Below are 56,930 nucleotides of genomic sequence, written 5' to 3' on the forward strand. Positions count from 1 at the left end.
AAGCATAAATACTGAAGGTTGGAACCCAAAGATAAGAGAATTACGCTGCCGATGGAGCGGAAACCGTCGGAGAGGACATCATGGCGAGCCCGTTGAGCGTCCAGCTTTACACTCTGCGCGACCAGATGGCGACGGATCGGGACGGCGGCCTGCGCCGGCTGGCCGAGATCGGCTTCGGCGCGGTCGAGCCGTACGATCCGACCGCCGATCCGCGGGGCTTTCGCGAAGTCGCCGACGATCTCGGTCTGGCGGTGACCGGCACGCACGCGTACGCGCTGCTGCGCGAGCCGGATCGCGCCAACGCGGTGCTCGACGACGTGGCCACAATCGGCGCGTCGCTGGCGATCATTCCTGGCGGCATCGAGCATGAGAAGTTCACCAGCGTCGATGGCTTGCGCGAGGTCGCGGACCTGCTGAACGGCATCGCGGAGAAGACCGCGCCGTACGACATCAAGCTCGGATATCACAACCACTGGTGGGAAATCGAGCCGACGATCGACGGCCGGCACGCCATCGAGGTGCTGGCGGACCTGCTCGCGCCGGGCGTCGTGCTGGAGATCGACACCTACTGGGCCGCCGTCGGTGGCGCGGATGTGCCAGCACTGCTGGGAAAACTCGGCGACCGTGTGGTGTCGTTGCATGTCAAGGACGGGCCCGTACGCAAGGGCGAGCCGCACGTCGCGGTCGGCACCGGCGCCATGCCGGTGCCGCAGATCCTCGCTGCCGCGCCAAACGCGACGCGGATCGTCGAGTTCGATGAGTGCGCCACGGACATTTTCACAGCCTTGAAGGAAAGTCGCGACTATCTGATTGGTTTGGAGGAGGCGTGAGCGGTGGTCCGGTCGGCGTCGCGGTGGTCGGCGCCGGAGTGATCAGCGGACAGTACCTGAAAAACCTGACCAGCTTTCCGGATCTGCGGGTGGTCGCCATCGCCGACATCGACACCGCGCGAGCGCGCGCTGTCGCGGACGAATACGGGGTCGCCAACGCCGGCACGGTCGCTGACACGCTCGCCATCCCCGAGGTCGAGATCGTCGTCAACCTGACCATCCCGGCCGCGCACTTCGACGTGGCGATGGCCGCCGTCGAGGCCGGAAAGCATGTGTACGGCGAAAAGCCGCTCGCCTTGACGCCTGACGACGGCGAGAAGCTGCTGTCCGCGGCGGCCGAGCGCGGGCTGCTGGTCGGCAACGCACCAGACACTTTTCTCGGTGCCGGCCTGCAATCGGCGATCCGTGCGCTGGACAGTGGGATTATCGGCCAGCCGCTGGCGGCAGTGGCCGCCACGCGAGGCCCCGGGCCGGAAAGCTGGCATCCCAATCCGGCGTTCCTGTTCCAGCGCGGGGCCGGGCCACTTTTCGACATCGGCCCGTACTATCTGACCGCCCTGGTCGCCGCACTCGGCCACGTCGAGCGCGTCGCGGCGGTGGCACGTACGGCCCGGCGGCAACGCACCATCGGATCCGGCCCGCTGGCCGGCCAGGTCTTCGACGTCGAGGTGCCAACCCACACGGTCGCACTGCTCGATTTCGGTGCAGGTCCCAGTGCTTCCGCGACCTTCAGCTTCGACTCGCCGGTGCCGGAGCGCGCGATCGAGATCACCGGCACCGAGGGCGGGCTACGGTTGCCGGATCCGAACACTTTCGGTGGTCCGCTGCGGGTTTACGATGGTGATGGCTGGCGGGACCTGCCGATCTCCGGCTCGGAAGCCGGTCGCGGCCTGGGCGTACTCGACATGGCACGCGCCCTACGCACCGGCGACCCGCATCGCGCCACCGGCGCCCTTGGCCTGCACGTCCTGGAAACCATGACAGCGATCGCCGAATCGGCCGAGCATGGGGACTTTCGTACGGTCGCGTCCACAGTGGACAGACCAGCACCGCTGCCGGAAGGCTGGGATCCCCTCATTTCGATCGGGTAGGTGGCGGGTTTGGCTTCGGGGTTTCAAGTGGGTGGGTTGTAGGCGGTTGCGTTTCATGGTTGGTGCGTTTTGGAGTGGTTGGGCTTTCTTGATTGTTGCGTTTGAGGGGTGTGGTGCGGCCTCATGTTTGTTGCGTTTTGGGGGTGGTTGGCTTTTCGCCTGCGCGGCGGGCGCTCCTGCGCGGAGGGCGACCTCAAGGGGAGGGGCGCGCGGGGGTTCGCTGTTGGTTCTGTTGGGTGCGGCGGGTGCGGTTTCGTACGGGGTGTGGTCCGGTTTGTCCGTTCTCCCCCGTCTGCGTCCGGAGGATGAGCACATTCTGGCCGGGCCTGCCGAGCTTGGGTGGGTGGTTGCGTCGCGTACGCGGCAGGCCCGGCCAGAATGTGCTCAAGCAGAGCTCGCCGACGGGGGAGAACGGACAAACCGGACCAGGAGTGTGACTGGGCGCCGGCGGTGCCGTGGCGTCTCAGCGGGTGGCGTGGGGGTCCGGTATGTGGGATGCGAAGGCGTGTGGAGCGCTAAATGTCCGGTTTGTACGGGTCGTGGATGGCATGAATGTCGAGTTACTTGCGTTGGACGCAAGGAACAAGGCTTTCACGCCGCCGTGATCTCCGGAGGCTGTGACGGGTGTGACTACTGAGGCTGATAATGCTGTCGTGACTGCTGGGCTGCAACAAATGTCCGTTTTGATGTCTTGTTTAACAAGTATTACGCAGCCGAGCCGCCTCACCTGCATTATCAGCCACAGCAGTCACAGCAGCACCACCCTGGACGCTGTGATGGCGTCCATGCCGACGGGGAGAACGAGCAAGCCCGGAAGACCCGACCCCGCACGAAACCGCCGCCCGCACCGCCATGCACACCGATTGGCGTTCCCGCGCCCCCTCCCTTGAGGTCGCCCTCCGCGCAGGAGCGCCCGCCGCGCAGGCGAAAAACCCAACCACCCACCCCACGCAACAACCAAGAGACGCGACCACTTCTCCACCGCAACACCAGAAAACGACCCCTCCAACATCTGTCACACCATCGGTTTTAGCGGTAAAGTCCCGCGCGGCGTGTCGATCGAGATGATGGAGAGGTCGTTGTCAAGACGTCAGAAAGTTCTCCCCGCCGCGGTGCTGGTGCCGGTGCTGCTGGCAGCGATGGCCGGACCGGCCGTTGCGGAGAGTCGTGCTCCGGTGGCGGATTCGCGGCCTGGCTGGGTCGCTGCGGCAGCGGACCGCGGTGCGGTGGATCCGGCCACGCCGTTGCCGGACATCCGGGTGTATCTGGCCGGTCGCGACCCACGCGGCCTGACCGCGTACGCGCAGGCCGTGTCGGATCCGCACAACCAGCTCTTCCGGCATTTCCTGTCGGCGACGGAAATCGCGAGGCGATTCGGTCCGACGCCGGCGCAGACCTCGGCGGTGGCCGAGTGGTTGCGGTCGGCCGGGTTCGCCGTGACGGGCACCGACCAGCACACCGTACGCGCACGCGGCACGGTCGCGATCGCGCAGCGCACTTTTGGTGTGGAGCTGCACAATTACGCGGACTCGAGCGGCCTGCACCGCGCGCCGGCCGGTCGGGTGACGGTGCCGAAGGCACTGGCCGGCGCGGTGCTCGGCGTGACCGGCCTGGAGGATCCGGCGAAAAGTCGGGTACGGCCGCGGACCGACCCGTTTGGACCGCCACCGGCGCTCTATCGCGCCGAGCCGTGTTCGGCTTACTGGGGTGAGAAACCAGCCACCGACCGGCCGCAGGTCGACGGCAAAACAGTCGCGTGGACGCCGTGCGGATACGGGCCGCGGGAGCTGCGCGCCGCGTACGGCCTGGACAAGACCGGTCTCACCGGAAAAGGTGTGACCATCGGCATTCTCGACCCGTACGCTTCGCCGACCATCGAATCGGACGTTGCCGCGTACGAGAACAAACACAACTTCCAGGGCCTGCGGCCGGGACAGCTCAAGCAATACACGGTGCCCGGTGGCTCGCCGACCTGTTACGGCAGCGACGCCAATGTCATCTATCCCGAGGAAGCGCTGGACATCGAGGCGGCGCACGCCATGGCGCCGGACGCGGACCTCGCCTACATCGGTGCGAAAGACTGCGAAACTCCGAGCCTCATCGACGCGCTCAACCGGGCCGTCGACGGCCACCTGGCCGACCTGGTCAGCAACTCCTGGGGGATCGGCTCCGAGCCGCCGGCCGACGCGATACGTTCGGCGTTCGAGCAGGTCTTCCAACGCGCCGCGATCGAAGGCATCGGCATCTATTTTTCCTCCGGTGACTGCGGATACGAGGACCCGGCCTCGCCGTGCGGCCAGGGTGACGGCTCGTCGCGCAAACAGACCAACTATCCGCCGGAAAGTCCGTGGGTGACGGCGGTCGGTGGTACGACCATGGGCTCGGACGCCAACGGCAACCGGACTTTTGAGACCGCGTGGAACTCGGTACGTTCGTCGCTGTCGGCTGACGGTACGGCCTGGGCGCCGGCGCCGAAATCCGGTTATCCGTCCGCGTACACCGGCGGCTCCGGAGGTGGCACCAGCATCGTCTTCCGGCAACCGGCCTACCAAAACGGCGTCGTGTCGCGGAAACTCGCGACGACGTTGCCAGATGGCAGCACGTCGGCGTACCCGATGCGGGTCGTGCCGGACGTTTCGGCGGTCGGCGACTCCTCGACCGGCATGCTGGTCGGCTATACGCAGCTGGATGTCGACGGCATCGCGCGTTTCCACCAGACGCGGCTCGGTGGCACGAGCCTGTCGTGCCCGCTGGTGGCCGGCATTCAGGCGCTGGCACAACAGAAACTCGGCTCGCCGATCGGTTTTGCCAACCCTCAGTTGTACGCGCGCGCCGGTGGCAGTGCTTTCCGTGACATCGTTGACATCCCGGCGAGCGTCGCGCGCAACGACTACAGCAACCCGCAGGATCCGAGCAGCTCGCTGCTGAAGCGGCTGTATTCGACCGGCGTCAACGGCGCGCTCGCTGCGACTCCGGGATATGACAACATCACCGGTCTCGGCGTGCCGAGCAGCTCGTACGCCGGCACCTACTAGGAGATGCGTGGAGGGTGGCGGCGCCACCCTCCACGCTTAACCGGGGTGCCAACGGGTATCCGACGGTCGGTAAAGGAGGCCGTCATGCAAAGTCGCGCCAAGATCCTGGGACACGCCGTCCATCCGATGCTCATCGCCTTTCCGCTGGGACTGCTGGTCACCGCTGTCATCTTCGACATCGTCTTCCTGGTCAACGGCCAGCCCGGCTTCGCGACCGCGTCGGCGTACATGATCGCCGCCGGGGTGATCGGTGGCCTGGTCGCCGCGGTGCCGGGGCTGATCGACTGGCTCGCGATCCCGACCGGAACGCGCGCGAAGCGGATCGGTCTGGTCCACGGCATCGGCAACGTCGTGGTCGTCCTGCTCTTCGCCATAAGCTGGTTGCTGCGCCTCGGCGCCCCCGGCTGGACACCGAGCGTGTGGGCCCTGATCTGCAGCTTTGCCGGTGTGGTCGTGGGTGGCGCGAGCGCGTGGCTCGGCGGCGAACTGGTCGAGCGGCTGAGCGTCGGCGTCGACGACGGCGCCAACGTCAACGCGCCGAACTCGCTGACCTGGCGGCGCGGCGGCGCTGCCGCGATGACCCGCCAGCGCAAGCGGCCTATCGGCTGACCGGCGCTTCCCACAGCCCGACGATGCCGTCGACCAGCCCGGTGGCGGCATCGTGCCAGCTCGCGCGCGGTGTCGGGGTGCCTTCGGCAAGCGCGCGCTCGCGCTCGGCGCAGATGTGCACGATGAGCTGGCGCGCCATGTCGTTGCGCTCGGCGCGTACGTCTGGCGGCAGGTCGGGCAGGTGCGGCCGGAGGCCGTCGACGACCTGCTGCAGCGACGGTGAGCTGCGCGACTCCTCGATCACGACCCGGCGCATCACCGGATCGGTCATCACCTGCGCGGAAAATCGTGCATACCAGGTCGGGTTGCCGAGCGCGGCGAGATGCTCGGTCATCGGTCGTACGAGGCAGCCGACCCAGTCGCGCAGGCCGGCCGGGTCACTCAGCGTCGCCACCTGCTGAGCGCGCAGCCGGCCGACCTCCTCGTTGTGTTTGCGGATGATGGCGCGTATGAGGTCGGTCTTGGTGCCGAAGTGATAGCCGACAGCGGCGTTGTTGCCCTGGCCGGCGGCCTCGCTGACCTGCCGGTTCGACACGACGAAGACGCCGTGTTCGGCGAACAGCCGCTCCGCGGCGACCAGGATGAGCTCGCGGGTGCCCTGCGCCCGCTCGGCGCGCGGTGTCCTGCCTGCCACGCTCATCACCGCACCTGTTTCAATCAGTAGTCACACAGTTAACTCCATCCGATGAATTAAGTCAATCGACTGAATTAGCCTTCACTGACCGACGGTGACGGCGAAGATGTGCAGCCGACTCTCGTCAGGAAGCGTCACCGCGGCGACGGTCTTTCCTGGTGACAGCGACAAGGTGCTGGTGTAGAGCGAGACGGCGTGCGGTCCGAGGCCGTTCGGCGGTTCGTTCCAGTGCGGCGTCGTGACGGCCAGCGTGCAGCCTGGCACGGCCGCGTTCGCGTACCAGTCGGCGAAGGTCACCGTCCCGGTCGTCGTGGTGCCGTCGGCGTACGTGACGGTGACCGGTCCGGACGCGGTGCCGTTGTTCGCGGATCCGAGGAAACCGAGCGTCTGACCGGTGCCGCTCAACGCGATCGCCTGGCCGGCCGCGGTGACCATGTCCGGTGATCCGGACGGCCAGTTGTACGACAAACCGTTGTAGGACACCGACGCACCTGGACGCACACCAACACTTGCCAGCGCCTGAGCCGAAAAGCTGTAGCCGGAGCCGTCGAAGTTGGCGCCGGCCGGATTCGCGTCGTCGCTGAGACCGGTGCCGTTGAAGGCGGCCGTCAGCGACGGATACGCGATTTTCACTGTCGTCGTCGCGGTTGCCGACTGGCGGGCGCCGCCGCTCCAGCGAGCGTTCGCGGTCAACCGCGCGGCGCCTGGCTTCGCGCCGTCCACGGTGATTTTCGCGCCCGCGGTCGTCAACGCCGGCGCGGTCAGTTCTATCGACTGCGCGCCAAACGTGAACGGCACGCGCAACTGTGCCTGTGCGCGGATGTCGCGTGAAGACGACCCGACATAGACCCGATAGCTTCCGTCCACAGTGGACGGTTGGTGCGTTGTCACGTCCCAGATCACCAGGTCCTTGCTTGTCAGGTTGAAGCGTACGGTCTCAGCGCGTCCGGCTCCGAGGGTGAGTTTTCCGAATGCTTTCAAGGCTTTCGGTGGTTCGCCGGCGGATGCCGGCGAGCGCCTGCGCCGCCTCGCCTTGGCCGGCCTCCACCGAGGTCAGGCCGCCGCGGTGGATTTCCGCCATATAGCGGTTTCGCTCAGGACCAGCGCCACCACACCGACCACGAACGGACTGCCGAGCAGCGGTTGCAGGCCCGGCACCACCTGCGGCGCGTTGTAGACGAAGATCAGCAACACCAGCAACGGCAAACTGCGGAAAAACCAGACGTACGCGCCGGAAACCCACCGCAGCGGCGCGATCGACGAGCGCCGCATCAATGCGACGACCATGCCGAAAGCCGTTGCCAGCAGCCAACTGAGCACCGCGAGCACGACGACGAGCAGCGCGGCCTGCCACAGGTCGCGGTTGGCGAACAGGCCGACCGTGTAGCGCCAGTCGAAGCCGGTCGATCCGGAGCTTGCCCTGCTCGACCCGAGGACCTGCCGGACCAGCTTCTCATCGACCGGTTTCAGGTTGTATCGCGCGAGAAGTTTATCGTACGCGCCGGATTTGCGCAGCCCGTCAAGAGCCTTGCTGAGTGCCCGCAGCAATGCGGTGTTGCCTTTGGCGACCGCGATGCCGACGACGGCCGGTGCGATCAGCTCCGTACTGGTGATCGCCAGCCGGCCGCTGGAGTGGTCGACCGCGTCTTTCGCCACCGCCGCGTCGGTGACCTGGGTGTCGACCTGTCCGGCGACCAAAGCCTGGCTGCCTTCCGGATCGGAGGCGAACTCGCGTACGTCGATCGGCTGCCGGCCGGCCGACCGGCATGCCGCGCTCGACGGACCGCGCAGCTCCTCGACGATCTTTCCGCCTTTGATGGCCGAAACCCGCCGGCCGCACAGCTGATCCACAGTGGACGGATGGAACGCGCTGCCGGCCAGCGACACGAGCGAGTTGCCGGTGGTGAAATACGGCAGATAGTCGACCTGTTGCGCACGCTCGGCGGTGATGTAGAGCGCGGACATGATCACGTCGAACTTGCGCGCCTTGACGCCCGCGATGAGCTGCTCGAACCGCGTGTCGGTGAATTCCGGCCGCAGTCCGGCTTTCGCGGCGAGCAGCCGGCCGAGCTGTGGATCGAAACCGGATGGCGTGTTGCCGCTCAGAAAACCGTACGGCGGATAGGTCAGATCGTCGCCGATGGCCAGAACGCCGGGTTTGATGGTGTTCAACCGGTCCGACGGCCCCGCCGACGTGCACGCGGACATGGCGGCACAGGCGACGAGCAGCAGCGCGACCGCACGACCGGCGCGGCTTCGTGGCATCAGGGCTCCTCGGAACGGCGTCCGGCCCAACTTAGGATTGTGGAACAATTCTCGTCAAGACCGTGTCCATAATTTGCGGAAAAGCGGAGAGCCGCGGCAACATGGCGGCTAGAATTGTGCGACAGTTCTGCTAGTCTGCGGAGGTGGAGATGGGCGAGCCGGTGCCAGCCGGGGAGCGCGTCGCGGAAGACCTGCGGCGGCGGATCACCGAGGGGCATCTCCCGCCGGGCACGCAGCTGCGCGATGTCGCGCTGGCGGCCGAAATGGGCGTCGCGCGGCACACCTTGCGCGGTGCGTTGCGGCTGCTCGAATACGAGGGCCTGCTGACTTACCAGATGCACAAGGGTGTGGTGGTGAAGGCTCTGTCCACAATGGACGTGCGGGAGATCTATCGGGTGCGGCGGACGTTGGAGCTTAGTGCCATCGAGCACAGCGCGCTGGTGACCGAGGGCGAGCTGAGCAGGTTGGACGCGACCGTACGCGCCGCCGAGCTGGCGGTCAGCGGCCAGGAGTGGAACAGGGTCGGCACCGCGAGCCTGCGGTTTCACCAGGCTTTGGTGGCATTGCTCGGAAGCAGCACCTTCGACCAGATGTTTCGCGGAGTGCTGGCACAGTTACGGCTGGCCTTCGCGATCATGCCGGACGAGCAGGCCTGGCAGACTCCGTGGATCCCGCGCGACCGGGAGATCTGCGACCTGGTCCGCGGCGGCCGGCGAGACAGTGCGAAGGCTCTGCTTCGGCAGTATCTGGACGATTCCGAGCGCGGCGTGCTCGACGTCGTACGCGCTCGCGGGAACGAGCCGGTCAAAGGTCGGCAGACAGCGAAGGAGATGGGATGAACTCTCCCGCCGCCGCATATCAGGCGACCAAGGGAGGTGCGCTGGACGTCGACCGCGACCTGTATTCCGGGATCGCCGAAGGAAAACGTGAGCTGGTCGACGCGTTCGAGATTCCGATCCGGTCCGGCCGGGCCTGGCGGGTGCCGCGCGGCCACGTCTGCCGGCTGGTCACCGTGGAGGGTCCGCAGGTCGGTGACCTGAACATCTGGAATGCCGAGGATCCCAGGGAAAGACTGTGGGCCTCGCGGACCCGCCAGCTGCAGCGTGCGCACGTGAGCACGTACGACCGGCTCTGGTCCAACCTGCCGTTCCTGCGGCCGCTGGTCACGGTCACCGCGGACACCCTCGCCGGCTACGGCGTGGACGGCGAGGGCGGTCGCGTACACGATTTGCTTGGCACCCGGTGCGATCCGTATGTCAACCGGATGCTCACCGGTGAGGACTTCGACTTTCACTGCCATTCCAACCTGGTGCGCGCGGTGCTGCCGTACGGCCTGACCGAGTTCGACGTGCACGACGTGCTGAACGTGTTTCAGTGCACCGGTCTGAACGACGAGGACCGCTATTTCATGAAAGCGTGTCCGGCGCGGCCCGGGGACTATTTCGAGTTTTTCGCCGAGCTTGACCTGTTGTGCGCGCTGTCGACCTGTCCGGGTGGCGATCTCTCGGTGCCATTGTGGGGTCCGGATGCCGGCGATCCGCTGGAGGTCTGTCATCCGATCGGTGTCGAGGTCTACCGGCCCGCGGCGGAGCTGCTGGACGGCTGGAATCCGCCGGAGCGAGCGAAATACCGCCATCTGCACGGCCTGGTCGCGCCTCGTTGGGGAGACTGAATGACACACGTCGATCTGAACAGCGATCTCGGCGAGGGTTTCGGGATCTGGCCGATGGGGGACGACGCGGCATTGCTGGACATCGTCTCCAGCGCCAATGTCGCATGCGGATTCCACGCCGGCGATCCGACCGTCCTGCGCCGCGTCACCGCGCGGGCGGCCGAGCGTGGCGTGGTGATCGGCGCGCAGGTCGGTTATCGGGATCTGCCCGGCTTTGGCCGCCGGTTCATCGACGTGGACCCGGCCGAGCTGGTCAACGACGTGATCTACCAGATCGCCGCGTTGGACGGTTTCGCGCGAATCGCCGGCACGAAAGTGCGTTATGTGAAACCACATGGCGCGCTCTACAATGCGATCGTGACGCACGCCGAGCAGGCCGCGGCCGTGGTGCAGGCGGTGCGGCTTTACGATTCTTCGTTGCCAGTCATGGGATTGCCTGGCTCGGAGTGGCTGCGGCAGGCCGCCGAGGCGGGTCTGGCCACGGTGGCCGAAGCATTCGCGGACCGCGCTTACACACCGGAAGGCACTTTGCTGTCGCGGCGGTTGCCGGGAGCCGTGGTGCACGATCCGGACGAGGTGGTGCGGCGGACCGTACGGATGGCGGTCGAGGGCACCGTCGAGGCGGTCGACGGCAGCGTCGTTTCGGTGCGGCCACGGTCATTGTGCGTACACGGTGACACGCCGGGCGCGGTGGAGATCGCCCGGCGCGTACGCGACGGCCTGGTCGCCGCCGGTGTCGAGCTGCGGCCTTTTGGATGATGCGGATCAGGCCGGCCGGCGAGACCGCCGCGCTCGTCGAGGTGGACGACCTCGCGCAGGTGACCGGGTTGCACACCGCGCTGCGCGCGGACCCGCCGGCCGGTGTGGCCGAGTTCGTACCGGCCGCACGGACGATCCTGGTCACGTACGACCCGGCCGTCACCTCTTTCGACCGGCTGGCCGCCGGCATCGAGCGAACGCGGATCGCGCCGGCGGACGAGGTTTCCGGTTCGCTGGTGGAGATTCCGGTGCGATATGACGGTGCCGACCTGGCGGCCGTCGCCGACGCGGCGGGCCTGAGCCAGGAGGAGGTGGTCCGGCGGCACCAGTCGGCCGACTATCGCGTCGCTTTCTGTGGGTTCGCGCCAGGTTTCGGCTATCTCACCGGCCTCGACCCGGTGTTGCGGCTGCCACGAAAGGAAACTCCGCGCACGCGCGTGCCGGCCGGGTCGGTCGCGATCGCCGGCGAGTTCAGCGCGGTCTATCCGACCGCCTCGCCCGGTGGCTGGCATCTGCTCGGGCACAGCGAGTTGGCGATGTGGGACACCGATCGCGACCCGCCGGCCGCGCTGGCGCCGGGCGACCGCGTACGGTTTGTCGAGCGATGATCAGGATCGTGCGGCCAGGACCGCTGACGACCGTACAGGACCTCGGCCGGCCCGGATATCTGGCGCTTGGCGTCGGCACGTCCGGCGCCGCCGACCGGCAGAGCCTGCGGCTGGCCAACCGGCTGGTCGGAAACGCCGAGTCGGCCGCCGGCCTGGAGGCGACTTTCGGTGGCCTGTCGATGGTTTTCCTGGAGCCGGCCACCATCGCGCTGACCGGAGCGCCGGTGCCGGCGGTACTGGGAGGTCGCCCGGTGTCGATGAACAGCCCGATTTCGGTGCCCTCGGGCGCGAAGCTGGAGCTGGGGCGGCCGTCCGAAGGCATGCGGACCTATCTGGCCGTACGCGGTGGCCTGGATGTGCCGGAGGTGCTCGGCTCGCGTTCCACCGACGTGCTTTCCGGCTTGGGACCGCCAAAGGTCGCCGCCGGTGACGTCTTTCCGTTCGGGTCCGCGACAGTCGGACCGCCAAACGTGGATCTCGCGCCGGTGCCACGACTGCCGATCGAGCCGGTGCTGCGGGTCGTCGCCGGTCCGCGGGACGACTGGTTTGCTTCGCTGCGACCACTTCTGACCGGCCGATACGAGGTTTCGCCGGACAGCAACCGGGTGGGCGTACGGCTGCGTGGCTCGGCCTTGGAGCGGGTGAGATCCGGTGAGCTGCCGTCCGAAGGCATGGTCACCGGATCGCTGCAGGTGCCGCCGGACGGCCAGCCGGTCCTGTTCCTGGCCGACCATCCGGTCACCGGCGGCTATCCGGTCGCGGCCGTCGTGTGCTCCGCGGACATTTCGTTGGCTGCGCAGCTGCGTCCTGGCCAGTCAGTGCGTTTTCGGCTTACGACAGCGCATTGATCTCGGTGGCGAGGATGCGCAGGGGGAGAGGGCCGGCGCTGAGCACGGCCTCGTGAAAGTCGCGGAGATTGCGGTTTCCGCGCAGTTGCCGGAGAAAGTGATGGCCGGCGTGATAGCCGAGTGCCTGACCCGGATCGTCGACGGCATAGCGCACCAATTCGGTGCGGATCTCGGCATCCGGCAGCGCACCGGCCTGGCGCAGGAAGCTCGCGGCTTTCCGCGCTGACCAGCCAAACGCGTTCATGCCGGTGTCCACGACCAGACGCGCGGCCTGAAAACGCTCCGAGCACAGCCGACCATAGGCGTCCACCGGATCGTCGTAGAGACCGAGGTCCCAGCCGAGACCGGCGGCATACTCGGCCCAGCCCTCGACATATCCGTTGATGGCGAAGGTCGCGAGCACGCTCGGCTCCCGCCGGACGGCGGCCAGCGAGTCGTTTTCCAGTTGCCGGCTCAGCTGGAGGTGATGACCCGGCATGCCTTCGTGATAGATCAGGCTGGCCGCTTTCAGCAGCGAACGCTCCGGCAGCTTCGCGGCGTTGTAACAGAAATAGCCGCAGCCGTCCGCACCAGGCGGCTCGTAGTAACCGTAGGTCAGGTCCGCCTCCAGCTCCGCGTCGAGCCGGCGCAGCCGGAACGGCGCCGATGGCAGGGACGCGAAACAGGCGTCGAGATGGTCGCCGAGCCGATCGACGTACGACTGCAGGCGGCGGTGCAGGTCGGCCGGATCCGTTGCGTAGAGCCGAGGATCGGCGGCGAGTCGCGCGCGGTGCGCGTCCTCATCGGCGATGCCGGACTGCGCGGTCAGTCTGTCCACTTCGGACAGTCCGAGCTGGTGGGCCGCCTCCGGCGTCAGGTCCAGGCCGGTGTGACAGCGTACGAGGCCGGCATAGCACTCCGCACCACCGGGTTGGTGGCAGAGGCCGAGCGTGTCGGGACCGTCATGCGCGGAGATTTCGTCCAGGAGAGCGGAGAACTCGGTGGCCGTCTCCTCCGGCGACGCGGCGGCATGTGCGCTTATGCCGTCGATGGCGGTGCTTTTCGCCGGCGCCGGCAGGACGATGCCGCGGCGGCGCTGTGCGGCGAGCGTCTGCCGCATCTGGCTGACCGCGGCGAGGTAATCCGGCAGCAGGTCGGTGTTCCTGGCCATGATGTCGCGATATGTGCTCAGAACGCTGGCGTTGTACGGCGTCACCGGAAAACGGAACCAGAACCGCTCCGCCTCGGCGACCTCCTGCCGGAAGTGCTCGCCGAGAAACGCGGCCGTACGCCGGTCTTCGGTGCTCAGGATGGCGGCGTCCACTGTGGACAGCCGCCGAAGCGCGTCGGCTGCCCAGTCGACATTCGCCTCCATCTCCGCGATGCCGCCGGCTGGCAGGGTGCAGGCCCCGCCGGGCTGACGTGCTGCGATCGTGGGGTCACGGCTGTGCAGGCGCGTCGCCGTCTCGTCGGCGAGCGCGCGGATCTCGGAATTGTCCATGTGTGACAGGATAAGCCGTTTCGGCCAGTGCCGAAGAGTCACCGGCATAGCGTGGCCGTTGTGACGACATCTGTGGAACAACACGTACGTATCGAGCCGTCGATCCTTTACTTCGGCACGCCGGTCGCCCTGATCACGACCCGGAATCGGGACGGCTCGGCCAACATCGGGCCGATGTCCTCGGCGTGGGCCCTCGGCGACACGGTCGTGCTCGGATGGTCGACAGCGTCGCAGACCATGGCCAACATCGAGCGCGAGCGGGAATGCGTCATCAACCTGCCGTCCGCCGACCTGCACCGGCAGGTGGAGGCATTGGCGCCGCTGACCGGTGCGAATCCGGTGCCGGACCAGAAAACCGACAAGTTCCGATTTGAACGTGACAAGTTCGGTGCGGCCGGACTGACACCGTGCGACTCCGAAACCGTGAGGCCGCCGCGGATCGTCGAATGTGCCCTGCAGTTGGAGGCCAGGGTGACGGCCGTCCATGTGCCGGGCGGTCCGGACAACGGTTTCTTCCGGATTGTCGAGACGTACGTCCAACGCGTACACGCGCACATCGGCATCGTGAAAGCCGGCACGGATCACATCGACACGCGGCGATGGAATCCGCTCTTGTACGTCTTCCGGCATTATTTCGGCACCGGCCCTGAGCTTGGCCGCAGTTTCCGCGCCGAAGATTAATCCGACAGCCCCTTCCGCGCCGCAGAAATGAGGAGGAGACTGCGCAGCGACCGACGATTGGAGGGGGAATGGTGCAGAAAACGTCCTACCTGCCGGGGACGCCGAACTGGGTGGACCTCGGCAGTCCCGACCCGGACGCGGCAGCGGAGTTCTACGCCGAGCTGTTCGGTTGGGAAGTGAGCGAGCCGGGTCCGCCGGAAAGCGGAAGCTATCGGATGGGGTTGCTGCGGGGACTTCCGGTCGCCGGCATCGGGGCGCAGCAGGCGCCGGGGCCGCCGTACTGGACAACGTACGTCTCGGTCACCGACGCGGACCTGACCGCGAAGGAAGCACGTGCCGCCGGCGGCCAGGTGCTGATGGAGCCGATGGACGTGATGGAATTCGGCCGGATGGCCGTGTTCACCGATCCCGGCGGCGCCGCTTTCTCCGTCTGGCAGCCGAAACAGCACATCGGCGCCAGCCTGGTCAACGAGCCGGGGGCGCTCACCTGGAACGAGCTGCTGACCCGCGACGCCGACAGCGTGACATCGTTCTATGGCAGTGTCTTCGGCTGGACGGCCAGCCCGCTTTCGATGGGCGGCAGCGAATACACCGAGTGGAAAATTGGTGATGCGACCGTCGGTGGGATGATGCAGATGGACGACAACTTCCCGCCGGACCTGCCGCCGCACTGGATGGTCTATTTCGCGGTCGCCGACGCCGACGCGTCGGCGAAGAAGGTCACTGAGCTCGGAGGTGCCGTTCATCAGCCGCCGATGGACATCCCGCCGGGACGATTCGCGTTGGTCGCCGACCCGCAAGGAGCGATGTTCAGCATCATCGCGCTGACCAACGCGGCCGGCTGAGTCTGCAGGGGTGGCGTCTCCTGGCGCCACCCCTACAGAAACGCCTCGATCTCGGCGAGTACGTCGGCCGGCTGTTGCTCAACCAGGAAATGACCGGCGTCGGCGATCGCGCGCCCGCGTACGTCGTCGGCGTAGTCGCGCCACACCTCCAGTGGCTCGTACATCCGGCCGACCGCGCCGGTTTCGCCCCACAGCACCAAAGTCGGCTGGCTGAGCCGGCGGTCCGCGTCGGCTTCGTCGTGCTCTAGATCGATGGACGCCGCCGCGCGATAGTCCTCGATCATCGCGTGGCGGGTCTCGGCATTGTCGAAGCAGCGCTCGTATTCGGCCAGCGCGCGCGGATCGTACGCGTCGAGTGCGCCGCCGAAGCTGCCGAGCGCGCTGTGCAGGAAGTACTTCGCGTCGTTGCCGATCAGCCGCTCCGGCAGATCGTACGGCTGGATCAGGAAAAACCAGTGGTAGTAGGTGCTGGCCATGAGCTTGTCGGTGTGGCTGAAGACGTGCCGTGTCGGCGCGATGTCGAGCACGGCGAGTTTCGTGACCGCTTCGGCATGATCGAGGGCGAGTCGATGTGCCGTACGTGCGCCGCGGTCGTGACCGACGACGGCGAAAAACGGATGGCCGAGCTGGCGCATGACCTCGTACTGATCCCGCGCCATGGCGCGAAAACTGTAGCCGGCATGGTCGTCGCCGGCCGGTGGTGTGGACGAGTCGCCATAGCCGCGGAGGTCGGCGACCACGACGGTGTGGTCTGTGGCCAGTCGCGGCGCGACCTCGTGCCACATCGCGTGGGTTTGCGGAAATCCGTGCAACAGCAGGACAGGCGGCCCCGCACCACCGACACGCACGTTGATTTCGGCGCCACTGGTCGTGATCCGGCGCTGGTCGAAGCCGTCGAAAAAACTATTGGTCATGGCGCAGCCTTTCGAAGAACTCCTCGGCTGTGATGCCCGGATCATCCTTGTCGCCGGACCAATGTTCGAGTACGGCGGCCGCGGCTCTGCCGAAGTCGTCCGGCAGGCCGGCGGCGCGCATGGTGTCGGCGACCTCCAGCATCTCCGGCGCCCAGCGCCACGCGCGGCCGACCATGCTCGGCAGACTGTCCAATTCGGACAGTGCCGACGTGGTCGTACGCGCGCCTTCCGCCAGCAAATGCTCGGTGACGCCGTACTGTGCCGCCAATGCGTGCGCGACCGCGGCCAATGCCCAGGTCGCTTTGTTGTAGCCGCCATAAGCCATTTTCAACGCGCTCGCGGCGCCGGTCTCGGTGCCAAGGTCGATAGTCGCGACTTGGCTCTCGCGGAAAAGCGCGGCGACCGTTGAGACATGGTCTGCTTGGCCGGACAGGTAAAACCGGTTGCGCCGCTGGTTCGTCGGCGGCGGACCCACGATGGCACCGTCCACGAAGTTGTCGAATTTTCGCGCGATGGTGGCGGCACGTTGCGGACTGATCGCGTTGGCGTCGACATACAGCCCACTGAAGCCGGCACCAGCAATTTCGGACGCGACGGCTTCGGCGTACGCGGGTGGACAGATCGAGAGGACGATATCCGCCTCGACGATGTCGTCGAGTTTGCTGACTGCCGTGAGCCCAGCAGCTGCGGCACGCTTCGTGGTTGCCTGGCTGCGGTCGGTGCTCAGCCAGCTGAGCTGTTCGGTGTTGCGGACGGCGATGGCGGCCATAGCCGCACCCATCTCGCCGGGATGGAGGACGGCCACGGTCGGAGGCATGCCCCTACCGTACGACCGCGGGGTGGCGGAGACGCGTTTGACGAGGCGGCTGGGCTTTCATGATTGTTGCGTTGGGTGGGTGGTTGCGTCTTCATGGTTGTTGCGTTTGGGATGTGGTGGAGTTTCCTGTTTGTTGCGTTTTAGGGTTTTCGCCTGCGCGGCGGGCGCTCCTGCGCGGAGGGCGACCTCAAGGGGAGGGGTGCGCGGGGTTCGCTGTTGGTCCGGTTGGGTGCCGCGGGTGCGGTTGTGTTTGTGGTGTGGACCAGGAGTGTGGCTGGGGCGCCGGACACCCGAGGGCGTTCCGGTCTGTGGCGAGAAGGTCCACTATGTGGGACGCGAAGCATGTGGAGCGCTAAATGTCTGGATTGAGAGGTTCGTAGATGGCATGAATGTCGAGTTACTTGCGTTGGACGCAAGAAACAAGGCTTTCACGCCACGGCGATCACCGGAGGCTGTGACGGGTGTGACTACTGAGGCTAGTAATGCTGTTGTGGCTACCAGGCTGCACCAAATGTCCATTTTGATGTCTTGTTAAACAAAGTATTACGCAGCCGATCCGCCTCACCCGCATTGCCAGCCACAGTAGCCACATCAGCACCACCCCGGACGCTGTGATGCCGTCCAGCCCGACGGGTTGCTTCCCACACGTGACCTGGCTTGCTCGTTCTCCCCGTCGGCGGGCGCAGCCAACCACATTTTCGGAGGGGCCGCCGCCAAACAAACGCAACCACCCTCCCAGGCTCGGCGGCCCCTCCGAAAATGTGGTTCCCTTCAGGGCGTCGACGGGGAGAACGAGCAAGCCTGGAGAACCCAGCCCCGCCCGCAAACCGCCGCCCGCACCCTCAATGCACACCGATTGGCGGCCACGCGCCCCCTCCCTTGAGGTCGCCCTCCGCGCAGGAGCGCCCGCCGCGCAGGCGAAAAACCCAACCACCCCCTGACGCAACAAACATGAAGACGCAACCACCCACCCAACGCATCAAACTGGAGACGCCGCGCCTCTCCAATGCATCAAACTGGGGACGCCGCGCGTCTCCAATGCATCAAACGGGAGACGCCGTGCCTCTCCAACGCACCAAACAGGAGACCCGCCACCTCACCAACCAGAAAACCCGACCGCGTCTCATCGCACCAGAAACCACCGCCTACACATGCAACCCCAGAAAACTTCGGGGCCACCTACCCAAACACGCCACTCAGCCGACGCAATCCTTCGATGGTCCGTTCTGGTGAATGCGTCGTGAACGAGAGCCGCAGCGTGCGCACATCGGGGTCGCGCACATAGAACGGCACGCCCGGCACGTACGCGACGTCGCGCGCCAGCGCGGCAGGCAGCAGCTCCGTGGCGTTGAAGCCGTCAGGCAGCCGGACCCAGACGAACATGCCGCCGCTCGGCGAGGTCCATCGGCTGCCGGCTGGCAGCACCTCCGGCAGGGTTGCCTGCATGGCGTCGCGGCGGGATCGGTACGCGGCGCGGACGTGGTCGAGATGGCTGGCCAGGTCGGTGTGGGCGAGGTAGTGCGCGGCGGCGGCCTGGTCGATGGTGGAGGTGTGCAGGTCCGCGGCCTGCTTGGCGATCACGAGCGCGGACCGGAGCGGAGCGGGCGCGCGGAGCCAGCCGAGGCGCAGCCCGGGGGCGAGGATTTTCGAGAAGCTGCCGAGCAGAATCGTACGATCGGCGGCGGCCGGCTCGGCGGCGATCGGTGCCAGTGTGGTGCCGTCATAGCGCAGCTCGGCGTACGGGTCGTCCTCGACGATCCAGATGCCTTCCCGTGAGGCTGCCTCGGCGATCGCGCGGCGGCGTGTGGCGGTGATCGTGCGGCCGGTGGGGTTCTGGAACGTCGGCACCAGATAGAGCAGTTTCGGTTTTTCTTCGCGGATCAACGAAACCAGCGCGTCGACGTCGATGCCGTCGTCGTCGCCGGGCACCGGCACGAGCCGCGCTCCGGCCAGCTGCAGGCACTGGATGGCGGCCAGATATGCCGGTGCTTCCACCAAGACCGTGTCGCCCGGTGACACCAGTGCGGTCGCGACCAGCGTCAACGCCTGCTGAGAACCGGTCGTCACCAACACGTCCGCCGGATCGGTCGGCATCGGTGCGCGGGCCGCGATGGCCGTACGCAGCGCGAGATCGCCTTCGGTCGGCGAATACTGCAGCGCGCGCTGGCCGTCGTGTCGCAGCACGTGGTCGAAGGCGGCGGCCAGCCCGGCGGTGTCGAAGAACTCCGGCGCCGGCAGGCCACCGGAGAACGCGATCACCTCGGGACGGCTGGTCAGCGCGAGCAGGTCGCGGACCGGTGAGCTGGCAACGTTCGCAAGGCGAGCTGCGGGCGCCGGGGGACGGACGGAAAACGCGGCGGTCACGACAGGACTCCAAAACCAGAGGAAAGCCAGATGCGGTCGTGCCGCGCGGCGAGACAGGCCACGGTCGGTGGCGCCGGTCCTCAGCTTACCGATCGTTAAGGCGGCTGTCGTTATAACCTCGGCCTGTGTTCAACGCCACCTCGGCGCTCGCCGCCGCAGCACCGGTGCCGTACTGGCTGGACAGCGCCGACCGGCCGGCGCCGCGACCGGCGTTACGCGGGTCGGTCAGCGCCGACCTGGCGATCGTCGGAGGCGGCTTCACCGGCCTCTGGGCGGCCGTACGCGCGAAGGAGCGCGATCCGGACCGCAACGTCGTGCTGGTCGAAGGAGCGCGGATCGGCTGGGCCGCGACCGGCCGCAACGGCGGCTTTTGCGAGGCCAGCCTCACGCACGGCGAGGCCAATGGACGCGAACGCTGGCCGGAGGAGTACGCCACGCTGGAGCGTCTCGGCCTGGAAAACCTGGACGCGATCGAGGAAACGCTCAAAAAGCACGACATCGACTGTGATTTCCGGCGCACCGGCGCACTGACCGTGGCGACCCAGCCACATCAGATCGCCGACCTGGAAGGCGACGGTCACCTGGACCGGGAGGCCGTACGCGCCGAGCTCGACTCGCCGACTTTTCTGGCCGGTCACTGGGAAAAACACGGCACGGCGATCGTCGATCCGGCGCGGCTGGCCTGGGGACTGGCGAGGGTCGCCGAGCAAGCCGGCGTCCGCATCTTCGAACGCTCGGTCGTACGCGGCCTGGCCGCCGACGGCACGCTGAGAATCAACGACGACGCGACCGTACGCGCCAACAGGATCGCCCTCGGCACCAACGTTTTCCGTTCTCCACTCAAGAGAATCCGGCCATACACGGTGCCGGTCTACGACTACGTGCTGATGACCGAGCCGCTGAGCCGGACCCAGCTGGACGAGATCGGCTGGCGTAACCGGCAGGGAGTTTCCGACTCCGGCAACCAGTTCCACTACTACCGGCTGACCGAGGACGACCGGATCCTCTGGGGCGGCTACGACGCGGTCTATTACTTCGGACGCAAGGTCCGCCGGAAATACGACCAGCGGCCGGCGACCTTCCACCGGCTCGCCGAGCACTTCGTCGAGACTTTTCCGCAGCTGGAAGGGATCGGCTTCACCCACAAGTGGGGTGGCGCGATCGACACGTGCAGCCGGTTCTGCGCGTTCTTCGGCACCGCGTACGCCGGTCGGGTCGCCTACGCCAGCGGCTACACCGGCCTCGGCGTCGGCGCGAGCCGGTTCGGCGCGGACGTGATGCTCGACCTGCTGGCCGGCGACCGAACGGAGCGCACCGAGCTGGAGATGGTGCGGACCAGGCCGATCCCGTTTCCGCCGGAGCCGGCCGCGTACGCCGGCATCCAGCTCACCCGCGCGGCGCTCGCCCGCGCCGACCGCGACGGCGGCCGCCGCAACCTCTGGCTGCGGAGCCTGGACGCGCTCGGTATGGGCTTCGACTCCTGACCATCGGCCGGCCGGTAGACTCTCGTGGGTTAGCCAACCCCCACCTTCCAGTCCGGAGTGTACGTACGTGAAGAGCACCGTGGAGACCTTGAGCCCGACCAGGGTGAAGCTGTCGGTGGAGGTTCCGTTCGAGGAGCTGAAGCCCAGCCTGGACAAGGCCTACCGGCAGATTGCCCAGCAGGTCGCGATCCCGGGTTTCCGGAAGGGGAAGGTGCCGCCGCGGCTGATCGACCAGCGGGTCGGCCGGGCCGCGGTGCTCAACGAGGCGATCAACGACGCGATCCCGCAGCAGTACTCCGCGGCCGTGCAGGAGCACGACGTGAAGGTGCTCGGCCAGCCGGAGTTCGACCTGAAGTCGCTGGAGGACGGCGACCTGCTGAGCTTCACCGCCGAGGTGGACGTGCGGCCGGAGATCACCCTGCCGGCGTACGAGGACCTCAAGGTCGACGTCACCGACCTGACCGTCACCGACGCCGACGTGGACGAGCAGCTCGACCTGCTGCGTGACCGGTTCGCGGTGCTCAAGGGAGTCGAGCGCGCCGCGCAGGAGAAGGACTTCGTGTCCATCGACCTGTCCGCCGCGATCGAGGGCAAGGAGCTGGAGGACGCGACCACCAAGGGGTTGTCGTACGAGGTCGGCACCAACCAGATGCTGGAGGGCCTGGACGAGGCGATCGTCGGCCTGTCCGCCGGCGAGTCCAAGACCTTCACCAGCAAGCTGGTCGGCGGCGAGCACGCCGGCGAGGAGGCCGAGGTCACCGTCACGGTGCAGAGCGTCAAGACCAAGGACCTGCCGGCGCTGGACGACGACTTCGCGCAGACCGCCAGCGAGTTCGACACGCTCGAGGAGCTGCGCGACGACGCGCGGCAGCGGGCCGAGCGCAACAAGCGGCTGGAGCAGGTCGTCTCGGCGCGCGACCTGGTGCTCAAGACGCTGGTCGAGGCGGTCGAGGTGCCGCTGCCGGAGACCGTCGTGCAGACCGAGCAGGACTTCCGCAAGCAGAGCATCACCCGCCAGCTGGAGGCCGCCGGCGCCACCATCGCGCAGTATCTGGCCGCCGAGAGCAAGACCGAGGAGGACCTCGACGCCGAGCTGCACGAGGCCTCCGAGGACGCCGTACGCAACCAGCTCGTGCTGGACGCGGTGGCCGACCAGGAGGAGCTGGGGGTCAGCAACGAGGAGCTGACCACCGAGGTCGTCCAGCGCGCCGCGCAGACCGGCCGTGACCCGCAGCAGTACGCCGACGAGCTGGTCAACTCAGGCCAGCTGCCGTTCGTGATCGCCGACATCCGCCGCGGCAAGGCGCTCGCGCTGGTGCTGGACAAGGCGACGATCACCGACAGCGCCGGCGAGAAGGTGGACATCACCGCCGCGATGCGCGCCGCGCAGGCACCACACGACCATGACCATGACCATGACCACGACCATGACCACGGGGACGACCCGGACGGGGCCGAGGAGGAGGTCTGACCTGCGCGAAAGCGCGGCGACGGCCGCCGGCCTGCGCTGACAGCGAAACCGCCGCCTGGCTCCGTCCCGGCGGCGGGATCCGAGCTAGGGTCTGTTTCGAAACAGACCCCAGGGTCGCCAGCACGAGGGACAACCGTCCCAGTCAGTGAACGTCCAGGAGAGCATCGAAAGCGGGATGACCGGTGACTGACTTGCACACCCCAGACGGTCAGGTGGCCCGCGCCACCAGTCCGTCCGGCATGAACTTCGACGACTCCGTCTTCAACCGGCTGCTGCGTGAGCGCATCGTGTTCCTCGGCTCCGAGGTGAAGGACGAGAACGCCAACGCCATCTGCGCTCAGCTCCTGCTGCTGTCGGCCGAGGACCCGGAGTCCGATATCCATCTCTACATCAACTCGCCCGGCGGTTCGGTCAGCGCCGGCATGGCCATCTACGACACGATGCAGTTCGTCGAGTCCGACGTGGCCACGTACGCGATGGGGATGGCCGCGTCGATGGGCCAGTTGCTGCTGTGCGCCGGCGCGCCGGGCAAGCGGTACGCGCTGCCGCACGCTCGCGTGATGATGCACCAGCCGTCCGGTGGCATGGGTGGCACCGCCAGCGACATCGCGATCCAGGCCGAGCAGCTGCTTTACACCAAGCGGATGTTCCAGGAGCGCACCGCGTTCCACACCGGCCAGCCGTTCGAGCAGATCGAGGCCGACTCCGACCGCGACCGCTGGTTCACCGCCGAGGAGGCCCGCGACTACGGCTTCGTCGACCACGTGATCGCCGGCGCTCGGCAGGTGCCTGCCGAAGGAGCCAGCCGATGAGCCAGCAGTTCGAGGGAGCCACTGCCATGAGCGGTTTCGCGCCGGTCACCAACCGGTACATCCTGCCGTCGTTCGTCGAGCGGACGTCGTACGGCATCAAGGAGACCAACCCGTACAACCAGCTGTTCGAGGACCGGATCATCTTCCTCGGCATGCCGATCGACGACAGCGCGGCCAACGACATCATGGCCCAGCTGCTCAGCCTGGAGTCCCGCGAGCCGGACCGCGACATCCAGATCTACATCAACTCGCCCGGTGGCTCGTTCACCGCGATGACGGCGATCTACGACACCATCCAGTACGTGCGCCCCGACGTGGCGACGGTCTGCCTCGGCCAGGCCGCCTCGGCCGCCGCGGTGCTGCTCGCCGCCGGCACCCCCGGCAAGCGGATGGCGCTGGGTAACGCGCGGATGCTGATCCACCAGCCGGCCACCGAAGGCGGCTACGGCCAGGGGTCCGACATCGAGATCCAGGCCAAGGAGATCCTCCGGATGCGTACGCAGATGGAGTCGATCATCGCCAAGCACACCAACCGCACGCCCGAGCAGGTCCGCAAGGACATCGAGCGGGACCGGTTCCTCACCGCGGAGGAGGCCGTCGAGTACGGCCTGATCGACCAGATCCTGGAGCCGAGGAAGGCCAACCAGCTCACCGCGGCCAAATAATCGCCGAGTCCCGACGCGCGAGGCGAAGAAGGACTCGGCCTACGGCGTCGGACGAGGTACGGTCTGTTAAAGGTTCGACACCGCGCCGGCCACCGGCCGCCGGTCCGCACGCCAGCGGACCGCCGGACGGACCGGCCCGGCATGACATCCGGCCTTGCCTGGCCGGCCACGACTGAGATGGGGTTCGTCAGTGGCACGCATCGGCGATGGCGGCGATCTGCTCAAATGCTCGTTCTGCGGCAAGTCGCAGAAGCAGGTGAAGAAGCTGATCGCCGGCCCCGGTGTGTACATCTGCGACGAGTGCATCGACCTGTGCAACGAGATCATCGAGGAAGAGCTCTCCGAGTCCTCCGACCTCAAGTGGGACGAGCTGCCCAAGCCGATCGAGATCTGTGAGTTCCTCGACTCGTACGTGGTCGGCCAGGACAGCGCCAAGCGCGCGCTCGCGGTCGCGGTCTACAACCACTACAAGCGCGTACAGGCGGAGAGCTCGGCACACCGCACCAACGCCGAGCAGGTGGAGCTGGCCAAGTCCAACATCCTGCTGATCGGCCCGACCGGCTGCGGCAAGACGCACCTGGCGCAGACGCTGGCCAAGATGCTCAACGTGCCGTTCGCGATCGCCGACGCGACCGCGCTCACCGAGGCCGGCTATGTCGGTGAGGATGTCGAGAACATCCTGCTCAAGCTGATCCAGGCGGCCGACTACGACGTGAAGCGCGCCGAGACCGGCATCATCTACATCGACGAGGTCGACAAGATCGCCCGCAAGTCGGAGAACCCGTCGATCACTCGTGACGTGTCCGGCGAGGGCGTCCAGCAGGCGCTGCTGAAGATCCTGGAGGGCACCACCGCGAGCGTGCCGCCGCAGGGTGGCCGTAAGCATCCGCACCAGGAGTTCATCCAGATCGACACCACCAACGTGCTGTTCATCGTCGGTGGTGCGTTCGCCGGCCTGGAGAAGATCATCGAGCAGCGGGTCGGCCGCAAGGGGATCGGCTTCGGCGCCGAGATCCGCTCCAAGACCGAGCTGGACGACGTGTACGCCGAGGTCATGCCGGAGGACCTGCTCAAGTTCGGGATGATCCCGGAGTTCATCGGCCGGCTGCCGGTCATCACCAGCGTCCGCAACCTCGACCGCGACTCGCTGGTCAAGATCCTCACCGAGCCGCGCAACGCGCTGATCAAGCAGTACGCGCGGCTGTTCGAGCTGGACGGCGTGGAGCTGGAGTTCAGCGACGACGCGCTGGAGTCGGTCGCCGACCAGGCGATCCTGCGCGGCACCGGCGCGCGTGGCCTGCGCGCCATCCTCGAAGAGGTGCTGCAGTCGGTGATGTACGAGATCCCGTCCCGGTCGGACGTGGCGCGCGTGGTGATCACCGGCGACGTGGTGCTGTCGCACGTGAACCCGACCATCGTGCCGCGTGATCAGCTCAGCAAACGAGAGCGTCGCGACAAGTCCGCCTGAGGAGGGCCGGTCCGATGGCCCCACGCGGCGACAGCCGAGCCCAAACGGTCTCTGCCGGCACGGCGAACGCGACCGAAGACGTGCAGTCTGAGGCCGCGTCCGCCGCACCGGCAGAGACCGTTTGGATCTCGACTCTCATCCACGCGGGACCACCGGACCGGCCCTAGGTGTCCTGCGATCTCGCGCCCGCGCGCACGCGGGTGATGCCTCCTGCGCCGCTGGTCGGCTGTTTCGCCACGATGGTGGCGATGGGGCTGCTGATCTCCGCGCTCGGTCCGCTGTTGCCGGTGATCCGGGGCGAGTTCCAGATCGGACCGCAACTGGCCGGCTTCCTGGTCGCCGGCAACCCTCTCGGCTGCATCGCCGGCACTCTGCTCAGCATGCTGCTCAGCCACCGGATCGCGGCGCGCTGGCTGCTCGTCGGCACCGGCCTGACGCTCGCTCTGGGGTTGCTCGGCGCGGCGCTCGCGCCGGCCTGGTGGCTGCTGTTCGCGGCGTTCGTGGTGATGGGGATCGGTTACGGCGCGGGGACCAACCTGGTCAACGGTGTCGTCGCCGTCGCGTACGGTTCGCGCGCCGCCGGTGTGCTCAACCTGATGAACGGCGTCTTCGGTGTCGGCGCGGTGGTCGGTCCGTTCGTCGTCAGCCTGGTCGGCGGCTCGCGGCTGGCCTACCTCCCGTACGTGCTGGTGGCGCTGCTCGCCGCCGTGCTGATGTGGCGGCTGCCGTCGTCGTACGCGACCGCCGCCTCGCCTGAGCCCGATGCGCGCAGGGTGGCTCCGCGGCCGGCGTGGGGGAGGCTCGCGGCCACGGCCGCGATGCTCGGCGCGTACACGGCCACCGAGGTCTCCGCGAGCAGCTTCGCCACCACGCACGTGCTGGCCACCGGCGTGAGCGTCGACGCGGCCGTACGCGCGACCGCGATGTTCTACATCGGCCTGGCCGCCGGCCGGCTGCTGGTCTCACCGGTCGCCAGCCGGATAGGCTCCGGCCGGCTCATGCTCATCTGCGCGGCGCTGGCGTCGGGGTGCCTGGTGCTGGCCTGGGTCGCGCCGCTCGGCGGCCTCACGTACGTGCTGGTCGGTGCCGCGATGGGGCCGGTGTTTCCGACGGTGCTGGCGTGGGTGAGCGAGCAGGCGTTCGGTCGTAACGCGCTGCCGGTCGTACTCACCGCCGCCAACGTCGGTGGACTCATCCTGCCGCCGCTGATCGGAACGGTGATCGCCGCGGTCGGTGCTGCGGCCGCACCTTTGCCGATGGCGGTATCTGTCGGCCTGTCGGCGGTGTTGATCGCCGTCGTCACGTCCGCACGTGGCCGCGTGGCGAACACCTGACGCACCGATATTTTTTAGCGCTCAACTATGTTGAGCTGCGGCAACGCTCGAGAAGTTTCCGCCGGCTCACGCTCTTCGCCAGATAGCATTGGCCAAATTCAGCCTGCCGCGCGTATCTTCGGCTGGTCCAGTCGGCATATGATGCGGAGGTAACGAAAAATGAGTGTCGCGGAAATGGTGCGTGCGTGGAAGGACGAGGATTATCGTCTGAGCCTGCCGGCTGATGCGCTGCCTGAGCACCCCGCCGGGGTCGTCGAGTCGGAGCTTTACGCGAGCACCGGCAAGTCGCTGAACACCTGCGAACATCGGTCCAGCTGCGGCCGCATCTGCAGCGCCTGAGTCCGGTGTCCGATCACCCGGCGCCGCGTCCCGGCGCCGGGTGGTTGGAATGAGCGCGAAAGGCGGAGGATGGATTTCCTGTCGCTGCGGTCGGCGGCCGCTCAGGCCGTACCGTTGGACGGTCGTACGGCCGTCGAGCCACCGGCCGAGGCTGACTGGAGTCGCGCGGACCGCCGGCTGGCGCGGTGGCGTGGCCAGGAGCCGTTCGCGCGCGACGACTGGTTCGACCGCCGGTTGGCGCAGGCCAACCTCGACCAGGCCGCGCTGCGAGCGCAACTCGCCGGTGCGCGACCGGCTGCCGGCGAGGCCTGGATCGACCGGCTGATCAGCTCGTTCGGTCACTCACCTGCGCCGATTCCGGCGGAGCACGCGTTTGCGACACCGGTCGCGCGGCTGGTGGCCATGGCCTGCGAACAGGTGCCGCGCGCCGAGCTCTTCGTGTCGGCGTTGACCGGTGAGCTGCATGCAATGGCGGCCCGCACGATGGTGCTGGAGCTCAACGTCGCCAGGGTGACCGGACAGCTGACCGCGGACACATCGCAGGGCCGGTTCGCCGAGTTCGTCGACTCGCTCGCGGATCCGCCGGTGGCCGTACGCCTGCTGACCGAATATCCGGTCCTGGCGCGGCAGCTGACCCTCGCGACCGATGCGTGGATACGCAACAGCCGGCTGCTGCTGGAGCGGCTGTCCGCCGATCTGCCGCGGCTGCGTGCCGCCTTCGGTGACCTCGGCAAACTGTCCACTGTGGACATCGGGCTCGGCGACCGGCACCGCGGTGGCCAGACCGTCGCGCGGCTTGGCTTCGACAGCGGAAAGCGGTTGATGTACAAGCCGCGTCCGGTCGACGTCGACGTACATTTCCAGCGATTGTTGGAATGGCTCAACGGACACCTGGATCTCCGGCTTCGTACGCTCGCCGTCGTGCCGCGCGACGGCTACGGCTGGGTCGAGCACGTGACCGCGTATCCGTGCACGGACGACGCCGAGATTCACCGCTTCTACTGGCGCAGTGGTGCCTTGCTGGCCGCACTGCATCTGCTGGAGGCGACCGACATGCACGGACAGAACATGATCGCGGCTGGCGACCAGCCGGTGATCGTGGACCTGGAGACGTTGCTGCAGCCGGAGTTTCTGGACCCGCCGAAGCGGCTGTCGGAGGCCGAGCGGCTCGCGTACGCCGACAACGCGCATTCGGTGCTGCGGATCGGAATCCTGCCGTATCGAGTGTGGGTGGAGGAGGGACACGACGGCGCTGACCTGTCGGCGCTGGGATGGACGCCAGGTGTCCGCGCGCCGCGCGACTCCGCCGAGCTGGTGGACGCACAGACCGACCGGATGCGGATCGACTATCTGGCGACCAAGCTGGAGGACACGCTTGCGCGACCGGTCGCCGATGGCGAGCCGATCGATCTGCTTGACCAGATTTCCGCTCTGGACAACGGCTTCACCACAACGTACGGCGTGTTTGCGGCTCACCGCGAGGAAGTCCGCGCGTTGCTGCGGGTTTTCGCCGATGACGAGGTGCGGGTTTTGCGGCGCGACACGCTGGAATACGCGAGCCTGCTGCGCACCGGCTTCCATCCGGATCTGCTGCGCGACGCGTTGGACCGCGACCGGCATTTCGACCGGCTGTGGTCGGCGGCCGCCGCCGACACTGCGATGCTGCCGTTCGTGCCGTACGAACGACAGGACTTGTGGGACAACGACATTCCGGTGTTCACGATGCGGCCGGATGGCGTCCACGTACGCGCATCCGGTGGTGATGCCTTCGACATGGTCTGTGAAGGGCCGCCGATGACGGCGGTGCTGGGAAAACTCGACCGGCTCGGTGACGCCGACCTGGACCGGCAGCGCCGCTATCTGCGGTCGGCGGTCGCCGCTGGTCGGCCTGGCGGCGCGGAGGAGGCGAACTCGCCGCATTACTTGTACCAGCCTGGAGATCCGGCGAAACTGGTCGAACGCGCTCTCGAGCACGCACGCGGCGCGGCCGACGAACTGATGCACTGGGCCTATCGCGGCGCGGCCGACCTGGCGTGGACCGGTCCCAACCTGACACCGTCCGGTGGCTGGGTGGTCGCGCCACTCGGCCCGGATTTCTACAGTGGCACCAGCGGAATCGCGCTGTTCCTCGACAGTTTCGCGCGCGTCACAGGTGATGGCGCGGACGCGGCTTCGGCCGCGCTGGTCACCCTCGACCTGCAGATCCGCCGGCGGCTTGACCGGATGATCTCCGGATTTTCCTCGGCCGGCGGGGTTCTCTACGCCCTCGCCCGGTTGGCCGGCCGGTGGCCGGTCGCGGACGAGTTGGCCGGCCTGGTGTTGGAGCGGATCGCCGAGCTGATCGACGACGACGAGACCTACGACCTCATGGGCGGCTGCGCGGGAAACATCGGCGGTCTGGCCGCCTGGCACGCGGTGCGTCCGGATGACCGGGTGGTCGCGCTCGTACGCGCGTGTGCCGACCACCTCGCCGCGACAGCGGTTGCGCAACAGACCGGAGTCGGTTGGATCCCGGCACCGCTGCGTGAGCGCGTTTCGCGGCCGTTGGCGGGATTCGGGCACGGCGCCGCCGGCATCGCCTGGTCGCTGGACAAGGCGGCCGGCCTCCTCGGCGACCCGCGCTGTCGAGAGCTCGCGGCCGACGCGCTGGCGTACGAGCGGACGCTTTTCCTGCCGGAGTCGGGAAACTGGCTGGACGTACGGGATGAGGGCGACCGGCGGCCGCTGGTCGCCTGGTGCCACGGTGCCGCCGGCATCGGACTGTCCAAAGTGGACATGGCGATGGACGGCCCGGAGCTCGAGGCCGCGGCGGCGTCCGTACGCGGCTCGTTCGGGCGCAACTTTTCCCTGTGCCACGGCGATCTCGGCAACCTCGACCTGCTGTTGTCGATGCCCGGCGCGGACTGGCGGCCAGCGGCCGCCGGCGTACTCGACGGACTGGACCGCGAGGGCTTCCTGACCGGCATGCCGCGCGGCGTGGCGACCCCGTCGCTGATGACCGGCCTCGCCGGGATCGGCTATGGATTGCTCCGGATCGCCGCACCTGACGTGGTGCCTTCGGTGCTGCGGATGGAGATCTGACACCTTCGCCGCACGAGTGCGCTACGGTCGGTGTCGACGCGGTGGCCACTGGTGCGGGGAGGTGTCGGCATGGGATCGCCGGTGTCGTACTTCGTCGACCGGCAGGAGTTGCTGGACCAGGTCGAGCGCATCATGGACGACGCGGTGGCGGCTGGCGAATGTGCGTACGTGCATTTGTACGGTCCGAGCGGCATCGGCAAGACCGAGTTCACTCGTGAGCTGGAGAAGCGGCTGCGCCCTCGTTTCGCCGGCCCTGCCGTCCGGGTTGAGCTCGCCACGGTCACCGGACCGGACCGGCACGCCGAATATCTGCGCGCCGCGCTGCTCTGCCTCGGCGCCGATCCCGCGGACCTGACCGACAACGTCCCCATCCTGGTCAGCCGGCTGCACACGGCCATGCACGGCAGTCGCCGGCTGCTGGTGCTCGACGGCGTGGCCGGTGCGGCAATCGCCGAGATGTTGCGATTCGACGCGCCAGGCAGCCTCATTGTGCTGGTCAGTCAGGAGAGGTGGGAACATCCGCCGGCCTGGTTCCACCAGATCGCTGTGCCGGAGCTGAAACCGGTCGACTCGGCCGAGTTGTTGACCCGGCGGCTGGCGTGGCATGGCCGCAGCTGCCCCGACGGCGTACGCACCGCGCTGCTCTCGCGCGCCGCCGGTTTTCCGCTGCTGGTCGGCATCGGCGCCGAAACGCTTGCCAGCATGGGAAACCGGGACGCCGAGCGGCTTTTCGACACGGTGTTCGAGGGGGCCGTGCGAGCCAGTTTCGAGAAAATCTACGGTGATGCGTACGACCGGCTGGCCGCCGAGGAGCAGCGAGCCTATCGGCTGTTGTCGGTGCATCCCGTCCGGCTGATGCCGACCGAGGCGGCGGCGGTGTTGTTCGACCGCGACCTGGCCACCAGCTTTGGCCTGCTCAGGCGGCTCGAGGACAAGAGCCTGCTGACCCGATCCGGCAACGATTGGCTCTTTCTCAGCAGTGCCTGGCAGGACGCCGACGCGCGGCGGAAGGCCGAGGACGACGAAGCACCGGTCGTCCGTCGGATGATCGAGTGGTATCTGCGGACCACCGCGTCGTACGAGCTGGTGCTTTCCGCGCGCTGGCGAGTGGCAGCGATTTTCGCCGCGATCCAGGCGGCGGCGGTCACCCGGCAGGAAGCGATGGACCGGCTGGAGGAGAGCCGGCCGGCGTTGTCTTTGTTGGTACGAAAGGCAGTCGAGCACGACTGGCCGGAGTTGGCGGCGGCTCTGTGCGAGGCCATGTGGAGCCTGCTGAGCCTGCGTAACCACACCGACGACTGGTTGGCCACACACGAAATGGCGCTGTCGGCTGTCGGAGAGACGGCCCTGGCCGCACATCTGCATCTTCAGCTTGTCGCACTTTTCGTACGATCGCACGAGCTTGACCGCGCGGAGCGCAGCCTCGAGCGAGCGGAGCGCATCACTCGCCAGACCGGTCACGTATTCTGCGCGCAGAGCTGCCTGGAATGGCGCGCACGCCTGCAGCGCGAGCGCGGCGATTTCGCCGATGCCGCGCGGCTTTACCGTGACTGCCTGGCGTTCACCGAGCAGCACATCACCGACCCTGCCGCACGGGCGCGAGCTGTCGCGATGGTGCATTTCCACCTCGGCCGGCTGTACAAGGCCTGGCCCGGCCATGCGGTCGAGGCGCTGGCCGAGTTCGCCGCCGCGGACGGCTTCTTCAGCAACAGCACGGACCGCGACAACCACGCCAACATCCGGTTGGAGGTGGCGGAGTCCCACGCCGAGACCGGCCGGGAATTCGAGGCGTACCAGGCGGCTCAGGAAGCGCTGTCGATTTTTGTCGAGCAGAAGGCTGTCGACCTGGTGAAACGGACGCTGAGCTTGCTGATCCGGCTGGCCGCCGCGCTTGGCGATCACCAGGCCGAAGTGGAATATCGGCGCCAGCTCAGAGATCTCGAAGGATCAGCTGGCAGCTGAGATCGCCGGCCGAGACCGTCACGCCGTCTCGCGCCGTGTCGAACCACAGTGCCGAAACGGCCGCCTCGGCCGGAAACGGTGCCGGCACATCGATCGCGACCGTCTTTTCACGCGTACGCACAAAACATCGGCCGCCGCCGACAACGGCTGTGGCGAAGCTGCCAGGATGTGCCGCGCGCAGGCGATCGAGAGCATCCTCGACGGAGCCGGTGAGATCTTCGGCGTGACAGAAGACAATGTCGGCGTTGTCGACCAGTGCGCGTACCGGATGGTCGGCGTGGCACACGAGGTGAGCGGCCTGCGGCGGTTGCGCTGCCAATGGCAGTCCACTGTAGACATCGGCCGGACGACGGACCAGCTGGATGCGATTGCCGGTCATGGTGCCGGTGACGTACGTCGCGGTGACGCCAGGACGATCCGAGGTGCTCGGCACTGGCAGCAGGTGCAGTGGCGGATCGGCGGCCGGCTCGTCCAGCTCCATCAGTCGATATGCCGTCGCCCGGAGCCGGCGCAGGGCCGCACCCGGCGCCGAGGTGATCATCTCGGCGAGATCTTTCCATTGTCCAGGTCGAAAGTCGGCGATCGTACGCTCGATCTGATCAGCCAGCGAGTGGCCGGCGTGCAGGCGTGGTGCGTTGCGTCCCAGCAATTCGACTGGTGTGCCAGCGGCGACGTCCTCGGCCGGAAAGGCGGCCAGTGCCAGTGGTTTGTCGAGGGCCGTCGCGTACGTCGTGACCGCTCCGTGGTCACCGACGACACAGTCGGCGGCGATCAGCGCGGCCCGCCAACCTTCCAGCGGTGGCACCAAAATCAGGCCGGCGCGCTGGCAGTCGGCCAGCCAGCTGCGTAACTGGACATGGCCGTGCGCGTACCAGACATGTGGATGCATCACCGCGGCCACTCGATCGCGGTCGAGGTCGAGCTCGGCCAGCAGCTGGCGGAAAAACTCCGGCCACGTACCGAAAAGTGAGCGTTCCCACCACGTCGAGGAGACGACGATCAGGCGTTGTCCCCTGGTCACGCCAAACGCGCGGCGAAACCGGTCGCGGTGTCCGGCGCTGGCGATGATGCGGTCATGGCACGGATCGCCGACGACGACCGCCGAGTCGACGGCCTGCGGCACCGCCTCGGCGAGTCGGGCCAGGTCAGCGGAATGCGGAAGTGCGATGGCCGCCGCGTACGGCTGGCCGTCGTGCAGCAGCCACTGCGGAGAAAGGCCATAGGTCGCGCGGTTGCCGGTTGCCGGTTGCCGGTTGCCGGTTGCCGGTTGCCGGTTGCCGGGAGAATTCTTAGTATATCCTATTCCGTGCGATAACAGGACAACTGGCGCGTTGATCTCGTGCAGATTTCCGCTGTGTGCGGCCGCGATCGCCAGGTCGAATTCGGAATGCAATGCCTGCGTCCAAGGAATGACCGCGGCGCCGAGATCGGCGAGCACGGTGTCGACTCCGGCGCTGACCGCCGAGTGGCCCGGTGTCGTGAAGACCACCTGGACGCGCAGGTCCGACTCGAAGATCGGCAGCACGTCCAGAAGCCTGGTCGCCGTGGTCACCGTGTGGACGACGACCAGCACGGTGCGTTTCGGCTGGATCGTCCGCCAGCGCGCCGCCTGCAGGCCCACCGGCACCTTGGTCCAGGTGTCCACGGCGGTGCCTTTCTGCTGGTCGGAGGTTGCCTCCACCCTAGCCTCGCAGTGGCCGGGCGCGGCGAGGGTACGGTGAGGCAACCGGACGATTTGGGGGGAACACATGAGGAATCGCCTCGCGCTGAGCGCGGTGGCCGCGCTGGCGGCGATGACGATGCTGGTCAGTGGCTGTGGACCAAGCAAGACGACGGCATCCGGGACGACCGTGACACCCAGCGTGGCCTCGACCGCGGCTGGTGCGGGCTGCCGGAGCGTCGGCACGATCAAGTTCGACAAGACCAAGTTCGTGCTGCACGCCGGTCTGGCCTTCGGCGCCTTTCATCACTGGGTCTGGAAGCCGTTCAAGAACCACGCGTTCCAGAAAGGCCAGAAGGGCCGGATCACCGCGCTGGTCAAGGCCGCGCTGGCGACCGCGTTCACCATCCACGAGCTGAAGGTCGCCAAGGCCGACGCCGAGTCCAGTCCGACGTTGTGCAAGCTCGTCGCGCCGCTGGACAACGCCGGCGCGTACCTGTCCGGCCTGGCCGGCAAGGTGCGCAACGGCAGTGTCAGCGACGCGGAGCTGAGCTCGGCGAACAGCCAGATCAACGGCGCGCAGACCGGCGCGGCGGCGGACGGCGCCGCGGCTCCCGACCAGGTGCCGACCGACCGGCAGCTGGCCAGCGGCGGCGCCTGACCGTCGGCGCTGCCGGTACGGTGCGGCCTATGGAGATCTGGGTCGCCGTGATCACCGGCGCGACAGCGCTGCTCGCCGCATTCGTCGGTGTGGTCGCCACGCTCATCGGCGCGTTGGTCACCGACCGCGGCGCGCAGCGTCGGGAGGAGGACGCTCGCGCCGAGCGCCGCAACCACACCGCACGCGAGGCATACGTACGCTTTCTCGCCGCGCTGGGCGATCCGCGCGACCTCGACGCGCTCAACCGCGCCGCCGCGGACGTCGAGCTGCTCGCGCCCGCGCCGGTGATCGACGCCGTACGCGCGACCATCGGCAAGGCGCAGCGCCTCAACCACCTCCTGGCCGTCGACGACTCGTCGAGCCGCGCCGTAGAGGAGGCATCCACGGACCTCGACGCCGCTCGTGCGACGGTCCGCGACGCCATGCGCGGCGACCTCGGCAGGTGAACCCGCACTTATCACACCCCCGCGGATTTCGTCGTTTTCCCGCAGTTCACCAGGCTGGCGTACGGAAAATACGCGCTGCGCGACGATGTCACGGATCAGTTGAGCGCGATACGCGCGCTGCTGGCCACACGGCCGGCGGACACGACGGTCAGCCATGGATCGGCGTTGCGCCTCCTGGGGTGTTTGCTGCCATGGGAGCTGGACAACGACAAGACATTGCATGTCGCGGTCCCGCCTGGTGTCAGCTATCCGAAGGTGTCCAGTGTGACCGCGCATTGGCAGCGCATCGAGCCATGCGACCGCTGCGTCGTTCGCGGCATTCCGATCACCGGCCCGGCGCGCACATTCCTCGACGTCGCGCGGCACGTACAGCCGGAATCGCTTGTCGTCGTCGGCGACGCCCTTCTCAGCGCCGGCTTGACAACGGTTGAGGATCTGGCCACGGCCGTCCAAGCGGCGTATCGGCGGCGTGGTGCCTGGCTTGCCAGAACAACCGTGCCGTTGTTGGACAGGGGTGGTCAGTCGCCGCCGGAAGCGTTTTGCGGTTTCGCATCGTGATGGCTGGTCTGCCTGCGCCGCAAGCGCAGTGTCCGGTCTACACCGGGTCGGGACAGCTGCTGGCCCATGTCGATCTCGGCTGGCCGCAGTGGCGGGTCGCGGTCGAATACGAAGGTCGCCAGCACGCGGAGGACGGGCAGTTCGGCTACGACGTGGGGCGCTACACGCGGCTCCCCGCAGAGGGCTGGTTGGTCCTGCGCGCCAGCCGGGCCGATCTCGCCGGCGGAAGTCAGCGCTTTCTCGCGCTGGTACGGCGCACGCTCGTCAGCCGAGGCGCGTCGTCCATTGACGTCCGCTAGTAGGCCCGCCAAATGTCCGATTTGCCGCGTCTCGGCGGGCCAACTAAACGACCTCAACGAGCGGCTACCGCAACGACCATTCGCCGGCGTCCATGACCGGGTGGTAGCCGACCTCCTGATAGATCTTGTTCGACGTCGGGTTGGCCAGGTCGGTGAACAGGCAGCACGCCTTCGCGCCACCGGCCAGGGTGTCGGCCGACACCGCGGCCACCAGCGCACCGGCATAGCCGCGCCGCCGCCGCGACGGCGGCGTGTAGACGAAGCCGATGCGGGACACGCCGGCGGCCAACGGAGTACGGCTGGCGCTCGCCACCGGTTCGCCGTCGTCCTGCCACAGCCAGATCAGGCCACCGGCCTCGATTCGCCGCCGCAGGCTTTCGGCCGGCTGGCCCTCCGCGTCGAGCTCGGTGGCAAAGGCGGCCTGCCAGTCGACGACCAGCTCGAGGTCGTCCGCGCCGGCCAGCCGCGCGTGACCTGGTACGCCGACCGGCGCGGTGACCGCGTCCAGCTGGTAAAGCCTCAGCTCGCGCGTCTGCGACGACCGGCGGCCGGCGGCGGTCCAGGCCTCGATGAACGCGGACCCGGACAGCACCGAGCCGGTGAGAGCCGGCGGATCGACCTCGGAGCGTACGCACCAGTCGGCGACGGCGGCCGCCGCGGCGGGCGACATGAAGGACAGGCCAAGCCGGTGTGGCGGCGTACGCCAGGCGACACCGGCGAGCGAGCCGTCGTCAGCGAGCACACGCAGCCACAACGCGTCGTCAGGACACGGCATGAGGCCGGTGGCGGCGGCGGAGATCACCGTGTACGCAACGGTGTTGCGAACGGGGTCAGCGGCGAGCCAGTCCAGCACGAGGTCGGCGTGTGCGGTCACGTCCTCGTCTCGGATGCAGTGCATACGGTCAAGGATCGTCAGCGCCGCAGGATCTCCGCCACCGGTTTTCCGCTGCCGGTCGAGTGCGTGCCGGCGCTGTGGTCCGGGCCGCTCAGCCAGCTGACCAGCAACCCGACCAGGGTGACGGTGAGAATGCCGCCGGCCAGCACGAACAGTGTCCTGGTCATCCGGGACGGTCCGCGAAGGAACAGCCGCCACGACATCACGCCGATCGCGGCGACCAGCAGCACGGCGATCGCTGCGTTTTGCATGGGGTAGATGCCCTGCATTGTCTGCTCGCGGTTCTCCGTAGACTTCAAGGTGTGACAACCACGGCCGACACCAGCGCGCGCACCGACCTCCCGCCACAGTATTCTCCCACGGCGGTAGAAGGACCTGCTTATGAGCGCTGGGTAACAGCCGGCTACTTCCATGCCGACGAGAAATCCGACCGCGAGCCATACTGCATCGTCCTGCCGCCACCGAACGTGACCGGCAGCCTGCACATCGGCCACGCGCTCGACCACACCCTGCAGGACGTGCTGATCCGCCGCCGGCGGATGCAGGGCTACGAGGCGCTCTGGCAGCCCGGCATGGACCACGCCGGCATCGCCACCCAGAACGTGGTGGAGAAGCAGCTCGCCCAGGAGGGCAAGTCCCGCCACGACCTCGGCCGCGAAGCGTTCGTACGCCGCGTCTGGGAGTGGAAGCAGGAGTACGGCGGCCGGATCCTCGGCCAGATGCGCCGGCTCGGCGACTCGGTCGACTGGGAACGCGAGCGGTTCACCATGGACGAGGGCCTGTCCCGCGCCGTGCTGACGATCTTCAAGCGGCTGTACGAGGACGGCCTGATCTATCGCGCCGAGCGCATCATCAACTGGTGCCCGCGCTGCATGACGGCGCTGAGCGACATCGAGGTCGAGCACAGCGACGACGACGGCGAGCTGGTCTCCATCCGGTACGGCGACGGCGACGCGTCGATTGTCGTCGCCACAACCCGAGCCGAGACGATGCTCGGTGACACGGCCGTCGCCGTACACCCCGACGACGAGCGTTACCAGCACCTGGTCGGCACCGAGGTCGAGCTGCCGCTCACCGGCCGCCGCATCCCGGTCGTCGCCGACGCGCACGTCGACCCGAGTTTCGGCACCGGTGCGGTGAAAGTCACGCCAGCGCACGATCCCAACGACTTCGAGATCGGCCAGCGGCACGACCTGCCGGCGCTGGCGATCATGGACGAGCGCGGCATCATCACCGCCAAGGGGACGTTCGAGGGCCTGGACCGGTTCGAGGCGCGGCCGGCGGTGGTCGCCGCACTGCGCGAGGACGGCCGGATCGTCGCCGAGAAGCGGCCATACGTGCACGCCGTCGGCCACTGCTCGCGCTGCGGCACGGTCGTCGAGCCGCGGCTTTCCAAGCAGTGGTTCGTGAAAACCGAGCCGCTGGCGCGAGCCGCCGGCGACGCCGTGCGCGACGGCCGGGTGACGATCCACCCACAGTCGCTGGAAAAGCGGTACTTCGACTGGGTCGACAACATGCACGACTGGTGCATCTCGCGGCAGCTGTGGTGGGGTCACCGGATCCCGGTCTGGTACGGACCGGACGGCACGATGCGCTGCGTCGGCCCCGACGAGGAGCCGCCGGGCGACGGCTGGACGCAGGACGCGGACGTACTCGACACCTGGTTCTCCTCGGCGCTCTGGCCGTTCTCGACGCTCGGCTGGCCGGACGAGACCGCCGCGCTGGAGAAGTTCTATCCCAACTCGGTGCTGGTCACCGGCTACGACATCCTGTTCTTCTGGGTCGCCCGGATGATGATGTTCGGCCTGTACGCGATGAAAGACCAGACGAGCAGCCCTGCCGTGCCTTTCAGGCACATCGCGCTGCACGGGCTCGTACGCGACCAGTACGGCAAGAAAATGTCGAAGTCGCGCGGAAACGTCGTCGATCCGATGGAGTGGATCGAGGAGTACGGCGCGGACGCGCTGCGGTTTTCGTTGGCGCGCGGCGCGAATCCCGGCGCCGACCAGGCGATCAGCGCCGACTGGGTCGGTGGTGCGAGAAACTTCTGCAACAAGATCTGGAACGCGACCCGGTTCGCGATCGCCAACGGTGCCACCGTCGGCGACATCCCGGCCGAGCTGTCCACAGTGGACCGTTGGATCCTTTCCCGGCTGCACAAGACAATCGCCGAGGTCGACGCGATGCTGGAGGACTTCCAGTTCGCCAAGGCGTCCGAGGCGCTCTATCACTTCGCCTGGGACGAGGTCTGCGACTGGTATCTGGAGCTGGCCAAGCCGGCCTTGCAGGGTCCGACCGCCGACGCGACTCGCGCGGTGCTCGGCAATGTGCTGGACACGCTGCTGCGCGTGCTGCATCCGGTCATCCCGTTCGTCACCGAGGAGCTGTGGCGCGCGCTGACCGGCGGCGAGAGCGTGGTGGTCGCCGCGTGGCCGCAGCCTGACCCGGGGACGTACGCCGATGCCGGCGCCGAGGCGAGAGTGGCGGCGCTGCAGGAGATCGTCACCGAGGTCCGCCGCTTCCGCGCGGAGCAGGGGCTCAAGCCCGGTCAGCGGGTCGCCGCCCGGCTGGTCGGCATCGAGGACAGCGACCTGGCCGACCAGGTCGGCGCGCTGCGCGCGTTGCTGCGGCTGACCGAGCCGGAGGACGGCTTCCACGCGACGGCCGCGCTGCCCGTACGCGGGCTGAAGGTCGAGCTCGACCTGTCCGGCGCCATCGACGTCGCGGCCGAGCGTGCCCGCCTCGGCAAGGACCTGGCGGCGGCGGAGAAGGAGCAGAAGCAAAACTCGGCCAAGCTGGCCAACGCGTCGTTCATCGAGAAGGCGCCGGACGCGGTGGTGGCCAAGGTGAAGGACCGGCTGGCCACCGCGGAGGCCGACATCGCGCGGATCACCGCGCAGCTGGAGGGGTTGCCGTCAGCGTGATGGCAAAACGCAAGGACGACGCCCGGAAGGCCTCCGAGCAGCTGGAAGAGGTGCTGGCCGCGCTGCAGGCACGCGGCCAGGGCCGGATGCTGCCGGACCGGACGCGGATCGTCGAGCTGCTCGACCTGCTCGGCAACCCGCAGAAGGCGTATCCGGCGATCCACCTGACCGGCACGAACGGCAAGACCTCGACGGCGCGGATCATCGACTCGCTGTTGCGCGCGCAGGGCCTGCGGGTCGGCCGCTACACCAGCCCGCACCTGGACAGCCCGGCCGAACGGATCAGCCTGGACGGCGAGCCGATCGACCCGGAGCGGTTCGTCGCCGCCTATCGCGACGTCGCGCCGTACGTGCAGCTGATGGACGAGCGCAACGCCGACCCGGTCACCTACTTCGAGCTGATGACCGCGATGGCCTTCGCCGCCTTCGCCGACGCGCCGGTCGACGTGGCCGTCGTCGAGGTGGGGCTCGGCGGCACCTGGGACGCCACCAACGTCATCGACGCCGGCGTCGCGGTCGTCACGCCGATCGGCCTCGACCACGTGGAGCTGCTCGGTCCGACGATCGCCGACATCGCCAAGGAGAAGGCCGGCATCATCCACGAAGGCGCGACCGTCGTGACCGCCGTACAGCCGGCCGAGGCCGCCGAGCCACTGCTGCGCCGCGCGGTCGACGTCGGCGCGACCGTCGCGCGCGAGGGCCAGGAGTTCGGCGTCGTCGAGCGGCAGATCGCGGTCGGCGGCCAGATGCTGTGGCTGCAGGGCCTGTCGGCGCGATACGAGGAGATTTTCCTGCCGCTGCAGGGCGCTCACCAGGCGCAGAACGCGGCGCTCGCGCTGGCCGCCGTCGAGGCGTTCCTCGGCGCCGGCCGCGAGCGGTCGCTGGACGCCGACGGCGTACGCGAGGGCTTCGCCGAGGTCAGCTCGCCCGGTCGGCTGGAGCGCGTACGGACCAGTCCGACCGTGCTGCTGGACGCGGCGCACAACACGGCTGGCATGCAGGCGCTGGTCGACGCGCTTCGCGAGGAGTTCGCCTTCAGCCGGCTGGTCGCGGTGCTCGGCGTGCTGGCCGACAAGGACACCAACGGCATGCTCGAGCTGCTCGAGCCGTACGTCGACGCCGTGGTCGTCACGCAGAACAGCTCGCCGCGGGCGCTGCCGGCCGACGACCTGGCCGCGGTCGCCGTCGAGATCTTCGGCGCCGACCGGGTCGACGTGGAGCTGCGGCTCGACGACGCGATCGAGGCGGCCGTACGCCGCGTCGAGGAGGACCCGGACGCGCCGCTGGGCGGTCAGGGGGTCATCATCACCGGCTCCGTCGTGACGGTCGCCGACGCGCGGAGGCTGCTGGCCCGATGACCGACCCGGACCAGCCGCCGACGCAATCGGATTCCGATTGTAAAGACTCGTCTACTGTAGACAATCCACCGCCGACCTCCGGCCTGCGCAACCCGGCGGCCGCCGCGCGCGGTGTGGGTGCGGCGACGCTGCTGCTGGAAGCGCTGGTGCTGCTGCTCGCGCTCGTACCGCTGGTGAAGCTCTCCGGCCGCGTCTCCGGCGCGCAGATCGGCATCCTGCTCGGCCTGGTCGCGCTGTGCGTGCTGACCTGCGCGGTGCTCAAGCGCGCGTGGGGCTGGCATGTCGGCACGGTCATCCAGGTCGCGGTGATGGCGACCGGCTTCTTCAACTGGGCGCTGTTGGTGCTCGGCGTGGTGTTCCTGGCGATCTGGCTTTACGTCCTCCACGTGCGTCGCACGCTCACCCGGCCGGCCCGTTTCACGCACTGACCTGCCTGTACGGGCAGAAACGCCGAGATAACGGGAAATACGGCACTCGCGGCAGGAGAACCGGAAATAGGCTGCGGCCATGAACGCCGAAGATCCGGGTGGCTTCAGCACGATCGTGGGCCGGCCGCAGTACTACATCGACTTCCTCGATGCGCGTACGGAGATCCCGGACGAGAGCGTGGTCAAGGAAACCATTCTCCGCCTGCTCGATCTGCGTGACGGCCTCGCGGTGCTGGACGTCGGCTCGGGGATCGGCGCGGACACGATCGAAGTCGCGAAGCGGGTTGGCCCGGCCGGACGGGTCGTCGGTCTCGACCGGAGCGCCGAGATGGTCGCGGAGGCCCGCGGCCGGGCCGACCGGCCGGTCGAGTTCGTCGAGGGCGACGCTCACCGTCTGGAGTTCGACGACGCGACCTTCGACCGCTGCCGCAGCGAACGAATGCTCATCCACGTCGCCGACCCGGTCACGGCCGTAGGCGAGATGGTGCGGGTCACCCGACCTGGCGGGCTCGTCGTGCTGTCCGACATCGACGCCGGCACGATGTTTCTCAACAGCACGAACGTCAAGCTCGCGACCGCGCTCGCGCAGCGGACCTCGGACGCGTTGGCGCACGGCTGGCTGGGTCGTCGGCAGCAGCGCTATCTGGTCGAGGCGGGTCTGGAGGACGTACGCTGCGTCGCTCAGGTGATCCAGAACAGCGTCAGCTTCATGCGGATCGTGTTCGCCGGTCCGCTGCGTGCCATGGTCGCGGACGGCGTCGCGACCGCCGGCGAGGTGGACGACTTCTGGGCCGAGCTGGCACAGGGTGAGCGGGACGGCTGGCTCTGCTCGGGTGTCGTGTGCTTCACCGTGGTCGGCCGGCGTCCACGCTAGGACTCCCGCTGTCTGTCTGGTGTGTCCGCAGGTCGAGCGTGCGGACCTGGCTGGCGACCGCCTCGCGGAGCCAGCGGGACAGGCTCATGCCGCGCCGGACGGCCTCCTCGCGAGCCCTGGCGTCGAGGTCGTCCGGCAGTTTCACCGTTCTCCTCTTCATGCCGCACAGCGTACGCAGTTCGCAAACCAGGGCAAATGCATGCGCGTACTCTCCGCGTGTCGCCGGCCGCTAAAGTTCGTGCAGGTCAACGTTGGCAGACAGGAGACAAGCAGGTGTCGGAGCGTACGCTCGTGCTGCTCAAGCCGGACGCGGTGCGCCGCGGCCTGGTCGGCGAGATCCTCGGCCGGTTCGAGCGCAAGGGCCTGACCATCGAGGCGCTGGAGCTGCGCAATCTGGACGGCGAGACCGCCGACCAGCACTACGCCGAACACGTCGAGAAGGCCTTCTATCCGCCGCTGCGCGAGTTCATCACCTCGGGTCCGCTGGTGGCGCTGGTGCTGTCCGGCGACACGGCGATCGAGGTCGTACGTGGCCTGATCGGCAGCACCGACGGCCGCAAGGCCGCCGCCGGCACGATCCGCGGCGACCTGTCGCTGTCCAACCGGGAAAACCTGGTGCACGCGTCCGATTCGCCGGAGTCGGCGTCCCGTGAGCTCAAGCTCTTCTTCCCCGAGCTGGCCTGACGTAACGGTGATGGCGCATTTTGGGGATATCCAGGGTGGCGCACCGCACGTACCGTTCATTCCAGTGAAGGCAGCAGCTCAGCGACACTGACTGTCGCTGCAGGAGAGGACCTCGACATGAGCGACGACTACCACGCCAACGTTGACGTCGACGGCGACGGACACTACGACGACGTCGACTACACGACGAACTCCGACGGCAGTGTCACCATCACCGACGACTTCAACCACGACGGCAAGGTCGACTTCGTCGCGCATGACTACAACCACGACGGCATCGTGGACGACGCCAAGTACGACACGAACTATGACGGCACGTACGACCAGTACTGGAAAGACACCAACGGTGACGGTTACCTCGACCGGGTGAACGGCGACGGCAACCAGGACGGTCACACCGACTACAAGGGGACCGACTCCAACGAGGACGGCCGCATCGACCACGTCACCAGCGACACGAACTACGACGGCAAATACGACACGTACCAGCAGGACACCAACTACGACGGCCGGTTCGACTACGCGCAGCACGACACCAACGAGGACGGCAAGGTCGACACCGTCGACTACGACAGCAACCACAACGGCCACTTCGACACGAAGTACACGCCGGAAGGCGACGTTCCGCTGCACAACGTCTGATCCGGTAGAGCAGTGCACGCAACGGCCCGGCCGGTCATCTGGCCGGGCCGTCGCGTATGCCGGCAATGAGAACACGTCCGAAACCGAGAGGCTTTTCGATCAATGAGTGACGATTACTCGACCAATGTCGACGTCGACGGCGACGGCGACTGGGACCATGTCGACTACCACGAGAACTCCGACGGCAGCGTGACGATCACCGCCGACGAGAACGGCGACGGCAAGACCGACTTCATCGCGTACGACTACGACCACGACGGCACCGTCGACCAGGCGTATTACGACGTCAACCACGACGGCACATACGACGAGCACTGGACCGACACCAACGGCGACGGCTATCTGGACGTCAAGCAGGACGGCAACTTTGGCACTCACCCCGGCAGCGACGGCGGGAGTGGCCACAGCAGCTCGGCGCCGGCCAGCGGCGAGACGCAGCCGACCACCGGCAGCGGTGGCGAGCATGGTGGTGGTGGTGGTGGCGGCGGCGAACACGGCGGCAGCGCGCCGACCGGTGGTGCCGACCACCAGTCCGGCGGTACGACCGGCGGCCAGCCGTCCGCCACCGGCTCCGAGCCGCACACCGGCCAAGGTGCCGGCCAGGGCGCTGGTGGTCAGGCCTCGGGTGGCCAGGACTCCGGTCACTCCGGCGGCCAAGGCGCAGGTCACGACGCTGGTGGCCAGGGTGCTGGTCACGACTCCGGCGGTCAGGCGGACGGCCACGACTCCGGCCAGGGTTCGGGCTCCTCGGCCGGCGGCGGCAGCGGATCGAGCCAGGGTTCTGGTAGCAGCGGCGGCCAGGCCTCTGGCGGCGACACCGGTTCCTTCGCGCCGGCCGACGGCGGCTCAGGCAGTGGGTCCGGAGCCGGCAGCAGCGCCACCGGCAGCTACGGCCTCCACGACGTCTAGAAATCCGCGTGCTCGCGCCCGGCTCGTCGCCCGGCGAGCGCCGAGCACATGGCGGCACTCGGCGAGCACCGAGCGCATGGCGGCACTCGGCGAGCGCCGGGAAAGTTGCGTCGCTCGGCGACCGCTGGCCGGATGGCGTCGCTCGGCGAGTGCCGGGAAAGCTGCGTCGCTCGGCGAGTGCCGGGAAAGTTGCGTCGCTCGGCGACCGCTGGCCGGATGGCGTCGCTCGGCGAGTGCCGGGAAAGCTGCGTCGCTCGGCGAGCGCCGGGAATTGTGTGGCGTTGACCGCTCAATGTCGTGGAAAAGGCGTCGCTCGGCGAGTGCCGTGAATTGTCCGGCATTGATCGTTCAATGTCGTGGAAAGGGCGTCGTTCGGCGAGTGCCGCGCGAAAGGCGGCGCTCAGTGAGTGCCGGCGAAATTGCGGCGCTCAGTGAGTGCCGCCAAATGTACGCCGTTCGACGCTCAGTGCTGCCAATATGCCGGCTCTGGTCGGCTGCCGCAGAAATGGCGTCGTTGGGCGAGTGCCGCGCGAAAGGCGGCGCTCAGTGAGCGCCGGCGAAATTGCGGCGCTGGGTAGGTGTCGGCAAATGGGCGACGTTCGACGTTCAGCGGCGCGGGAAGGTCGGTTCTGGCCGGCTGCCGCGGGGATGGCGGCGTTCGGTGAGGGCCGCGGGGATGGCGGCGTTCGGTGAGTGCCGCGGAAATCGCGGCGTTCGGCGACGGCTGGGACAGGCCTCACGCGAGGCGGGTGACCTCGACGGAGACGTCCAGGGCCGACGCGGCGCCGCCGGAGTAGATGCCTTTCAGCGGCGCCACGTCGGCGTAGTCGCGGCCGAGCGCCACCCAGATGTGCCGCGGCCCCACCGGGATGTCGTTGGTCGGGTCATAGCCCCACCAGTCGCCGGTCCACGCCTCGATCCACGCGTGGCTCTCGCCGCGTACGACCTCACGCAGCGCCGCGTCGCGCTTGGTGTGCAGATAGCCGGACACATAGCGCGACGGGATCCCCATCAGCCGCAGCAACACCAGCGTCAGGTGCGCGAAGTCCTGGCAGACGCCTTCGCGCGCTCGCCACGCGTCGGTCGCGGTGCTGTGTACGCCGGTCGCGCCGCGGTGATAGGCGAGCTGCTCGTGGACCCATTTCGACGCCGCCAGCACCGCCTCCGCCGGCCGTACGCCGCGGCGCAGGTCGCGTGCGACGGCGGCCAGCTCGCGGTCACGTGGCGTGTACGCGGTCGGCTCCAGCACCTCGGTGTAGCGGTCCAGCACCGCGGGCTCGCGCAGCTCCGACCACGCGGCCTTGTCGATCGGCTCGGAGTCGTCGCCGGTCTCCACGACCGAGGACGACACGACCTTCAGCTCCTTGTGCGGCGCGTGCAGGTCGAAGGCGGTGACGACCGTCCCCCAGTAGTCGGTGTAGCGGTACGACCGCGTCGCCGGCGCGGTCTCCACGCGCGCGACCACCACGTTCTGCCGGCGGTCGCTGCGCGGCGTCAACCGTGCCTCGTTGTACGACTGGGTCACCGGCGCCTCGTAACGGTAGCCGGTGGAATGGACGACCCGGATCCGCCAGCTCATCCCCGCACCTCCGCGTTTGTCCAGGCGACCCACGGTGCCGAGTGGAAATACTGCAGGGAAACCGCTTCGCCAACGTCGCGTACGCACTCCTGCAGGCCCCGCAGCCGCCGGGGGAGGTCGTCGAAAAGCTCGTCAGGACGCAGAAACTCCAGGTCGCTGCGCGACTTTCCAAGCAACCGCAACGCTTCCGCGCGTGCGCCGACGCGTACGCTCGGCTGGTTGTCCAGCTGCTCCAGGCACGCCTCCGCCTGCCGTAACGCGTGGAACACCGACCGCGGGAAAAGCCTGTCCAGCAACAGAAACTGTACGACCCGGGTGGCGTCGAGCGCGCCGCGATACGTACGCAGGAAGGTGTCCTGAGCGCCGGCCGACCGCAGCACGGTGACCCAGCCAGGTGAGGACGCGCGGTCGGCGACGCGTGACATCAGCAGCCGGACGATCATGTCGACGCGCTCGACCGACCGGCCGAGCACCAGAAACCGCCAGCCGTCGTCGCGGCTCATGGTGGAGTCGGCGAGACCGGCGAACATGGCCGCTCTTTCCTCCACGAAAGAGAAAAACGCGTGCGGACCGACTCGCCGCGCGTATCGCTGCCGGTCGGGGACCGCGTTCCACATCGCGTTCAGGCATTCCCACATCTGCGCCGACACCACCTCTCGCGCGCCGCGGGTGTTCTCTCGCGCGCTGGTGATCGACGAGACGATCGAACCGGCCTGGTCCTTGGAGTACGCGACCAGCTCGGTCAGCGACCACACGTCGAAGGTGGCCTCCAGCGGCGCGACGATGCCGAGTACGTTGAGCAGCCGGCGGCTGATCTGGTCGGGGTCGACGGTCGCGTCCTCCAGCAGCTGGTGGACCGACACGTCGAGGATGCGCGCGGTGTCGTCGGCGCGTTCGACGTATCGGCCGATCCAGTAGAGCGACTCGGCGTTGCGTGCCAGCATCGCGCTCTCCCTACTGCTGTTGTTGCTGTTGCTGGGAAGTCGTCAGCTCCGGACCCTGCTCGGAGTCCAGCTGCTCGACCGTGGAGATCTTGGCCAGTTCCGGATCGGCCAGCTCTCTGTCCACTGTGGACGACCGGGCCGCCAGGACCCAGGTGTCCTTCGAGCCACCGCCCTGCGAGGAGTTGACCACCAGGCTGCCCTTGGGCAGCGCGACCCTGGTCAAACCGCCTGGCAGCACGAAAACCGAGTTGCCGTCGTTGACCGCGAACGGCCGCAGGTCGACGTGCCGGGGCACCAGCCGGTCGGCGATCTTGGTCGGTACGGTCGACAGCTGCACCACCGGCTGAGCGATCCAGCCGCGCGGGTTGGCGCGGATTTTCCTCTTGAGCGACGCCAACTCCGTCGGTGCCGCGTTCGGTCCGAAGACGATTCCGTAACCGCCGGAGCCCTCGACAGGTTTGACCACCAGCTCATCCACGTGTTCCAGCACGTACGCCCGCTCGTCCGGCAGCCAGCACCGGTAGGTGTCCACATTGGGCAGGAGCGGCTTCTCGTTGAGGTAGTACTTCAGGATGTCCGGCAGATAGGTGTAAATCAGCTTGTCGTCGCCGACGCCGTTGCCGACCGCGTTGGCGATCACGACGTTGCCGGCGCGCGCCGCGTTCAGCACGCCGGCGACGCCGAGCACCGAGTCGGGCCGGAAATGCAGCGGATCCAGGAAATCGTCGTCGATCCGCCGATAGATCACGTCGACCTGCCGCTCGCCCTCGGTCGTACGGATGTAGACCACGTTGTCCCGGACGAAAAGATCGCGGCCCTCGACCAGCTCGACCCCCATCTGCCTGGCCAGCAACGAATGTTCGAAGTACGCCGAGTTGTAGACGCCCGGCGTCAGCACGACGACGTTCGGGTCGGCCGCGTTTGGCGCGGCGGCCGCTCGCAACGCGCGCAGCAGGTGCACGCCATAGTCGGCGACCGCGCGTACGCGGTGGCGGGCGAACAGGTCGGGGAAGACACGCGCCATCGTCCGGCGGTTTTCCATCACGTACGAGACACCGGATGGACAGCGCAGATTGTCCTCCAGTACGCGAAAAGTGCCTTGTTCGTCGCGGACCAGGTCGATGCCGGCGACGTGGATGCGTACGCCGTTCGGCGGCGAGAAACCGGCCGCCTCGCGGTGGAAATGCGCGCAGGAGGAGATCAGCCGGCGGGGCAGGACACCGTCGCGCAGGATCTCGGCGTCGCCGTACACGTCGGCGAGAAACATCTCCAGGGCCTTGACCCGCTGCACGATGCCGCGCTCCAGCCGGGACCACTCACCGGCCGGAATGACCCGCGGGATCAGGTCGAGCGGAAACGGACGCTCCTGGCCGGACAGCGAAAAGGTGATGCCCTGGTCGACGAACGCGCGGCCGAGTGCTTCGGCTCGCGCGCCGAGATCGCCGACCTCGGTCGGCGCCAGTGCCTCGTACAGCGTCCGGTAGGCCGACCGTACGGAGTCGGTGTCGGCGAACATCTCGTCGTACGCGCCGGCGTGCGGCCTGGCCGGGTCGAGGTAGCCGTCGAAGAGCGCGCTCGGCGGCGACCCGTTCAACGACGGCGTACCCGGCCGCCGGCTCGCGCGCTGGACTGATGTCGGCGTCATCCCCGCATCTTGTCGCAGAGACCAGCCGGAATGCACGCGACCCGGCAGTGACACACGTCCTGACCACAACCGGACCGCGTCGCTAGAACCGCCAGCGGGTGGCGCTGAACCCCTTCTCCTTGCCGAACGCGAACACCCGCACGGGCTCGACCGCGTAGACGTGCCGCGGCTCCTCGAGCGCCGTGTCGGCCGGATCGTAGAGCTCGCCATCCCTGACGAACGGATGCCACCACGGATACTTGGCCGGGAACAGGTCCGCGATGTTCTGCAGCCGAGGCGCGTCCCGTACGAGCTGCGCGGTGCCGTCGATGACCACGTCGACGTCCGGTCCGGGGACGGTGACCGTACAACCGTTGTCGCGGGTGAGATTGCGGGTCTTGCGGCTGTGCCGGAAGGTGACGAAACAGACCGCTCCGTCATGCCACACGGCCAGCACCGGCACCACGTGCGGCCGTGCGTCCTGGTTGGTGGTGGCGAGCAGGAAGTCGTGCGCCTCGGCCACTCTGGTCCGTGCGTCCGCCCAGTCGAGTGTCGTGAGGGGTGTGCCGCTGGGGCTGGACAATGGCTCGGCGGTCGGATCCAACGCGGTCATCTATCGCTCCCTTGGTGGACGAGCGGGAATCTGTGGAGTTGACGCTAGGTGCGTTGGCGTGCCGCTGAAAAGCGACGGTTTCCGATCAACATGATCGCCGTGGGCAATCTGTCTCTGGCGTGCCCTTGACCCTGCCCCAGGGGCAACCTTCGACGATGCTCGGCATGACAGACAACGAGCTCCGCGAGCAGATCGCCACTTATTGCGAGTCCAACAACGTCCCGGGCTTCGTCGCCGGTGTTTACCACGCCGGCGAGCAGACCGTCGTCGCTCACGGCATCGCGAACGTCGCCACCGGCGCCGCGATGCGCGAGGACACCGGCTTCCTGTTCGGATCGGTCACCAAGGTCCTGACCACGACACTGGTCCTGCGGCAGGTCGAGCGCGGTGTCCTCGACCTCGACGCGCCGGTGGTGGAACACCTCCCCGACTTCACCGCCGGCGACCGGATCCTGGTTCGCCACCTCGTCACCCACACCAACGGCATCGACGCCGACCTCTACTTCCCGGACGAGAAGGGCCGCGACGCGTTGAGGACGTACGTCGACGGCCTCGGCTCCGACACCCTGTTCGAGCCCGGTGAGCAGCTCAGCTACTCCAACGGCGGCATGATCGTCGCGGGCCGCCTGCTGGAGGTGGTGACCGGCACGCCGTTCCCCGACCTGCTCCAACGCGAGGTCTACGCGCCGGTCGGCATGACCAACTCCAGTACGTCGGCCGAGCAGGCCATCCTGCGCAGCACCGCGATCGGCCATTTCCCCGACCCGCGGACGCGCAGGCCCCGGCCGACCGGCGTGTTCATGCTGCCGGACACCTGGGGACCGGCCGGCGGCACGCCGATCGGCACTGTCGCCGACCTGCTCGCCTTCGGACGAACACACCTCGCGAACGGCGTTTCGCCGACCGGCGAACGCGTGCTGTCGGCCGCCTCCGTCGCGTCCATGCGGCAGGTCTGGCACGACATGCGGACCCCGAACGTGCCGCCGATGGGGATGGGGTGGGTGCTCTATCCGTTCGGTGACACGACCGTGCTGGCCATGTCCGGCGCGTCACCCGGTGGCGTGTCCATCCTGTGCGTCGTGCCCGAACACGATCTGGTTTTCACCGCCTTCGGCAACACCTCAGGAGCGATCATGCTGCAGGACCAGCTCCTGCGGTGGCTGCTGACCGAGCGGCTCGGCGTACGGATCTCGACGATGATCGCCGACCTCGATCCGGACGTGGACCTCACGCCGTACGTCGGCACCTACCGCTCCAACCAGCTGCGCATCGACGTTGGCATCGCCGACGGTCAGCTCGAGGAAAGTGTCACGTACGAGCCGGCGGACGAGTCGCAGGAGCGGATCTTCACCAACTTCGCCGGCGGCGCGACACAGGCTCCGCCGCAGCGGTACGTGCCGGTCCGGCCGGGACTGTTCGCACCGGCCGGCTATCCGCTGGACACATTCGACGGCTACCTGCGGCTGCTGCTGGTCTCCTTCCACGACGTACGCGACGGCCAGGCGCGCTTCCGCAACGGCGGCGGCCGGCTGACCCGCCGGGCCTGACCGAACTGGCAGGATGGCCCGCATGATCACGATCGGCCAGCTCGCCGGCTACGCCGGCGTGACCATCAAGGCCGTCCGTCACTACCACCAGCGCGGTCTGCTCGACGAGCCCGAGCGGGACTCGTCGGGCTACCGGCGCTACACCGCCAAGGACGCGGTCGAATTGGTCAAGATCAGGACCCTGGCCACCGCCGGCGTGCCGCTGGCCCGCATCAGGGACCTGCTGGACGCCGACCCGGAGACGCTCGCGGCGGCCATCGCCGAGATCGACCACGATGTGCGGGAACGCATCGCGCAGCTGCGGCGGACCCGCGACCAGCTCGCGCAGCTGCGCACCGGCGACCGGCTCTTCGTCTCCGCCGAGGTCGCCGACTATCTCGACGAGCTACGCAAGCTCGGCGTCAGCGACCGGACCATCCGGCTGGAACGCGACGGCTGGATCCTGATGCGGACGGCGTCACCCGGGGACGCCGCCGCCTGGGTCTCGGAGAAGCGCGAGCTGATCGCCGATCCAGAATTCCGCGCGATCTATCTCGACCACGACGCCGCGTACGACTGGTCGCCGGACGACCCACGGTTGGCCGGCATCGCCGACCGTACGCGCGAGTGGGTCGCGCGGCGTCAGAGCCGATCCGAGGCGCGTCCGATCCAGAACCCGACGATGGCGAGGCTGGCCGCCGAGTCACTGCCGGGTGCCTCGTCGCCGGCGTGGGACCGGCTCGCGCAGCTCCTGACCGGCTGACCGCGGAATATTCGCTGTACGTGGTTCGCTACCCTGGATGCACAGGCTTCGACCCGGCTATCACCGGCGAGCCTCCGGAAGAACGGGCATCGGCCCAAGTAGAACCGGACGGGATCGGCCCGTCACAGCCGACACGAGCGGGTGTCAGCCGCCGCGGCCAGCGGTGGATGGCGCCAAGCGAGGTGGTACCGCGGTGGCGCATGAGCATGCGCCGTCGTCCTCGCGTACGAGCACTGAGTACGTGAGGACTTGAGATGGCCTATCCGAGGCACCGCGATGACCAGAGTGTCGTGGCCGCGCCGTCGTTTCCACAGCTGGAAAACCAGGTGCTGGACCACTGGGACGCCGACGGCACCTTCCAGGCCAGCATCGACGCGCGTCCGGCCGGTGACAACGGCGCCAACGAGTTCGTCTTCTATGACGGTCCGCCGTTCGCCAACGGCCTGCCGCACTACGGCCATCTGCTGACCGGTTACGTCAAGGACCTGGTGCCGCGCTACCAGACCATGCGCGGCAAGCACGTCGAGCGCCGGTTCGGCTGGGACACGCACGGCCTGCCGGCCGAGGTGGAGACCGAGAAGCAGCTCGGCATCACCACCAAGGCCGAGATCCTCCGGCTCGGCATCGAGAAGTTCAACACGGCGACCAAAGAGTCCGTGCTGCGTTACACCCACGAGTGGGAACGCTATGTCCGGCGGCAGGCTCGCTGGGTCGACTTCGAAAACGACTACAAGACGCTCGACCTGCCGTTCATGGAAAGCGTCATGTGGGCCTTCAAGCAGCTCCACGACAAGGGCCTGATCTACGAGGGTTTCAAGGTGCTGCCGTACTGCTGGCGCTGCGAAACCCCGTTGTCCAACAACGAAATCCGGATGGACGACACCTACCGCGACCGGCAGGACCCGGCGGCGACCGTGTGGGTGGAGCTGGTGGACACCGGTGAGCGGCTGCTGACCTGGACCACCATGCCGTGGACCTGGGTCCCCAACAGCAACCTTGTGGTGGACCCCGAGGTCGACTACGCGGTGGTGGAGCTGGACGGGCACCGTTACGTCATCGCAAAGGCGCGCCTTGCCGCGTACGAGAAGGAGCTCGGCGCCGCCACCTTGGTCGACACCGTCAAGGGCAGTGTTTTCGTTGGCCGCAAATACAAGCCGGTCTTCGACTTCCTGGTGGAGGCGTACGCGGACGTGCCGGCGGCGTTCACCGTGCTGGCCGGAGATTTCGTCTCGACCGAGGACGGCACCGGTCTGGTCGAGGTCGGTCCGGCACACGGTGAGGACGACTTCAACATCACCACGGCGGCCGGCGTGCCGACGATCCTGACCGTCGACGACCGTACGCGTTTCACCTCGATAGCACCGCGTTTCGAGGGCCTGCAGGTCTTCGAGGCCAACCGGCCGATCCTGCGCGAGCTGCGCGAGCGCGGCCTGCTGCTGCGCGAAGAGTCGTACGTGCACTCGTATCCGCACTGCTGGCGCTGCGACACTCCGTTGGTCTACAAGGCATTGTCGTCGTGGTTCGTCAGCGTGACGAAGTTCAAGGCGCGCGCGTCCGAGCTCAACCAGCAGATCACCTGGACGCCGGCGCATGTCAAGGACGGCTCTTTCGGGAAATGGCTGGAAAACGCGATCGACTGGCCGATCTCGCGCAACCGGTTCTGGGGTTCGCCGATCCCGGTGTGGAAGTCGGACAGCGAGGAATACCCGCGCGTCGACGTGTACGGCTCGCTCGACCAGTTGGAGGCGGACTTCGGCGTACGCCTGGAAGATCTGCACCGGCCAGGCATCGACGAGCTGACCCGGCCCAACCCGGACGACCCGACCGGCAAGTCCACCATGCGGCGCGTGCCGGAAGTTTTGGACTGCTGGTTCGAGTCCGGGTCGATGCCGTTCGCGCAGGTGCACTATCCCTTCGAGAACGCCGAATGGTTCGAGCATCACTTCCCCGGTGACTTCATCGTGGAGTACATCGGCCAGACCCGCGCGTGGTTCTACTTCATGCAGGTCATCGCGACCGCGCTGTTCGACCGGCCGGCGTTCCTGACCGCGATCAGCCACGGCATCGTGCTCGGCGACGACGGCAAGAAGATGTCGAAGAGCCTGCGCAACTATCCGGACGTGTACGAGATGTTCGACACGTACGGCTCGGACGCCATGCGCTGGTCGCTGATGTCCTCGCCGATCCTGCGTGGCGGCGACATGTCGGTCAGCGAGCCGGTGATCCGCGACGCCGTACGGCAGGCCATCAACCCGCTGTGGAACGCCTGGTATTTCTTCTCGCTCTATGCCAACGCGGCGAAGTACGAGGCGAAGTGGCGGACCGACTCGCGGCACGTGCTCGACCGGTATGTGCTGGCCAAGCTCTCCGACGCGGTGGAGTCGGTGACCGAGTCGCTGGACGTCTACGACATCTCCGGTGCCTGCGCATCGGTGCGCTCTTTCCTCGACGTACTGACAAACTGGTACGTCCGCCGGTCGCGGGACCGGTTCTGGAACGAGGACACCGACGCCTTCGACACGCTCTACACGGTGTTGGAGGTGCTGACACGAGTGGCCGCGCCGCTGCTGCCGATGGTCACCGAGGAGGTCTGGCGCGGGCTGACCGGCGGCCGGTCCGTACACCTGCAGGACTGGCCGGAGGCGTCCGCGCTGCCGTCCGACGCGGCGCTGGTGGCCAGCATGGACGAGGTGCGCGCGGTGTGCTCGGCGGCCCTTTCGCTGCGAAAGGCACGAAAACTACGCGTACGGCTGCCGCTCGCCTCGCTCACCGTCGCGGTGGCCGACGCGCAGGCGCTGGAGCCGTTCATCGACCTGATCGCCGACGAGGTGAACGTGAAGGAGGTGCGGCTCACCACCGACGTCGAAGGCTATTGCCAGCGCGTCCTGTCGCTGGTGCCGCGCGTCCTCGGGCCGCGGCTCGGCAAGGACGTGCAGAAGGTCATCAAGGCGGTCAAGGCCGGTGACTGGTCGGTCTCCGGTGGCCTGGTGACCGCCGGTGGTGTCGAGCTGACGGAAGGCGAGTACGACCTGCGGCTGGTGCCGACCGACGCCGACTCCTCGGCGCCGCTGCCCGGCGACGCCGGTGTCGTCGTCCTGGACGTGAAGGTCACGCCGGAGCTGGCCGCCGAGGGCCTGGCCAAGGACGTGATCCGCGCGGTCCAGCAGGCCCGCCGTGACGCCGGCCTGGACGTGGCCGACCGGATCCACCTCACCCTGGAGCCGTCGTCCGACGACGTACGCGCCGCCGTCGAGGCACACCACGAGCTGGTGACCGCCGAGACGCTGGCCGCCTCGCTCACCTTCGGCACGCTGAGCGGCGACGTGCCGGCCACCGAGCTGGCCGACGGCCACTCCGTACGCGTCGCCGTCGCCAAGGCGTAGGCGGGCACAGCAAAAGGCCCCGGCGTTTCTGCCGGGGCTTTTCGCTGAGTGGATCAGACCGTACGGTTCAGGGCGGTCTGCGCGAGCGTGGTGATCGCGTCCTGGAAGTCCTTGCCCTGGCTCACCGCGTGGTCGGAGCCGGCGTTGAAGTACTCGACGTGGACGACCGTGTTGCCGTCGAGGACGTACAGGTGCAGCGCGCCGCTGCTGGACTTGTAGCCGGTGGCCTTCTGGCCGATGCCGGTGACGTTGATCGGGTTGCCGTAGACCCGGTCGCTGGACTGCTTCTCGCGGTCGTAGTCCGACGACGCGTCGGCGGTCGGGTTGGAGCCGGTCTGGATGGTCATCTCCAGCTCGATCTCCGGGTTGAGGTTGCCCTGGACGTAATAGCCCTTGCAGTCGGTCTCGGTGGAGTCGCCGTAGCGGTTGATCTCACCCTTGGGGTTGGGGCTGTGGCCGCTGTCCGGCGCGAACTGGAACTTGCTGGAGAAGGTCTGCAGGTCGACCGGCGCGCAGGCGTCGGCCGGTGCCTTGTGGGTCGAGCCGACCGAGGCGTTCGGGCCGGAGCCGCCGCCCTGGTTGGTGCCGCCACTGGCCTGCGGAGCGCCGCCACCGCCACCTCCGCCGCCGCTGGAGCTGGGGCTGGGGTTGCTGCCCGGCTTGAAGTAGAAGAACGCGCCGACACCGCCACCGACGCACAGCAGCAGCACGACGACGCCGATCACGATGCCGATGATCAGGCCGGTGCTGCTCTTTTTCGGCGGCGGAGGAGGCGGCGGGGTGCCGAAACCGGGGTCGCCGTAACCGGGGCCGCCGGGGCCGTATCCGGGAGGCGCCGAGTTGGGGTCGGCATAGCCGGGAGCGCCGTATCCGGGTGGCGCCGAGTTGGGGTCGGCGTAGCCACCCGGCTGCCCCTGGTAGGTCGGGTCGCCGTAGCCGCCACCCTGGTAGGTCGGGTCGCCGGGCTGAGAGCCGTACGGATCCCCACCGTAGCCGCCCTGGCCGCCCTGCTGCCCGTAATTGGGATCTCCGTAGTTTGACACCTCGTTACCCTTCAGCTGCCGTGTACATCTGGTTCCGGTATTGCATTATTGGCCGCCGAGCCGGCCGGCCAGATCCCCGATTAGTGCCACTGTGACCGGTGTCTACTTCTGCGCGGTTCTGGACAGCGCGGTCTTGGCCAGCACGATCAGCGCCGCCTCGTACGCCTTTCCTGCCTTCGGGTCGACGATCCCCAGGCCGTTGTACTGCAGGTCGATGATCGCGTTGCCGTCCAGCACGTAGAGCTCGTAGTTGCCGACCTTGCTCAGGAACCGGGTCGCCTTCTGCCCGATGCCCGGCACCTGCACCGGCGGTCCGTACGTCGAGGACTTCGTGTCGCTGGCGAAGGCCTTGAGCGCCAACCCCTTGGGATCGCTGGAGGTCGGCTGGTAGATCGTGATGTCCAGGTTGACGTCGACCGGGAACGGGTTGTTCGGGTCGCCCGAGTCGTAGGTGGCACGGCAGCTGGCGTCGATCAGCGTCGTGCCGTACTTCTCCACCTTGCCGGCCGGGTTGGGCGAGGTGGCGGTGTCCTTCTTCAGCTTCAGCGTGGCCTCGAACGACGCGAAGTCGACCGGCGCGCAGCCGTCGGTCGGCGCCACGTGCGTCGCGCCGACCGTGCCGCCGCCACTGGTGGAAACCACGCTCGGCACCGGCTGGCTCGGTGCCGCGGACGGGCCGGTCACCGGGTTGGCGCGCAGCCAGAGAAACGACGTGGCCGCGACGATGCCGAGCAGCACGACCACGACACCGGCGACGGTCAGGACGACCAGGCCGGTGCGCGGCTTCTGCGGCGGTGGCGGGCCCGGTGGCGGCCCGTAGCCCGGTGGACCGGGAAATGGCTGTCCACCATACGGCGACGGCGGTCCGTACTGTCCTGACACCGCCTACCCCGCTGTCTTTCGCATCGCGCCCTGGGTCAGGGTCAGCAACGCCGCCTCGTTGCTGGCCTGCAACGAGCTCTGGTCGGAGTCGGGGCCGGAGTATTCGGTGTCGAAGACCGAGTTGCCGTCCAGCACCAGCAGGACCAACCGGCCGGCCGGCGTACGGT

Annotated in this window: 52 protein-coding genes and 1 pseudogene (1 of these 53 cut by a window edge); 34 read left to right on the forward strand and 19 right to left on the reverse strand. The window is 67.9% G+C overall.

Translation table 11 applies throughout. The features are described 5' to 3' along the window. Positions 1-80: 80 nt before the first annotated feature. From GNX95_RS25740 to GNX95_RS25755, 4 genes are all read left to right on the forward strand, one after another. Positions 81-830, forward strand: a complete 750-nt coding sequence (locus GNX95_RS25740) for a sugar phosphate isomerase/epimerase family protein (RefSeq protein ID WP_163509935.1) — start codon at positions 81-83, stop codon at positions 828-830. Further along, entirely contained in the window at positions 827-1,921 is a 1,095-nt protein-coding gene (locus GNX95_RS25745) for a Gfo/Idh/MocA family protein (protein ID WP_163509936.1), read from the forward strand. Before GNX95_RS25740 ends, GNX95_RS25745 begins: the two co-directional genes overlap by 4 nt. A 1,079-nt stretch (positions 1,922-3,000) precedes the next feature. Then, positions 3,001-4,956: a S53 family peptidase gene (locus GNX95_RS25750; RefSeq protein WP_163509937.1), complete on the forward strand. Its 1,956-nt coding sequence runs from the start codon at positions 3,001-3,003 to the stop codon at positions 4,954-4,956. An 84-nt stretch (positions 4,957-5,040) separates the two neighbouring features. Further along, entirely contained in the window at positions 5,041-5,565 is a 525-nt protein-coding gene (locus tag GNX95_RS25755) for a DUF2231 domain-containing protein (RefSeq protein ID WP_163509938.1), read from the forward strand. On the opposite strand, the gene GNX95_RS25760 is transcribed toward GNX95_RS25755, so the two are convergent. The 3 genes and pseudogenes from GNX95_RS25760 to GNX95_RS25770 form a co-directional block, all read right to left on the reverse strand. Beyond that, a complete protein-coding gene (locus GNX95_RS25760; protein WP_163509939.1) occupies positions 5,555-6,205 on the reverse strand; it encodes a TetR/AcrR family transcriptional regulator in 651 nt (216 codons plus the stop codon). The genes GNX95_RS25755 and GNX95_RS25760 overlap by 11 nt on opposite strands. A gap of 75 nt (positions 6,206-6,280) precedes the next feature. Next, positions 6,281-7,198 (reverse strand): annotated as a pseudogene (locus GNX95_RS25765) (fibronectin type III-like domain-contianing protein); the annotation flags it as partial. Between the two features lie 54 nt (positions 7,199-7,252). Further along, a complete protein-coding gene (locus GNX95_RS25770) occupies positions 7,253-8,464 on the reverse strand; it encodes an ABC transporter permease subunit (protein WP_163509941.1) in 1,212 nt (403 codons plus the stop codon). Positions 8,465-8,613: 149 nt separating this feature from the next. Here GNX95_RS25770 and GNX95_RS25775 point away from each other — a divergent pair, with 149 nt between their 5' ends. Genes GNX95_RS25775 through GNX95_RS25795 form a run of 5 tightly spaced genes read left to right on the forward strand, consistent with a single transcriptional unit; the run spans position 8,614 to position 12,351 of the window. After that, on the forward strand, positions 8,614-9,303 hold the full coding sequence (locus GNX95_RS25775) for a GntR family transcriptional regulator (RefSeq protein WP_163510225.1): 690 nt from the start codon (positions 8,614-8,616) through the stop codon (positions 9,301-9,303). Next, positions 9,300-10,136 carry an urea carboxylase-associated family protein gene (locus tag GNX95_RS25780; RefSeq protein ID WP_163509942.1) on the forward strand — a complete coding sequence of 279 codons (837 nt, stop codon included), beginning with the start codon at positions 9,300-9,302 and terminating at the stop codon, positions 10,134-10,136. Before GNX95_RS25775 ends, GNX95_RS25780 begins: the two co-directional genes overlap by 4 nt. After that, on the forward strand, positions 10,137-10,895 hold the full coding sequence (locus GNX95_RS25785) for a LamB/YcsF family protein (RefSeq protein ID WP_163509943.1): 759 nt from the start codon (positions 10,137-10,139) through the stop codon (positions 10,893-10,895). It begins immediately after the preceding gene. Beyond that, positions 10,892-11,503 (forward strand): 5-oxoprolinase subunit PxpB, encoded by a 612-nt coding sequence (pxpB, locus tag GNX95_RS25790; protein ID WP_343034976.1) that lies wholly within the window; start codon positions 10,892-10,894, stop codon positions 11,501-11,503. Before GNX95_RS25785 ends, pxpB begins: the two co-directional genes overlap by 4 nt. Further along, positions 11,500-12,351, forward strand: coding sequence for a 5-oxoprolinase subunit C family protein (locus GNX95_RS25795; protein ID WP_163509944.1), 852 nt, complete (start codon positions 11,500-11,502; stop codon positions 12,349-12,351). The genes pxpB and GNX95_RS25795 overlap by 4 nt, the downstream gene beginning before the upstream one ends. Here the strand turns inward: GNX95_RS25795 and GNX95_RS25800 are convergent. After that, positions 12,335-13,831, reverse strand: coding sequence for a DUF885 domain-containing protein (locus tag GNX95_RS25800; protein ID WP_163509945.1), 1,497 nt, complete (start codon positions 13,829-13,831; stop codon positions 12,335-12,337). The two genes, GNX95_RS25795 and GNX95_RS25800, sit on opposite strands and share 17 nt — an antisense overlap. A 60-nt stretch (positions 13,832-13,891) precedes the next feature. Here GNX95_RS25800 and GNX95_RS25805 point away from each other — a divergent pair, with 60 nt between their 5' ends. Continuing rightward, the gene (locus GNX95_RS25805) at positions 13,892-14,512 is read left to right on the forward strand and encodes a flavin reductase family protein (RefSeq protein ID WP_163509946.1); all 621 of its coding nucleotides are present in this window, start codon (positions 13,892-13,894) and stop codon (positions 14,510-14,512) included. 68 nt (positions 14,513-14,580) lie between these two features. Continuing rightward, the gene (locus GNX95_RS25810; protein ID WP_163509947.1) at positions 14,581-15,357 is read left to right on the forward strand and encodes a VOC family protein; all 777 of its coding nucleotides are present in this window, start codon (positions 14,581-14,583) and stop codon (positions 15,355-15,357) included. Between the two features lie 32 nt (positions 15,358-15,389). On the opposite strand, the gene GNX95_RS25815 is transcribed toward GNX95_RS25810, so the two are convergent. The 3 genes from GNX95_RS25815 to GNX95_RS25825 all read right to left on the reverse strand — a co-directional run bounded on the left by GNX95_RS25815 (position 15,390) and on the right by GNX95_RS25825 (position 19,452). Beyond that, positions 15,390-16,271 (reverse strand): alpha/beta fold hydrolase, encoded by an 882-nt coding sequence (locus GNX95_RS25815; RefSeq protein WP_163509948.1) that lies wholly within the window; start codon positions 16,269-16,271, stop codon positions 15,390-15,392. After that, entirely contained in the window at positions 16,261-17,088 is an 828-nt protein-coding gene (locus tag GNX95_RS25820; RefSeq protein ID WP_163509949.1) for an NAD(P)-dependent oxidoreductase, read from the reverse strand. The genes GNX95_RS25815 and GNX95_RS25820 overlap by 11 nt, the downstream gene beginning before the upstream one ends. A 1,179-nt stretch (positions 17,089-18,267) precedes the next feature. Further along, the gene (locus tag GNX95_RS25825) at positions 18,268-19,452 is read right to left on the reverse strand and encodes an aminotransferase-like domain-containing protein (RefSeq protein WP_163509950.1); all 1,185 of its coding nucleotides are present in this window, start codon (positions 19,450-19,452) and stop codon (positions 18,268-18,270) included. Between the two features lie 125 nt (positions 19,453-19,577). On the opposite strand from GNX95_RS25825, the gene GNX95_RS25830 reads away from it, so the two are divergent. The 9 genes from GNX95_RS25830 to GNX95_RS25870 all read left to right on the forward strand — a co-directional run bounded on the left by GNX95_RS25830 (position 19,578) and on the right by GNX95_RS25870 (position 32,068). Beyond that, the gene (locus GNX95_RS25830) at positions 19,578-20,936 is read left to right on the forward strand and encodes an NAD(P)/FAD-dependent oxidoreductase (RefSeq protein WP_163509951.1); all 1,359 of its coding nucleotides are present in this window, start codon (positions 19,578-19,580) and stop codon (positions 20,934-20,936) included. Positions 20,937-21,003: 67 nt separating this feature from the next. Further along, entirely contained in the window at positions 21,004-22,407 is a 1,404-nt protein-coding gene (tig, locus tag GNX95_RS25835) for a trigger factor (RefSeq protein WP_163509952.1), read from the forward strand. Between the two features lie 239 nt (positions 22,408-22,646). Beyond that, positions 22,647-23,219 carry an ATP-dependent Clp protease proteolytic subunit gene (locus tag GNX95_RS25840; RefSeq protein ID WP_163510227.1) on the forward strand — a complete coding sequence of 191 codons (573 nt, stop codon included), beginning with the start codon at positions 22,647-22,649 and terminating at the stop codon, positions 23,217-23,219. After that, complete coding sequence (locus GNX95_RS25845) at positions 23,216-23,884, forward strand: ATP-dependent Clp protease proteolytic subunit (RefSeq protein ID WP_281356952.1); 669 nt, start codon at positions 23,216-23,218, stop codon at positions 23,882-23,884. The genes GNX95_RS25840 and GNX95_RS25845 overlap by 4 nt, the downstream gene beginning before the upstream one ends. A 190-nt stretch (positions 23,885-24,074) precedes the next feature. Then, complete coding sequence (gene clpX, locus GNX95_RS25850; RefSeq protein ID WP_163509953.1) at positions 24,075-25,352, forward strand: ATP-dependent Clp protease ATP-binding subunit ClpX; 1,278 nt, start codon at positions 24,075-24,077, stop codon at positions 25,350-25,352. 203 nt (positions 25,353-25,555) lie between these two features. Further along, complete coding sequence (locus tag GNX95_RS25855) at positions 25,556-26,686, forward strand: MFS transporter (protein ID WP_163509954.1); 1,131 nt, start codon at positions 25,556-25,558, stop codon at positions 26,684-26,686. 159 nt (positions 26,687-26,845) lie between these two features. After that, entirely contained in the window at positions 26,846-27,025 is a 180-nt protein-coding gene (locus tag GNX95_RS25860; protein WP_163509955.1) for a mersacidin/lichenicidin family type 2 lantibiotic, read from the forward strand. Between the two features lie 69 nt (positions 27,026-27,094). Further along, entirely contained in the window at positions 27,095-30,106 is a 3,012-nt protein-coding gene (locus tag GNX95_RS25865) for a type 2 lanthipeptide synthetase LanM family protein (protein WP_163509956.1), read from the forward strand. Positions 30,107-30,175: 69 nt separating this feature from the next. Next, positions 30,176-32,068 (forward strand): hypothetical protein, encoded by a 1,893-nt coding sequence (locus GNX95_RS25870; protein WP_163509957.1) that lies wholly within the window; start codon positions 30,176-30,178, stop codon positions 32,066-32,068. Here the strand turns inward: GNX95_RS25870 and GNX95_RS25875 are convergent. Beyond that, on the reverse strand, positions 32,037-33,749 hold the full coding sequence (locus GNX95_RS25875; RefSeq protein ID WP_163509958.1) for a hypothetical protein: 1,713 nt from the start codon (positions 33,747-33,749) through the stop codon (positions 32,037-32,039). The genes GNX95_RS25870 and GNX95_RS25875 overlap by 32 nt on opposite strands. A 67-nt stretch (positions 33,750-33,816) precedes the next feature. Between GNX95_RS25875 and GNX95_RS25880 the strand changes: the two genes are divergently transcribed. The 4 genes from GNX95_RS25880 (at position 33,817) to GNX95_RS25895 (ending at position 35,692) form a co-directional block, all read left to right on the forward strand. Next, the gene (locus GNX95_RS25880; RefSeq protein ID WP_163509959.1) at positions 33,817-34,389 is read left to right on the forward strand and encodes a hypothetical protein; all 573 of its coding nucleotides are present in this window, start codon (positions 33,817-33,819) and stop codon (positions 34,387-34,389) included. Between the two features lie 29 nt (positions 34,390-34,418). Further along, positions 34,419-34,835: a hypothetical protein gene (locus GNX95_RS25885; RefSeq protein ID WP_163509960.1), complete on the forward strand. Its 417-nt coding sequence runs from the start codon at positions 34,419-34,421 to the stop codon at positions 34,833-34,835. A gap of 264 nt (positions 34,836-35,099) precedes the next feature. Then, complete coding sequence (locus tag GNX95_RS25890; protein ID WP_163509961.1) at positions 35,100-35,393, forward strand: hypothetical protein; 294 nt, start codon at positions 35,100-35,102, stop codon at positions 35,391-35,393. Beyond that, entirely contained in the window at positions 35,375-35,692 is a 318-nt protein-coding gene (locus tag GNX95_RS25895) for a PDDEXK family nuclease (RefSeq protein WP_163509962.1), read from the forward strand. Before GNX95_RS25890 ends, GNX95_RS25895 begins: the two co-directional genes overlap by 19 nt. Before the next feature lie 64 nt (positions 35,693-35,756). Here GNX95_RS25895 and GNX95_RS25900 read toward each other — a convergent pair whose 3' ends face one another. Next, positions 35,757-36,590, reverse strand: coding sequence for a GNAT family N-acetyltransferase (locus tag GNX95_RS25900; protein ID WP_163509963.1), 834 nt, complete (start codon positions 36,588-36,590; stop codon positions 35,757-35,759). 14 nt (positions 36,591-36,604) lie between these two features. Continuing rightward, positions 36,605-36,838 (reverse strand): hypothetical protein, encoded by a 234-nt coding sequence (locus GNX95_RS25905; RefSeq protein ID WP_163509964.1) that lies wholly within the window; start codon positions 36,836-36,838, stop codon positions 36,605-36,607. A gap of 51 nt (positions 36,839-36,889) precedes the next feature. On the opposite strand from GNX95_RS25905, the gene GNX95_RS25910 reads away from it, so the two are divergent. The 4 genes from GNX95_RS25910 to GNX95_RS25925 all read left to right on the forward strand — a co-directional run bounded on the left by GNX95_RS25910 (position 36,890) and on the right by GNX95_RS25925 (position 42,171). Continuing rightward, positions 36,890-39,511, forward strand: a complete 2,622-nt coding sequence (locus tag GNX95_RS25910; RefSeq protein WP_163509965.1) for a valine--tRNA ligase — start codon at positions 36,890-36,892, stop codon at positions 39,509-39,511. After that, positions 39,511-40,869 (forward strand): bifunctional folylpolyglutamate synthase/dihydrofolate synthase, encoded by a 1,359-nt coding sequence (locus GNX95_RS25915; RefSeq protein WP_163509966.1) that lies wholly within the window; start codon positions 39,511-39,513, stop codon positions 40,867-40,869. Before GNX95_RS25910 ends, GNX95_RS25915 begins: the two co-directional genes overlap by 1 nt. Continuing rightward, positions 40,866-41,297, forward strand: coding sequence for a DUF4233 domain-containing protein (locus tag GNX95_RS25920; protein WP_163509967.1), 432 nt, complete (start codon positions 40,866-40,868; stop codon positions 41,295-41,297). The genes GNX95_RS25915 and GNX95_RS25920 overlap by 4 nt, the downstream gene beginning before the upstream one ends. Before the next feature lie 79 nt (positions 41,298-41,376). Further along, positions 41,377-42,171, forward strand: a complete 795-nt coding sequence (locus GNX95_RS25925; protein WP_163509968.1) for a methyltransferase domain-containing protein — start codon at positions 41,377-41,379, stop codon at positions 42,169-42,171. Here GNX95_RS25925 and GNX95_RS25930 read toward each other — a convergent pair. Beyond that, positions 42,143-42,331 carry a ribbon-helix-helix domain-containing protein gene (locus GNX95_RS25930; RefSeq protein WP_163509969.1) on the reverse strand — a complete coding sequence of 63 codons (189 nt, stop codon included), beginning with the start codon at positions 42,329-42,331 and terminating at the stop codon, positions 42,143-42,145. The genes GNX95_RS25925 and GNX95_RS25930 overlap by 29 nt on opposite strands. 113 nt (positions 42,332-42,444) lie before the next feature. On the opposite strand from GNX95_RS25930, the gene ndk reads away from it, so the two are divergent. The 3 genes from ndk (at position 42,445) to GNX95_RS25945 (ending at position 44,406) form a co-directional block, all read left to right on the forward strand. Then, entirely contained in the window at positions 42,445-42,855 is a 411-nt protein-coding gene (gene ndk / locus GNX95_RS25935; RefSeq protein ID WP_222853883.1) for a nucleoside-diphosphate kinase, read from the forward strand. Positions 42,856-42,972: 117 nt separating this feature from the next. Continuing rightward, positions 42,973-43,497 (forward strand): hypothetical protein, encoded by a 525-nt coding sequence (locus GNX95_RS25940; RefSeq protein WP_163509971.1) that lies wholly within the window; start codon positions 42,973-42,975, stop codon positions 43,495-43,497. Between the two features lie 102 nt (positions 43,498-43,599). Beyond that, positions 43,600-44,406, forward strand: a complete 807-nt coding sequence (locus GNX95_RS25945; protein WP_163509972.1) for a hypothetical protein — start codon at positions 43,600-43,602, stop codon at positions 44,404-44,406. On the opposite strand, the gene GNX95_RS25950 is transcribed toward GNX95_RS25945, so the two are convergent. The 5 genes from GNX95_RS25950 to GNX95_RS25970 all read right to left on the reverse strand — a co-directional run bounded on the left by GNX95_RS25950 (position 44,403) and on the right by GNX95_RS25970 (position 49,166). Further along, positions 44,403-44,747, reverse strand: coding sequence for a hypothetical protein (locus GNX95_RS25950; protein ID WP_163509973.1), 345 nt, complete (start codon positions 44,745-44,747; stop codon positions 44,403-44,405). The genes GNX95_RS25945 and GNX95_RS25950 overlap by 4 nt on opposite strands. A gap of 395 nt (positions 44,748-45,142) precedes the next feature. Next, positions 45,143-45,985, reverse strand: a complete 843-nt coding sequence (locus tag GNX95_RS25955; protein ID WP_163509974.1) for a transglutaminase family protein — start codon at positions 45,983-45,985, stop codon at positions 45,143-45,145. Then, the gene (locus GNX95_RS25960) at positions 45,982-46,929 is read right to left on the reverse strand and encodes an alpha-E domain-containing protein (RefSeq protein ID WP_163509975.1); all 948 of its coding nucleotides are present in this window, start codon (positions 46,927-46,929) and stop codon (positions 45,982-45,984) included. Before GNX95_RS25960 ends, GNX95_RS25955 begins: the two co-directional genes overlap by 4 nt. Positions 46,930-46,939: 10 nt before the next feature. Then, positions 46,940-48,574, reverse strand: a complete 1,635-nt coding sequence (locus tag GNX95_RS25965; protein WP_163509976.1) for a circularly permuted type 2 ATP-grasp protein — start codon at positions 48,572-48,574, stop codon at positions 46,940-46,942. A gap of 82 nt (positions 48,575-48,656) precedes the next feature. Further along, positions 48,657-49,166 (reverse strand): pyridoxamine 5'-phosphate oxidase family protein, encoded by a 510-nt coding sequence (locus GNX95_RS25970; RefSeq protein ID WP_163509977.1) that lies wholly within the window; start codon positions 49,164-49,166, stop codon positions 48,657-48,659. A 164-nt stretch (positions 49,167-49,330) separates the two neighbouring features. Here GNX95_RS25970 and GNX95_RS25975 point away from each other — a divergent pair, with 164 nt between their 5' ends. The 3 genes from GNX95_RS25975 to ileS all read left to right on the forward strand — a co-directional run bounded on the left by GNX95_RS25975 (position 49,331) and on the right by ileS (position 54,838). Beyond that, entirely contained in the window at positions 49,331-50,713 is a 1,383-nt protein-coding gene (locus GNX95_RS25975; protein ID WP_246281730.1) for a serine hydrolase domain-containing protein, read from the forward strand. Positions 50,714-50,735: 22 nt separating this feature from the next. Next, positions 50,736-51,455 (forward strand): MerR family transcriptional regulator, encoded by a 720-nt coding sequence (locus GNX95_RS25980; protein ID WP_163509979.1) that lies wholly within the window; start codon positions 50,736-50,738, stop codon positions 51,453-51,455. 254 nt (positions 51,456-51,709) lie between these two features. After that, positions 51,710-54,838, forward strand: coding sequence for an isoleucine--tRNA ligase (gene ileS, locus GNX95_RS25985; RefSeq protein ID WP_163509980.1), 3,129 nt, complete (start codon positions 51,710-51,712; stop codon positions 54,836-54,838). Between the two features lie 53 nt (positions 54,839-54,891). Here ileS and GNX95_RS25990 read toward each other — a convergent pair whose 3' ends face one another. The 3 genes from GNX95_RS25990 to GNX95_RS26000 form a co-directional block, all read right to left on the reverse strand. Next, complete coding sequence (locus GNX95_RS25990) at positions 54,892-55,881, reverse strand: hypothetical protein (protein WP_163508083.1); 990 nt, start codon at positions 55,879-55,881, stop codon at positions 54,892-54,894. 102 nt (positions 55,882-55,983) lie between these two features. Beyond that, positions 55,984-56,763 carry a hypothetical protein gene (locus tag GNX95_RS25995; protein WP_163509981.1) on the reverse strand — a complete coding sequence of 260 codons (780 nt, stop codon included), beginning with the start codon at positions 56,761-56,763 and terminating at the stop codon, positions 55,984-55,986. A 3-nt stretch (positions 56,764-56,766) separates the two neighbouring features. Then, positions 56,767-56,930 carry the final stretch of a hypothetical protein gene (locus GNX95_RS26000; protein WP_163508084.1) on the reverse strand. The gene runs 859 nt beyond the window's last position, so only the last 164 of its 1,023 coding nucleotides appear in the window; the start codon falls outside the window, past its right edge — the gene reads right to left on this strand; it ends in the stop codon at positions 56,767-56,769.

Source organism: Fodinicola acaciae (assembly GCF_010993745.1).
GTDB lineage: Bacteria > Actinomycetota > Actinomycetes > Mycobacteriales > HKI-0501 > Fodinicola > Fodinicola acaciae.

What these genes read in the sequence shown, in the direction of transcription:
- GNX95_RS25740 (WP_163509935.1), top strand. Translation starts at nt 81, where the DNA reads ATGGCGAGCCCGTTGAGCGTCCAGCTTTACACTCTGCGCGACCAGATG.
- GNX95_RS25755 (WP_163509938.1), top strand. Translation starts at nt 5,041, where the DNA reads ATGCAAAGTCGCGCCAAGATCCTGGGACACGCCGTCCATCCGATGCTC.
- GNX95_RS25760 (WP_163509939.1), bottom strand. Translation starts at nt 6,205, where the DNA reads ATGAGCGTGGCAGGCAGGACACCGCGCGCCGAGCGGGCGCAGGGCACC.
- GNX95_RS25770 (WP_163509941.1), bottom strand. Translation starts at nt 8,464, where the DNA reads ATGCCACGAAGCCGCGCCGGTCGTGCGGTCGCGCTGCTGCTCGTCGCC.
- GNX95_RS25775 (WP_163510225.1), top strand. Translation starts at nt 8,614, where the DNA reads ATGGGCGAGCCGGTGCCAGCCGGGGAGCGCGTCGCGGAAGACCTGCGG.
- GNX95_RS25780 (WP_163509942.1), top strand. Translation starts at nt 9,300, where the DNA reads ATGAACTCTCCCGCCGCCGCATATCAGGCGACCAAGGGAGGTGCGCTG.
- GNX95_RS25785 (WP_163509943.1), top strand. Translation starts at nt 10,137, where the DNA reads ATGACACACGTCGATCTGAACAGCGATCTCGGCGAGGGTTTCGGGATC.
- pxpB (WP_343034976.1), top strand. Translation starts at nt 10,892, where the DNA reads ATGATGCGGATCAGGCCGGCCGGCGAGACCGCCGCGCTCGTCGAGGTG.
- GNX95_RS25795 (WP_163509944.1), top strand. Translation starts at nt 11,500, where the DNA reads ATGATCAGGATCGTGCGGCCAGGACCGCTGACGACCGTACAGGACCTC.
- GNX95_RS25800 (WP_163509945.1), bottom strand. Translation starts at nt 13,831, where the DNA reads ATGGACAATTCCGAGATCCGCGCGCTCGCCGACGAGACGGCGACGCGC.
- GNX95_RS25810 (WP_163509947.1), top strand. Translation starts at nt 14,581, where the DNA reads ATGGTGCAGAAAACGTCCTACCTGCCGGGGACGCCGAACTGGGTGGAC.
- GNX95_RS25815 (WP_163509948.1), bottom strand. Translation starts at nt 16,271, where the DNA reads ATGACCAATAGTTTTTTCGACGGCTTCGACCAGCGCCGGATCACGACC.
- GNX95_RS25820 (WP_163509949.1), bottom strand. Translation starts at nt 17,088, where the DNA reads ATGCCTCCGACCGTGGCCGTCCTCCATCCCGGCGAGATGGGTGCGGCT.
- GNX95_RS25840 (WP_163510227.1), top strand. Translation starts at nt 22,647, where the DNA reads ATGAACTTCGACGACTCCGTCTTCAACCGGCTGCTGCGTGAGCGCATC.
- GNX95_RS25845 (WP_281356952.1), top strand. Translation starts at nt 23,216, where the DNA reads ATGAGCCAGCAGTTCGAGGGAGCCACTGCCATGAGCGGTTTCGCGCCG.
- GNX95_RS25855 (WP_163509954.1), top strand. Translation starts at nt 25,556, where the DNA reads ATGCCTCCTGCGCCGCTGGTCGGCTGTTTCGCCACGATGGTGGCGATG.
- GNX95_RS25860 (WP_163509955.1), top strand. Translation starts at nt 26,846, where the DNA reads ATGAGTGTCGCGGAAATGGTGCGTGCGTGGAAGGACGAGGATTATCGT.
- GNX95_RS25865 (WP_163509956.1), top strand. Translation starts at nt 27,095, where the DNA reads ATGGATTTCCTGTCGCTGCGGTCGGCGGCCGCTCAGGCCGTACCGTTG.
- GNX95_RS25870 (WP_163509957.1), top strand. Translation starts at nt 30,176, where the DNA reads ATGGGATCGCCGGTGTCGTACTTCGTCGACCGGCAGGAGTTGCTGGAC.
- GNX95_RS25880 (WP_163509959.1), top strand. Translation starts at nt 33,817, where the DNA reads ATGAGGAATCGCCTCGCGCTGAGCGCGGTGGCCGCGCTGGCGGCGATG.
- GNX95_RS25885 (WP_163509960.1), top strand. Translation starts at nt 34,419, where the DNA reads ATGGAGATCTGGGTCGCCGTGATCACCGGCGCGACAGCGCTGCTCGCC.
- GNX95_RS25900 (WP_163509963.1), bottom strand. Translation starts at nt 36,590, where the DNA reads ATGCACTGCATCCGAGACGAGGACGTGACCGCACACGCCGACCTCGTG.
- GNX95_RS25905 (WP_163509964.1), bottom strand. Translation starts at nt 36,838, where the DNA reads ATGCAAAACGCAGCGATCGCCGTGCTGCTGGTCGCCGCGATCGGCGTG.
- GNX95_RS25915 (WP_163509966.1), top strand. Translation starts at nt 39,511, where the DNA reads ATGGCAAAACGCAAGGACGACGCCCGGAAGGCCTCCGAGCAGCTGGAA.
- GNX95_RS25920 (WP_163509967.1), top strand. Translation starts at nt 40,866, where the DNA reads ATGACCGACCCGGACCAGCCGCCGACGCAATCGGATTCCGATTGTAAA.
- GNX95_RS25925 (WP_163509968.1), top strand. Translation starts at nt 41,377, where the DNA reads ATGAACGCCGAAGATCCGGGTGGCTTCAGCACGATCGTGGGCCGGCCG.
- GNX95_RS25930 (WP_163509969.1), bottom strand. Translation starts at nt 42,331, where the DNA reads ATGAAGAGGAGAACGGTGAAACTGCCGGACGACCTCGACGCCAGGGCT.
- GNX95_RS25940 (WP_163509971.1), top strand. Translation starts at nt 42,973, where the DNA reads ATGAGCGACGACTACCACGCCAACGTTGACGTCGACGGCGACGGACAC.
- GNX95_RS25945 (WP_163509972.1), top strand. Translation starts at nt 43,600, where the DNA reads ATGAGTGACGATTACTCGACCAATGTCGACGTCGACGGCGACGGCGAC.
- GNX95_RS25950 (WP_163509973.1), bottom strand. Translation starts at nt 44,747, where the DNA reads ATGCCGGACAATTCACGGCACTCGCCGAGCGACGCCTTTTCCACGACA.
- GNX95_RS25955 (WP_163509974.1), bottom strand. Translation starts at nt 45,985, where the DNA reads ATGAGCTGGCGGATCCGGGTCGTCCATTCCACCGGCTACCGTTACGAG.
- GNX95_RS25960 (WP_163509975.1), bottom strand. Translation starts at nt 46,929, where the DNA reads ATGCTGGCACGCAACGCCGAGTCGCTCTACTGGATCGGCCGATACGTC.
- GNX95_RS25965 (WP_163509976.1), bottom strand. Translation starts at nt 48,574, where the DNA reads ATGACGCCGACATCAGTCCAGCGCGCGAGCCGGCGGCCGGGTACGCCG.
- GNX95_RS25970 (WP_163509977.1), bottom strand. Translation starts at nt 49,166, where the DNA reads ATGACCGCGTTGGATCCGACCGCCGAGCCATTGTCCAGCCCCAGCGGC.
- GNX95_RS25975 (WP_246281730.1), top strand. Translation starts at nt 49,331, where the DNA reads ATGACAGACAACGAGCTCCGCGAGCAGATCGCCACTTATTGCGAGTCC.
- GNX95_RS25980 (WP_163509979.1), top strand. Translation starts at nt 50,736, where the DNA reads ATGATCACGATCGGCCAGCTCGCCGGCTACGCCGGCGTGACCATCAAG.
- ileS (WP_163509980.1), top strand. Translation starts at nt 51,710, where the DNA reads ATGGCCTATCCGAGGCACCGCGATGACCAGAGTGTCGTGGCCGCGCCG.